Raw genomic sequence first — 56092 nt, forward strand, 5'->3', positions numbered from 1 at the left:
CGACCAGGGCAGCGGTGCGCGTGTCACCCAGCAGCCCGTAGTCGCTGATCGGGGCCGGGGACCGAGGGCACGTCGCGTCGGGCTCACCAGTCATGGCGAGCGCCTCGTAGCGAGTCGGGCGGCACGGGTCAGTCGGCCTGGAGGAGCAGTCCGAGGACGACCCCGTAGATGACGTGGACGACGGCCGCGACCGAGGGAGTCTGGACGCCGTAGTTGAGGGCGAACAGGCCGGGCGGCTCCAGCACCGCCGTGCTGGCCGGTCCGGCCCGCTGCGAGGCCATGCGCGGGTGGACACCGGGAAGCAGCGGCAGGATCACCGTCAGCGAGATCCCGACGTGGAGCATCCCGAGCAGCGCCCCGATCCACCAGGTGGCCCGGTGCAGCAGGGCGAACGTGGCCGCGTATCCGAACGCGAAGCCCTGACCGACACCGAGGTGGATGAAGAACCCGACGACCCGGGCCCGGTCGGGATCCTCGGTGACGAGGGTCCCGAGTACCAGGGGAAGGTCGAGGCGAGTGAGGCCGGCCAGCTGAGCAGAAATCAGCGCCGCGGTGAGCGCCACGGTGGCGACCAACCCGAACAACGCCCATCCGGCCCAGTCCATCTCAACAGTCGCACCGGGGCGTCGAAACGCGGTACGGCGGCGTTGTCGCGGCCATCGGTCCACCCTTCGGCTGGACAACGTAAAGATCCACCGGGCCTGATCGGGCAACCGCCTCGCGCCGGCATGCGGCCGCAGCGGCCGCCCGTTTTTCACCATAAGACACCGGACCCGCGGCATCGGCCTGCTTGCCGAGTACGGCTGGCCGAGGCACCGGGGCACGGTGCGTGCGGCGCCGGCAGCAGCGACCACCACCCACTGCCGGGCCGGTGTGAGATCCATCGCCCGTGGGAAGGTCCGGGTGAGCTTGAGACGTTGTCCGGCACATGCCGGCGATGGATGTCGTGGTTATCGGGGCCGGACAGGCGGGGCTGTCCAGCGCGTACCACCTGCGCTCCTCCGGTCTTGACTTCGCCGTGCTGGACGCCGATGCGGCCCCGGGCGGGGCCTGGCAGCACCGGTGGCCGACGCTGCGCATGGCCACCGTGCACGGGATCTTCGACCTGCCCGGCATGCATTTCACGCCTCCGTCGCCGGACGAACCAGCCGCCGGCGCGGTATCGGCCTATTTCGCCGCCTTTGAGCGTGCATTCGGGATCGACGTGCAGCGGCCCGTCGCCGTCACGGCCGTCCGAGACGCCGGCGACGGACGACTCCTGGTCGAATCCGACAACAGCACCTGGACCACGCGGGCACTGATCAACGCCACTGGAACGTGGACCAGGCCGTTCGTGCCTTGCTACCCGGGACAGGAAACGTTCCACGGGCGGCAGCTGCACACCGCCCACTACCGGGGGCCGGCGGAATTCGCCGGGAAGCGGGTGGTTGTCGTCGGGGGTGGAACGTCGGCCGTGCAGCTCCTGGTCGAGATCGCCGACGTCGCGGCGACGACGACCTGGGTGACCCGCCGGCCGCCGGTGTTCCGGGACGGGCCGTTCACGCCGGACTACGGCCGCGAGGTGGTCGCCAAGGTGGAGGCCCGGGTGCGGGCCGGCCTGCCGCCAGGAAGCATCGCCAGCGCGAGCGAGCTGGCGTGGACTCCGCAGCTGCAGGAAGCCGGGGCACGCGGTCTCCTCCGGCGCCGGCCGATGTTCGACCGGATCGTCCCCGACGGCGTCCAGTGGCGCGACGGCGCGGCACAGGACGCGGACGTCATCCTCTGGTGCACCGGCTTCCGGCCGGCGCTCGACCACCTGGCCCCGCTGCGGCTACGGGGGCCCCGCGGCGGCATCGTCGTGGACGGCACCCGGGTGGTCGCCGACCCCCGGATCCACCTGGTCGGCTACGGGCCGTCCGCGAGCACAGTCGGCGCGAACCGCGCCGGGCGGGCAGCGGTCCGCGAGCTGCGTGCGCTTCTGGCGACGCCCGCCCCTGCCTGATGAGGTCTGGCCGCGGGGGCGGCCGGTTGCGCTTACGGGCACCTACTCGGCGCAGGGCGTCGGGGTGTCGCGTCGCGCAGGATGGCGCCGGACGACGTAGGGCTCAGTCGAGCGGTTCGCTGCTCGGCGTGGACGGCGCCATCCGTTCCGCGGTGGGCTCGGTGGCTGGTCGTCGCGTTCATCGCCATCCAGGCGAACCTCGTCTGCGATCCGCGGGGGAGTCCCCGATGAAAGGTGTACTGACAGGGCACCGGAGGCAAGGTCGGGGATCTGGTTGCCGCCGCATCACTCCGAGAGGGCGTTCTGGGTGCGGGCATCTGTTTCCGGTGAGGCGGCCCAGGAGGCGAGCAGGCGTAGCGCGTCCTCGGACGGGGAGCCGGGCTCGGCGGTGTAGATCGTGAGGGTGAGGCCGGGTTCGGCGACCATTTCCAGCCCTTCGTAGGCGAGGGTCAGGTCGCCGACGATGTGGTGGCGGAAGTTCTTGGCGCCGGTGCCGTGGTGCCGGACGTCGTGGGCGCCCCAGCGCTTCCGGAACTCGTCGCTGCGGGTGGAGAGTTCACCCACGAGGTCGTGGAGATCCTTGTCGTGCGGATCGCGGCCGGCTTCCGTACGGAGAATGGCGACGCAAACGTCGGCGGCGAGGTCCCATTCCGGGTAGAAGCGGCGCGCTTTCTCGTCCAGGAACGTGTGCCGTGCGATGTTGGCGGGGCGCTGCGACTGGGCGTACATCTCGGCGTAGAACGCGCGGGCGAGCCGGTTCGTGGCGAGCAGGTCCATGCGGCCGTTGCGCACGAACGCGGGACCCTGGGTGACGGCATCGAGGGCCCATTGCAGGCTGGGGCGCGGGGACCACTGCCGTGCCGTCCGGCGCCGGGGCCGCATAAGGACGCTGCCGCCTTCCGCGGCTCGGGCGAGGTCGAGCAGGTGGGCCCGCTCTGCGTCATCGAGCTGGAGCGCCCGTGCGATGGCGTTGAGCACACCAGGCGACACTCCAGCGAGGGAGCCCCGTTCGAGTTTCGAGTAGTACTCGATGCTCACTCCGGCCAGCGACGCGACTTCGCTGCGGCGCAGCCCGGGGACCCGCCGGTTGGGGCCGGCGGGCAGGCCGGCCTGCTCCGGGCTGATCTTGGCGCGCCGCGAGACGAGGAACTCGCGGACCTCGGTGCGGTTGTCCACGTCTCGACCGTACGTGTCATGGCTGGCCGGTGGGGTGCCCTGTCAGTACACCTTCCAGGAGAAACTCCCCGAGCGGGTGCCGCCGGGGTTTGCTGGATGGCGATGAACGCAGCCACCGGTCGCCGCGAGGGGAAGTGACTGTCGTCGTTCTGGGCGGGTAGCAGGCCCGGACGGCGGCATCATCACGGCTCGCCCGGGTAGGCCGGGGAGGGTAACAGGCCGGATCGCGTCCGGTCCTTGGGAGAGGAAGAACTATGCGTGGTGCTGTCCTGCATGCCCCTGGCGACGTCCGGGTGGAGGAGCGGGAGGACCCCCGGATCGTGCTGCCGACCGACGCGATCATTCGCCTGTCCGCGACCTGTATCTGCGGTTCGGACCTGTGGCCGTATCGGGGCGTTGAGGCGGTCAAGGGGCCGGCCCCGATGGGCCACGAGTATGTCGGCGTCGTCCAGGAGGTCGGCAGCGAGGTCAAGAACGTCAAGCCGGGCCAGTTCGCGATCGGCTCGTTCTTCGCCTCGGACAACACGTGCGTCATCTGCCAGGCCGGCTACCAGTCCTCGTGCATTCACCGGGAACTCGTCGGTGGGCTCGGCGCCCAGGCCGAGTACCTGCGCGTCCCGTTGGCCGACGGCACTCTGGTCGCCACGCCCGACGCTCCCTCGGACGACCTGATCCCGAGCTTCCTCGCCGCCTCCGACGTGCTGGGCACGGGCTGGTTCGGCGCCGTCGCCGCCGAAGTCGGCCCGGGCAAGACCGTCGCGGTCGTCGGTGACGGGGCGGTCGGGCTGCTCGCCGTGCTGGCCGCCAAGCAGCTCGGCGCGGACCGCATCATCGCGATGAGCCGGCACGAGCCCCGCCAGAAACTGGCGGCCCACTACGGCGCGACCCACATCGTCACCGAGCGGGGCGACGAGGGCGTCGCGCGCATCAAGGAGCTCACGGACGGTCTCGGGGCGCATTCGGTTATCGAGGCGGTCGGCACGCAGGAGTCGATGATGCAGGCCATCCGCTCCACCCGTGCGGGCGGTCACGTCGGATACGTCGGTGTCGCCCACGGCGTGCAGCTCCCCGGCGAGGAGCTGTTCTTTTCCCACGTCCACCTGCACGGCGGTCCGGCACCGGTGCGTCGTTTCCTGCCCGAGCTGATCGACCTGATCTGGAACCGGCAGATCGACCCCGGCAAGGTCTTCGACCTCACCCTCCCCCTAAAGCAGGCCGCCGAGGGTTATCGGGCGATGGACGAGCGTCGCGCCATCAAAGTCCTGCTCAATCCCTGAGGACCTGCGCCAGCCGCGGACGGGCCGGCCTGGCAGCGCGTACTGGCGTCGTGCTGACGATGCGTCGATGATCTTGCCGCCGGCGAGACCGGCGGGTACCCGCTTCGCCTGACCGAATCGGCCCAGATCGGGCCCCACGACTTCGCGTTCCTGACCCCCGAACCCCCTGCCCACAGAGCAGGGCGTACCGCAGGAGGACTCCTTGGAGATTCTGACCACGCACCCCTCGGTGAAGGGACCGGCCGACTGGTTCACCGGCGACGTCTGGTTCGACCAGATCGTTCCCATGACCGGAGCCACCATCGGCCGATGCAACTCCGTGCACTTCGCCCCCGGTGCCCGCACCGCCTGGCACCGGCACGCCAACGGGCAGCTGCTGCACGTCACCGAGGGCGTCGGGCTGACCCAGCCGCGCGGCGGTGAGGTCGTCGTCATGCGCCCGGGCGACTCTGTCTGGTGTCCGCCGGGGGAGTGGCACTGGCACGGCGCCGCCCCGGACCACTTCATGACGCACCTGGCCATCTGGGACGGCCTCGCCCCGGGGCAGGACGGGCCGGAAACGGAGTGGGGCGAGCACGTGACCGACGACGAGTACGGCCGCCGGCCCGCATGACCACCTGCCGTCGGCCGCGTCGTCCCGCGGCCGGCGGCCCGCCTCTGGACCATGAGGAGTACGACATGTCCGAACCCGCGCAGCAGAGCGCCGCCCAGAAGATGCTCGGGGGCTTCGCGCCCAAGCTCGTCTCCCTCACGGACGACGTGCTCTTCGCCGACGTCTGGGAACGCGCCGACCTCGCGCCCCGCGACCGCAGCCTGATCACCATCGCGGCCCTGGTCGCCGGCGGCAACGGCGAGCAGTTGCCGTTCCACCTCAACCTCGGCAAGCAGAACGGGCTCACGCAGGCCGAGATCGTCGAGGCCATCACCCATCTGGCTTTCTACACCGGGTGGCCTCGGGCCATGTCCGCCATGGCGGTAGCCAAGCAGACCTTCGAGGGCTGACCACTGAGTCAGCCCGATCCGTTGCGGGGGCTTTCCCTTGATGCGTCCCCGAAATATTCCGCTCATTGGCGACACCGGGCAATCGCGATGCGGGTACGGCCTGGCGCGTGTGTCGAAGCAGTCGAAAACCCAGGTGCGGGCGACGCAGGTTCACCCCTAGCCTCTCGTCCACGGGCTGACCGGCCGCCCTGTCGACTGGCCGGTCAGCGGATCGGAGATGAGCAGCGGAATGACTACTCAACTGTTCGCGGTCTGCTTCGAGGCGAGCCAACCGTCGCGTCTCGCGCGGTTCTGGTCCGGGCTCCTCGGTCGGGAAATGGCCGATGATCCACACGACGGCGTCGCGCTCCTGCCCAGTGACGACACCGGTTTCCGAATCGGTTTTCGTCCGACCCAGGAGCGGAAGGTCGTCCAGAACCGGATGCACTTCGACCTGACCAGCGCATCCCTGGAGGACCAGCAGCAGACGGTGGCCCGGGCGCTGGGGCTCGGCGCCCGGCACGTCGACGTCGGACAGCGCCCGGAGGAGGGTCATGTGGTGCTCGCCGACCCCGAAGGCAACGAGTTCTGCGTCATCGAGCCGGGCAACAACTTCCTTGCCGGCTGCGGGTTCATCGGCGCGCTTTCCTGTGACGGTTCGCAAAAGGTCGGGTATTTCTGGAGCGAAGCGCTGAGCTGGCCGTTGGTCTGGGACCAGGACCAGGAGACCGCGATCCAATCGCCGCGCGGCGGCCCGAAGATCACGTGGGGTGGCCCGCCGCTGATGCCGAAGGTAGGCAGGGACCGGCTACATCTCGACCTCGCAACACCTGTCGGCAGTGATTGGCAGGGAGAGGTCGACCGCCTGCTCTCCCTCGGGGCGACTCGAATCGACACCGGCCCGGGCGAGGTCAGCGGCGTGGTGATGGCCGATCCCGACGGCAACGAGTTCTGTGTGTTGACGCCCCGGTAGCGCCCTACGGCCTTGCGGGCTACGACCGCTTCCGTCAGCGTCCACCCTGGCCCTGGCCCTCATGCGCTGGGTCGCCAGTCAGTTCGAGGCCGGCCTGCCCGTCGCCGGCCGGTGGGAACGTCACGGCTGCGCCGTCCACGGGCGGAGCTTCTCGGGGTTACGGACCGCCCAGACGCGGCTGATCCGGCCGTCGGCGACGTCGAACGCCATCACCGTCACGACGACACCGTCGCGCTCAGCCACCAGGCCGGGCTGGCCGTTGACCGTGCGCTCCAGGATCGTCATGTCGGGCACCAGGCCGGCGATCTCGATGGCGTAGCGCGCGACCTGTGCGGCGCCTTCGATCGGGCGGTGCAGGGTGCTGACCAGGCCGCCGCCGTCGGCGGTCGCCGTGGCGTCGGGGTCGAGGAGGCCGATGAGGGAAGTTATGTCCTTGGCCTCCCAGGCGCACTTGAAGTCCCGGACGAGGCGGGCCTGCTGGGCGGTCGGGGCGGCGGCAGCGTGCGGCGCGCGGATCCGGCGGCGGGCCGACGAGGCCAGCTTGCGGCACGCCGCCGGGGTACGGCCAACGATCTCGGCCACCTCAGGAAGGGGTAGCGGAAGACGTCGTGCAGGACGAACGCGACGCGTTCGGCCGGGGTCATCGACTCGAGCACGACGAGGAAGGCCATGCTGACGGACTCGTCGAGGGTGACCCGGTCGGCCGGATCCGCCACCGCACCGCCCGGCCGCCCGCTGATCCACTCGGTGCGATCGGGCAGCGGTTCCGGGATCCATTCGCCCAGGTAGCGCTCGCGCCGGGCCCGGGCCGAGCCGAGCAGGTCGAGGCAGATCCGGCTGGCGACCGTCGTCAGCCAGCCGCCCGGCGACTCGATGGCCTCCCGCTGCTGCCGGGACATCGCGTACCAGCGGGTGTAGGACTCCTGCACGACGTCCTCGGCGTCGGCCAGCGAGCCGAGCAGCCGGTAGGCGAGATTGATCAGTTGGCGTCGTTCGCTCATGACCGCGGTCAGGTCCGGATCGCGTCGGCCGTCTCCTGGCTCGGATCGGGTGCTCATGGTGTCGCCGGCTCCCTTGGTCGCGGCTGCCCTCGCCGGTCCGACGCAACACCGCACCGAACTGTGACGTCGGCGCGTCACCTCACATTCTCGGCGGTTGTGTCGTCGGACCACTGAGACACACCGCAGAGATCGACAGAGAAGAGCTCGCCATGTCCACGCCCACGACGACCGTCCAGGACGACCTCCGGTCGCGTCTGCCCGACCCAGCCCACGTCTTCCCGGACCTGGGAGGCGTCGCCGCAGGGATGACCAGGGCCACGCTGAACGGCTCGATCCCGCGGACCACCATCGGCCTGGTGCAGTTGCGCGCCGGGCAGATCGTCGGCAGCACGTACCACACCGTCCGGCAGACCGAGAATCTTCGCAAGGCGGGGGAGACCGAGCAGCGCATCACCGCCGTGGCGTCATGGCGGGACGCCCCGTACTTCACCGACGCCGAGCGGGTGGCGCTGGAGCTCGTGGAGGCCGTCCTCACCCCGAGCCCGCTCGGGGAACGCGTCCCCGACGAGCTGTTCGCGAAGGCGTCCGAGCACTACGACGACACGGCCCTGTGGACGCTCACCGTGACCATCGGCCAGATCTGCTTCTTCATTCCCGTCGCGCTCATCGCCAAGCCGATCCCCGGCAAGCCCTTCGGGGAGAACTACAACAAGTAACGCCCAGCTTGCGTGGGGGTGAGGACGGTACTGGCGCCCCACCCCCACGCGGGCCCTGGTCCACCTACCTCAAGGAGTTCCCCGATGCGCAAAGCGTTTGCCGCGCTGGCGAGCCTGCTACTGCTGATCGTCATCGCGCAGTTCTTCTTCGCCGCTACCGGCGCTTTCAGCACCGCACCCCATGACGAGTCCTACCGGATGCATCACGCGTTGGGGTACGTCATCTTCCTCGTGCCGGTGGTGATGGCTGTCGTCGCCGCGCTGGCCCGGATGCCGGGACGGCTCATCGGCATGGCTGCCCTGGTCTCCGGGCTGACCACCGTCCAGGTCGTCATCGCGGTGGTGGCCAGAGCGATCGGCGAAAGCACCACCGCCGGCCAGCTCGTCTTCGGCCTGCACGCGGTCAACGGCCTGGCCATGGTGGGGGTGGCCGGGACGATCGTCCGCCAGGCGAGGGCGCTGTCGAGGTCCGTGGCACCCGCCGGGCGGCTCGGCGCCGACGACGACGCCGGCGCGTCCGGAGGGGTAGCGGTACCGGCACCTCCAGCGGTTGCGTCTGGACCGAGCCGTTGAGCGCGCCGTCCCGCGGCCCGATCGGCGTAATGTCAGTGAATCTGGCTCTTGTGGGCTTTTCGTCCGGCTAGCCTCGGCCCGGTCCTGCATCAGGCGCAACCTCGGGAGCCAGCCCATGTCGCACCACCTCGACACCCCGCTCGCCGCCCAGACCGGCCAGCTCTACCTCGACGACCTGTTCGTCTTCGCCGGCGAACGCGGCACCGTGTTCGTGATGGACGTGAACAGCTCGGTGACGAAGGCGGACATCAAGCCCGGCTTCCACCACGAGGCCCGATACGAATTCAAGATCCACATCAACGGCTCGGAGATGGAGGAGCTGACCTATCGCGTCACCTTCGGGGAATTCGACGCCCAGGGCGGGCAGGACCTCGCCCTGCACGCGCTCACCGGCGCCGATGCCTACAACGACGCGGCGACCGGCACCCTGCTGGCCGAGGGGCGCACTGGCGCGGAGGTGACCGGCGAGCACGTGCGGATCTGGGCCGGACGGATCACCGATCCCTTCTACATCGACCTCGACCAGCTCGCCACCGTCAACGACGCCTTCAAGAACGGCGCCAAGCTGGACCGCAACGCCTGGAAGCCGGAGAAGGCGAAGAACAGTTTCGCCGGCACCACCGTCGACTCGATCGTCCTCGAGGTCTCCGACGAGCCGATGCTGGGCCAGGACACTCAGCTCGGTGTCTGGGCGGCCACCAAGCTCGCCACCGACGCCGGGGGATGGCGGCAGATCAACCGCGCCGGGCACCCGATGATGTGGCCGATCTTCTGGCCCACCGACACGGACTTCAGCAACCCGGCCAACACCCGGCACCCCTGCGAGGACCTGCGCGCCGACGGGGAGGAGATCGCCACGACGGTGGCCCGGGTGGTGGCCGCGAACGGCACCGCGCCGGACCCGCAGGCGTACGGCTGGAACGTCGCCCGGGCGCTCTACCCGGATTTCCTGTCGTACCAGGTCGGCACTCCGGCGAACTACGGCTTCGCCACGCGCAACGGCCGCACCATGGCCGACAACGCGCCCGAGGTGATGTTCTCCCTGGTACTCAACACCGGCATGACCTCCGGCCTCACCCCGGACACCACGAAGGAAGCCCGCGCCGACTCCTTCCCGTACGTGGTGCCCGCCGGGCGGTAACAGTCACCACCCGCTCGGTCTGCACCTCCGGGTTGCGCGTTGCCATGCGTATGCGAGTGCAGGAGGGTCGGGATATCGGTTGCTTGGTTCCGGCTCGGTTGCCTGCCGGATGACTGCCTGTTGGTCGGCGGTGCCTCGCCAGCCGGCTGGTGCGTCGAGGAGGTGGTGCAGGGTGCGACCGAGCGCGTGCACGGTTGTGCGGTGATCGATGGATGCCCCTCGGATGAACTCCTCGGGCGCCATGTAGCGGCGGGAACCGGGCAGCCGGTCGGAGGAGAGGATGAAGGGCCGCGGCCGGTACCCGTCGAGGTCGATGAGGTGCATGCGGTGGGCGTCGAAGTCGTAGAGGAAGCAGCCGTCGTAGAGGTCGACGGCGACGTAGCCGGCGATGGTGATGGCGACGTGGGCCTCCAAGATCGCATCCAGGGCCGCCTCCACCTCGGGAACGGGTAGCTGCTGGAAGCGGGCCAGCCCCGACCGGTCGGAGCCGTGGATCGTCGCGTGGTTGAGGAGCGTCCCGTCGCACCACGGGTACACCAGTGTCGGTCCCTCGGTGCCGTCAAAGACCGCCTCCGGGCAGACGATCGTCTCGTGCTGGACGGCGGCGTGCAGCGCCAGCGCCCGAGTCAGCGCCGCCGCCGCCTCAGACGTTTTCGGAGTCTTGACGAACCAGCGCTGCCCCGCGCTCTCGATGCCGTAGGAGAGACAGCCAGAATCCTGGGCGTCGAACACGATGAACGCATCGGCTGGATTCGGTTGCAGCACTTGCGGAGCCTATCCGGCGGGTGACCAGCTGAGTGACGACGCCGATGCGCCGTCGCGGAAGAGCTTGGAGTTCTCAGATGAGCGAGGGTTCCACTCTCTACTCGTCGGGCCACTCATGGGCGCTGATGGTCCACGGAAGGTGCGGCTCGTCGCGTTGGGCGATGTAGCCGGTGGGGAGCGTTGCGAGTTCGGCGATGGAGGGGTCGGCTTCGGCGATGTGGCTGATGCAGGCCACCACGCTGGCTCCGTCAAGATTCGGATCGTTGACGCCGTCGCCGATGAGCCAGTCGTTGTCCTCGTCGTGGACGACTACACGCGCCGGCTCCTGGCCGTCGTGCGGCTCAGCTCTGGTAGAGGTCGATGTAGTTGCCGCTCGGGTCGATCAGGCAGGATGACCGTGGCTTCCACGGCCGCTCGACGGGCGGGTATACCTCCTTCGCCCCGGCATCGAGCGTCCGCTGATGTGCTGAGTCGACATCCTCCACGAGTAGGCCGAACCGCGCCGGCCCGGCCGGGCCGGGATGCTTCTGGTCGTCTGCGATCGTCAGGAGGAAGAACTCCTCGTTCGGCCACGTACCGAACTCGAACGATCCGATCTCCTCGTTGAACGTCGCGCCGAAGGCCTGTCGGTAGAACGCGATCAGCTCCTCCCGGTCGGTGGCGTTGATCGTCGCTTGCACGATGCGTGAACCGCTGAGTGCCGGCATGCCCACTCCCTGCTCGATGTACCGGTCCGCGTCGCGAACCAGCTGGGTCAAGACCTCAACTCGTTGCGCCAGGTGGTCGCGATGCTTCCGAAGGAGGGCGACGGCGGTCGCTCCGGAAGGGTCCTGAACCACCTGCCGGATGGACTCGACGGGCATTTCGAGCTGACGCAGAGCGCGGATCAGGCGGGCCTGTCGAACCTGTTCCGGCCGGTAGCGGCGGTACCCGGTAACCGGGTCGACCCAGGCGGGCAGCAGGATGCCGACCTCGTCGTAGTGCCGCAGAGCCGTTATGGACAGGCCAGAGACGATGGCGAAACCGCCGATGCTCAACAGGTGATCCGTGCTCACCGCAACAGCATCGAGTCTCGGGCAACGCGAGAGTCAAGCACCTGCCGCATCTGCCCGCACCGCATGTGTGACCCGGACAGGTCTACACCGCCGCGCGCCCTGGACGCCGCCGCGCCGCGTCGGCCAGACGCCCCACCCGGGCGACGAAGGGAATGACCGCCCAGCACGCGTACGCCCAGTGCGTCACGAAGGCCAACGGGATGGACACCGCGAACGCGCCCGCCGCGACCGACAGCATGCGGTAGCCGTTGGCGAACAGCGATCGCGGCGTGCCCGCCCGGGCCAGCCCGTGCCGGTCCATCTCCAGCACTGCCAGCAGGAAGGAGAGAGACGCGAGCGCCTGGGTCGCCGCGTAGAGGGTGAACCGTGCGGCGAACGCCCCGTCGCCGACGATGACCCTGGTGACGAACGGCGTCAGGACGATCATGAGCAGCCACAGCATGTTCCAGCGGACCAGCCGCCCGCTCAGCCTGGCTACGTGACCGAACGTGCGGTGGTGCAGGAACCAGTGGCCCCCGATCACCGCGAAGCTGATGAGGAATGCCACGTATTCGTTGAGGTTGCGAGCCAGATCGCGCCACAGTTCGGTGTCTGTCTGGCCGACCGGGACGGGCAGCTCCAACGCCAACAACGTGATAGCGATGGCGACCACCGCGTCCGAGAAGAAGACCAGCCGCTCGGGGTTGACAATCTCCAGTTCGGATCTCGCCGGGCGGCCGGTCTGCGTCGCCGCGCCGGCCCGTGACCCCTCGGGGATGACCGTGTCGTCTTCCACCCGCATCCCGGAAGTAGAACACGTGGGGTCCGCGCGGCGGGTGCCGGTCTGGCCCTCGCCCAACGCCCGGCGTCCGGCCGAATCGCCGAACCGATGATCACCGCGCCGGAGCCGGTACGGCGGGCCGCGATGCCAGGCCGGGAGAAGGGCCTGAGCGGGACGTGGCGGTGTCACTCGGTTCCGCTCGGGTAGTCCGTTCCATGGGGCGCGGACGGATCGCGGAGCACGGCTTCCTGGCCGATGGTCGGAGCGCGGTGCTGGTGGACCGCGCCGGGTCGGTGAACTGGTGGTGTCCCGCGCGGTTCGACGCTCCGTCGGTGTTCGCCCGCCTGCTTGATGATGACGCCGGGCACTGGGTGATCCGGCCCGAGGGTAGGTTCAGCACCGAACGTGCCTACCTGACCGATACGCTCGTGCTTCGTACCGTCTTCAGCACCCCCACCGGCAGCGTGGCGGTGCTCGACGCGCTGGCCCTGGCACCGGGCGCGCGGGGCCATGAGGTCGGTCTGCACTCGCCGAGGGTGCTGGCCCGGGTGGTGCGGGGCCTCTCCGGCGAGGTCCCGCTGCGGGTGCACTACCGGCCACGGTTCGAGTACGGCCGGATGGTCCCCCAGTTGGTGCAGCAGGACGAGGCGGTCGTCGCCAGTGCCGCGTCGGCCCGACTGGATCTGCGGGCGACCGTCCCACTGGAGTGTGCGGTCGGGGAGGCGTTCGGGTCGTTCGCGGTACGGGCCGGCGAGACGCGTCACTTCACCCTGGGGTACGCGCCGGCTTACGACGCCGGCCCGCCGACGGTGCTCGACGCCGAGCAGGTGATCGACAACGCCGTCGCAGGCTGGCGCTCTTGGATGGGCCTGCACGACTACCGTGGCCGCTATCGGGAGCAGGTGCGACGCAGCGCACTGGTGGTGCAGGGCATGACCTACCGGCCCAGCGGGGCGGTGGTGGCCGCCCCGACGATGTCCCTGCCCGAGGAGTTGGGCGGCGAACGTAACTACGACTACCGCTACGCCTGGGTACGCGACTTCAGCTTCACCCTGGAGGCGCTCTGGCGCGTGACCTGCACCGACGAGCTCAACCTGCACGTCGGGTGGTTGACCCGGTCGATGGGCGAGAACGAGGGCATCGTCCCGATCATGTACGGGGTGGAGGGGGAACGGGACCTCACCGAACATCACCTCGACCACCTGGCCGGCTTCGCCGGCAGCCGCCCGGTGCTGCTGGGCAACGACGCCTGGCGACAACGGCAGAACGACGTGCACGGTGAGCCGCTCAGCGCCGCCTGGCTGATGCGTGAGCATCTCGACCCGATGCCGCCGGACATCTGCCGACTGCTGCGCGGGATGGCCGAGCGGGCCGCGCGGGACTGGCACCTGCCGGACGCCGGGATGTGGGAGGCGCGCGACGCCGAACGCCATTACGTGTCATCGAAGGTGCAGTGCTGGACGGCGTTGGACCGAGCCGTCCGCTTCGGGTCCCGGCTGGGCGACGAGGCGGACCTCGCCAGGTGGGCAGTGGCTCGGGACGAGGTGCGACGAGCCGTGCTGACTCGGGGCTGGAGCGACCGGCTGGGGGCCTTCACCGCAGCGTTCGACACCGACGAGCTGGATGCGTCGGTGCTGATGATGCCGTTGGTCGGCTTCCTTCCCGCCGACGAGCCGAGAATGCGTTCCACCATCCGGATGGTCGAGGAGAGGCTGTCCCACGACGGCCTGCTGCGCCGCTGGGCCGGCGACCCCGCCGGCTTCGTGATCTGCTCCTTCTGGATGGTCAGCTGCCTGGCGCTGGCTGGCGAGCGCGACCGGGCCGGCCAGCTCTTCGAGCGGCTCGCCGCCCGGGTCAACGACCTGGGCCTGTTCGCGGAGCAGATCGACCCGTACAGCGGGGAAGCCCTGGGCAACTTTCCTCAGGCGTTCTCGCACATCGGCCTCATCAACGCCGCCGGAGACCTCACTGACCTGGACGCCGGGAGCCACGAGCTTCCGCCGGCACCGGGGCGACGCATCCCCGCTCACCAGGAGGGCCGGCCGGCGGGCGATCACTGACCGGGCGGGAACTCGATGATCACAATAATCGAGTTCCCGCCGCCACCCGGTCACTCGGGCCGGTGCGCTACTTGCCGGACCCGGTCCGGCCCAGCCAGTCGGCGTACTTGATCTCCCCGAGCACCGCCCCGTCGGCCGGTACCAGGCTCTGTTCGCCCAACTCGCTGCCGAAGTAGCGCGCGTGTGGGTCCGTGACCACCTCACGCGGGTCGCCCAACGCAGCCAGGGCGTTCCGGAAGAACTCGTCCATCCGGAGCCGCTCAGGCCCGGCGACCTCGACCCGTCCGTTCACCGGCGACGCCACCGACACGCGGGCGAGCGCCTGGGCCACCTCGTCGCCGGCCATGGGCTGGAAGAGCACCGGCGCCATCCGGACCGTGCCACCGTCCGCGGCGGAGTCGGCGATGCCCGGGACGAACTCGAAGAACTGCGTCGCGTGCACGATCGAGGAGCACGCCTACGGCCCGGCGCCGGAAAGGAAGGTCGGGCAGGCGACGCTGGTGAAAGGGTGCAGGCGCCGGGCCGGCTGCCCGCAGCACGAGCACGCCACGGCACCGGCGTCAGCATGCTGTTTCGGCCGGCCGGCCGGCCTGCGCGTCGCGACCGCGGGTCGAGCCGATCTCCAACGCGCTGCGCGTGATCGTGGCGGCGGACGAGGTCTCCATTCCCGCCTTCACCACGATCCGGGTCGATGAGCAGGTGCCGGAGGCGTAACGTTCCAGACGTTGCCAGGCTTGGTGCCGGCGCGTGGGCGCAGGTCCGGTGAGTTTCCCGACCGGAGGGGTCAACCTTGTCATGACGAACACGCACAGGCTGGCGACCGCCGAGGCCGACATCGTCTACGACGTACACGGCCCGCTGCCCACGGCCGACGGACGCCCGCCGCTGTTCATGATCGGCCAGCCGATGGACGCACGCGGCTTCGCCACGTTGGCGTCGCATTTCCCCGACCGCACCGTGGTCACCTACGACCCACGCGGTCTTGGCCGCAGCAGCCGCAGGGACCGCCGGGTCGACAACGCGCCCACGGTCCAGGCCGCCGATGTGCACGCCGTCATCGAGGCGCTGGGCGTCGGACCGGTCGAGATGTTCGCCAGCAGTGGCGGCGCGGTGACCGCGCTGGCGCTGGTGGCGGCCTTTCCCCACGACGTGACCACCCTGGTGGCCCACGAGCCACCACTCATTCCGGTGCTGCCCGATGCCCAGGCTGCCGAGCTCGCCCGCGGCGGCGTTCGCGACGCGTACGAGGCCAAGGGGTCGAATGCCGGCATGGCGGCCTTCATCGCCATGACGTCGTGGCGAGGCGAGTTCACCGAGGACTACTTCGCCCAGCCCGCGCCGGATCCGGGCCAGTTCGGGATGCCGAGCCAGGACGACGGCTCCCGTGACGATCCGCTGCTGTCGGACCGGTCCTGGGCGGTCAGCAGCTACCGCCCCGACCTGGACGCGCTGGCCGCGGCGCCGACGCGCATCGTGATCGCGGTGGGCGAGGAGTCCGCGGGCATCTTCACCGGACGCAGCGCGGCGGCCATCGCCGAACTGCTCGGCCAGCAGCCGAGCGTGTTCCCCAGCCACCACGGCGGCTTCCTCGGTGGCGAGTTCGGATACCCCGGCCAGCCGGAGGCCTTCGCGCGCAAGCTGCGCGAGGTCCTCGACGGCGACAACTGAGGCGCGGTGCTGGCCGCGCAGCGCAGCTGAAGGCTGCCGAACGGGCCCAGCAGCGGTCAGTTCCCGCAACGTGACCGCCGGCCCGGTTACGGTGGCAGGCGTGACAGAGGTGGGGTGGGTGTGGTCCAGCTGACCTGGTGCGGGCACAGCACCGTGTGGATCGAGGACTCGGGGACCCGGCTGCTGACCGATCCGCTGCTGCGGGACCGGCTCGCCCATCTGCGTCGTCGTCGTGGGCCCACCCCGCACCTACCGTCCACCCCGGACGCCATACTCGTGTCGCACCTGCACGCCGACCACCTGGACTTCGCCTCGCTGCGCCGGCTGCCCGAGGACACCGCGATGGTGGTTCCGGCGGGCGCCGCACGGCTGGTCCGGCGGTCGCTGGGCGCGGCCGCCGCCGGGCGCTGCGAGGAGGTTGCGGTCGGCGACCGGATCACGATCGGCGGCCTCAGCGTCGCCGCCGTCCCCGCCGCGCACCATGCCGGTCGGGGGCTGTGGTCCCGGCACCGCGCTCCGGCCCTCGGCTACCTGATCGAAGGCCGCGCGCGGACCTGGTTCGCCGGGGACACCGGCCTCTTCGACGAGATGGCCGACCTGAAGCCGCTCGATCTCGCGCTCATCCCGGTCGGCGGGTGGGGACCGACCCTCGGCCCCGGCCACCTCGATCCCGTGGCGGCCGCCGAAGCGGTACGGCGCGCGGCGGCGAACTGGGCCGTACCCATTCACTTCGGTACCTTCTGGCCGGTCGGATGTGACCGAATCCGGCCGGACCGGTTCTTCCGGCCGGGCGACGACTTCGCTCGGCAGGTGGAAATGGTGTCGCCGGGCACCCGGGTGCGCGTGCTGCAGCCGGGAGAGTCCTTCACGGTGTGCCCGCCGTGACGGCCTTGCTCGGCGCCTTGGGCTCGCTGGTCCTCGTGGTGCTGTTCGGCTCGGTGGTCCCGGTGGTGCCGACCGGCGCGGCGGTCAGCGGTGCGGCAGCGCTCGCCGCCCACCAGCATCCGATCACCGTGGTCCTGGTCGTGATCGCCGGCGCCATCGGCGCGTACGTCGGCGACCTCGCGACGTACGGCATGCTCGGCTGGGGTGGCGAGCGGGTCGCCCGGCGGCTACCCGGCCTGCGCGGCCGGCCGCGGGTCGGCCCGGTCTCGGCCCGCGTGCGCGAGGGACATGTCTCGACGCTTCTGGTGTCCCGGCTCATCCCGGGCGGCCGGGTCCCGGTGCTGCTGGCCGCAGCCGTGGCGGGGCTGGCCTGGCGGCGCTTCGCGGTCGCCAACGCGCCGGCGAGCCTGCTGTGGTCGGTGCTCTACGCCTCGATCGGGGTCCTGGGGCGGGCGGTTTTTCCGGAGCCGTGGCAGGGCGTTGTCGCCGCGATCCTGCTCGTCGTGCTGGTCACCCAGGGACTGAGGTGGCTGAGCCGGCGCCGGAGGCTGCCGGATGGTCCGCCGGCGACCCCGTAGTCCGGCCGGCGTCGTCGCCCGGGGCTACGCGACCGTCCCATGGGGGCGGTCGTGGTCCGGCTCGTTGTCCGCCCGGCCGTCCGGCGCGCCGGCATGGTCGTCGGTCCGCCGTAGACCGAGCCGCCGCATCCAGCTGAGCAACTGCCGGTGTACGTCCTCCGGGCCGACCAGTTCGCCCTCCTGCGGCCAGTCGGCAGGATGGATGAGCAGGGCCTCCGTCTGCCAGCCGCCGAGCCCGCCGTGGCAACCCACCAACTCCTCAAAGGCGGCGACCTCCTCGAGGCCCGGCTCCACGGCGCTGATCACGACGAGGTCCCCGACGTGGTCCATCGCCTGGTGGCGGAGCAGGTCCTGGCGCGCCCGGGAGCCGTACGGCACCAGCGGGTCGTCGCCGTCGACGTGGCCGTCCCGCAGCCGGTGACAGCCCCGGGCCCCGATCGCCAGCGGCCCGGCGGCGGAGTCCACCACCACCAGCCCGATGCCGGGGTGCGCGGCCAAGCCGTCGATCAGCTTCGGGACGACGGCATCGATCCGCTCGCGGGTCAGCCGTCCCGGATGCCGGGGCAGGTAGATCATCGCCAGGTTGCCGGACGCGACCACCACGGTCTCCGGATCGGCGCGGGTGGCCGCCTCCTCCCGGTCGGCCGGCCCCACGCTGACCTCGCCGCCATCGGTGCGCGACCGCAGCGCCAGCCGAGCCGCCGTGCCGGTCGCCCCGCTCCGGCCACGGACCTCGGTCAGCAACGTGCTCATCCGGCTCCACTCCTCGACGGGATCGGCGGCCTCGGCGATCCCGCCGCGCTGAGCCAGGTCGGCGGGCGTCGGCCGGCCGTGGGGCGCGACCTCGCGCACCGGCTGAGCGGCATACCGCGCGATCACCTCCGCGAGCGACTCGCCGTACCGCTGGCGGAAGGTGGCGCCCTGACTCTGCCCGTGGTCGCTCAGCACCACGAGGTGGTAGCGCCGCGTCGCCTCGGCCGCCAGACGCTGCAGGATGCCGAGCGTCTGATCGAGCGCCTCGAGGACCGCCATCGCCTGCGGGCGGGCCGGACCGGCATGGTGGGCCACCTCGTCGTAGTCCAGGAAGTCGCAGAAGATGACGGGTGTCCCGCTGGCCATCTGCTCGGCGACGAGCGACACGTTCAGGTCGCTGAGCAGGCTCGCCATCGGGCGCAGCGCCAGGTACGAGCCGCGGCGTCGGCCACGGGGCTGGATGTCGCGCAGCCGCTGCCGCCGCGCCTCGTACAGCTCGCGCAGCACCTGCCCGGCCCCGCGCACCACGGCGCGCGCGAAACCGTACGGGCTGGCCATGAACACCGCGTAGCCCCGGGTGGACCGTCCGGGCAGCCCCGCGCGGCTCACCGTGAGCAGGCTGGTCGGGGCGTCGCCGGAGAAGGCGGTGCTGATGCTGACGCCCCCGTCCCGCAGCAGACCCTGTCCGGTGGACAGCCGCCGCTCGATCTCGGCGGCGTCGCGGGGCCGGCTGGTCACCACCAGGCGGCCGGTGGAGCGGGTCCCGTTGTCGTTGGCGGTGGACTTCTCGTACCAGCGATAGGCCGGCACCCGCAGGACGTCGCCGTACAGCAGGCCCGCCTGCGCGGCGGGCGTGGTGGCCGGAAGGCCGGTGTGCCAGCGGGTCATCCGGTGGCTGCCCGAGCGCAGCCACCGGCCGACGGTGGGCAGGTTGCCGGCGCGGATGGCCCACCACACCAGCGGCGCGGCCACCCCGTCGAGCTGGACGACGAGCAGGCCGTCGGCTGGCTGGCCGGCGGGACCCGCCACCGTGGCGCCGCCTCGCCGTCGTCGTTGCCGCCACGCGGGGCGCCGCTCCCGCCGTCGCCGCACCCGGGTCATCACCCACAGCATCTCGCTGACGAACGCGTCGTCCGTGCCGGCGTCGGCGAGCCAGTTCACGACCGCCGCGAGCGCGACGGCGAGCCAGGCGGCGGCGAAGGCGTCGGCGAACCCCGCCACGTCCGCTTCCGGATCGAGGCGCAACGCGACGTACATGACGACGGCCTGCACGGACACGCCGATGATGAGGGCGCCGAGCCCGCCGAGCGCCGTGGCAAGGGCGAACAGCAGCGGCCGCAGCACCGCGCCGATCGCGGCAATCAGGCCGACCAGCCACAGCGTCGCCAGCAACCCGCTGGCGGTGACCCCCGGCAGCAGCCACAGCGTCGTGCTGAGCACCAGGAACGAGGTGACCATGCTGCGCAGCAGGGCCCGGACCCGGGCGACCGTCGGCCGGTAGTCGCGCAGCACCCCCAGGCCGACCCGCACCGGCTGGGGCAGCGTCCGCTGCTCCCCGGCATCGGCGTCCGGCTCCATTCGGCTCACAATGCCACACCCCGACTGGTCCGCCCCGACCTCCGCGACCCCGGCGCGGCCGGTCGTGTCGGCGAGTCACGGAGCAGGTCGGCGACGCCTCACCACACGCCGCCCAGCCTGGACCCCCGCCGGTGGGTCAACCCTCGACCGCGGTCAGCGCCGGCTCCAGGTCGGCGACGGTGGCGATGGTGGCCTGGACGGGAAAGATCCGATCGACGAGGAACGCGTGCACCTCCGGGTCGGGATCCGCGCACCCGTCGGCGAGCACCACCACCCGGTAGTCGCGATCGGCGGCGTCCCGCACCGTCGACAGCACCACGCCGCTCGTGCTGAACCCGGCCAGCACGAGCGTGTCGACCCCGCGCTCCCGTAGTTGCTCGCCCAGGTCCGTGGTGGAGAACGCGCCCACCCGGGACTTGCGCACCACCACGTCGCCCGCCACCGGCGCGAGGTGGCCGTGCACCTGCATTCCCGGGGCGTCGGCGTGGAGGGCGGGCCCCAGCTGCCGCGCCATCGCGGCGAAACGACTGTGCGCGGGCACCCGCTCGTAGTCCTCGTCGGCGAACCCGACCCGCACGTAGCCGACGTGGCCGCTGTGGCGACGCACCACGTCGAGGGCGGTCCGGACGCGCTCCAGTTGAGCGGCCGGGTCGGGGATCCGGCCGGCGAGGAGCGGCAGCGCGCCGTCGTTTCGCGAGAAGGTTGCCCATCGACAGTGGGCCATGAAGGGAAAGGAGCATACCTGCTCCCTGCCACTTTCAACATATAGCGCACCCGGGGGCTTGCGGCAAGACCCGGGTCGTGCCGCAGAATCACCGGCCGTGGCCAAGGACCTGCGGAAATGGGAGCCGCGAGCCAGAGAAGCTGCAAACCCTGACGGCCTGAACCGGCAACGGCCACGGGGGTCCCCGCCAGGCGGAACTCGCTCGCTCGTGGCAAGCGGCCCAGATCGGAGCTGATGACGTGAACTCGCTGAACACCAGCGCGTTTGACCTTCCCGACCACCTCTCTCCCAAGGCCGACCCGAGGCTGATCGCCGGCGACGAGCAGCACTTCGCGGCCATCGCGGCGAGCCTCGACCGGACGATCGCCGACCTGTCCGACCGCCTCGATACCGAGCGCAAGGCACCCGGCGGCATCGGCCAGGCGGCGATGGACCGGGACCAGGAGATCCACCGGCTGACCGCTCGCCTGCGAGCCCTGCGTCGCTTCGGCCTGGACCTGTGCCTCGGGCACATCGTCAGCGCGGACCACCCCGAGCCCGTGTACATCGGACGACTCGGCCTCACGGACAGCACGGGGCGTCGGCTGCTGCTCGACTGGCGCTCCCCGGCCGCCGAGCCGTTCTTCGGCGCGACCCACGCCAACCCGATGGGCCTGGCGAGCCGCCGCAGGTATCGCTGGACCCGCGGCCGGGTCAGCGACTACTGGGACGAGGTGTTCACCTCGGACGGGTTCGAGGGGCACGCGGCGCTCGATGACCAGTCCGCCTTCATCGCCAGCCTCGGCGGTAGCCGGTCTGCCCGGATGCGGGATGTGCTCGGCACCATCCAGGCAGACCAGGACGCCATCATCCGGGCGGGATCCAGCGGCGCTCTCGTCGTCGACGGCGGTCCGGGCACGGGGAAGACCGTGGTTGCGCTGCACCGCACCGCCTACCTCCTCTACTCCGACCCGCGCCTCGGGCACCGCCGGGGCGGCGTGCTGTTCGTCGGTCCGCACGAGCCCTACCTGGCGTACGTCGCCGACGTCCTGCCCAGCCTCGGCGAGGAGGGCGTGCAGACCTGCACGCTGCGGGACCTCCTTCCCGAGGGCGCCGCGGCAACCGCCGAGGCCGACCCGGACGTGGCCACCCTGAAGTCGTCCGCCGACCTGGTGAAGGCGATCGAGGCGGCCGTCAGGTTCTACGAGGAGCCGCCCGCCAAGGGGATGACGGTCACGGCCGGCGAGTCCGACCTCTGGCTGAGCGCCGACGACTGGGCCGACGCGTTCCAGGCAGCGGGACCGGGCACCCCGCACAACGAGGCGCGGGACCAGATCTGGGAGGAACTGCTCACGATCCTGATGGACAAGTACGACGGCGATGAGCCGGAGGACCTGGTCCGCAGGTCGCTGCTGCGGAACAGGGAGCTGCTCACGACCGTCAACCGCGCCTGGCCGCTGCTCGACGCGGCCGACCTCGTCGGAGACCTGTGGTCGGTGCCCGCCTATCTGCGGAAGTGCGCTCCCTGGCTCAGCCCCGACGAGGTCCGGAAGCTGCAGCGCGGCGATGTCCAGGCCTGGACGGCGTCCGACCTGCCGCTCCTGGACGCGGCACGGCAGCGACTCGGCGACCCGGAGGCGTCACGGCGTCAGCGTCAACACAGGGGCGCTGTCGCCGTCGAACGCGAGCGCATGACCAGGGTCGTGGACGACCTGATCGAGGCCGCCGACGACGAGTACGGGGTTGGCCTGGTGACGATGCTTCGTGGCGAGGACTTCCAGGACGCCCTGGTCGACGAGGCTGCACTGCCCGACACCGATCCGGACCGGCTTGCCGGCCCGTTCGCACACATCGTCGTGGACGAGGCTCAGGAGCTGACCGACGCGGAGTGGCAGATGCTGCTGCTCCGCTGCCCGTCCCGCAGCTTCACCATCGTCGGGGACCGCGCCCAGGCCCGGCACGGGTTCACGGAGTCGTGGCAGGAACGGCTGGAGCGGATCGGGCTCGACCGGATCAACCTGGCCTCGCTGAGCATCAACTACCGGACGCCGAAGGAGGTCATGGCGGAAGCCGAGCCGGTCATCCGGGCCGTGCTCCCGGACGCCAACGTGCCGGCCTCCATCCGCGGCGGAGACGTCCCGGTCGCACACGGCTCCGTTTCGGAGCTGGCCTCGATCCTCGACACCTGGCTCGCCACGCACGCCGAAGGGGTCGCCTGCGTCATCGGCGATCCCACGTTCCGCGGGACGTCCCGCGTCCGGTCGCTGACCCCGGAGCTGTCGAAGGGGCTCGAGTTCGACCTGGTCGTCCTCGTCGACCCCGAGGATTTCGGCGCAGGCATCGAAGGAGCGGTCGACCGCTATGTCGCGATGACCCGAGCGACCCAGCAACTCGTCATCCTCACCAGCTCCTGACGTTGGCCGGGACGTGTCGGAGCGCGGGTGCCACGGCGGTTCCCGCGCGCCTCGTTCCTCTGTCGGCCTTCTGCCAGTACGCCGAGCCGCGTGCTGCCCAGAGCTATGGTCAGCTGCCCAACTCTGACCAGGTGAGGATTGCCGTGGTGACAGCTCTCGCAGCGACGACCCGAGACCGCTGGCAGGCGTCGGCCGAGGAGGCCGCGCGCCGGCTGGCGGGTATGACGACCGCCGGCGCGCTGCTCGGCGTGGTTGTCGGCGGGGTGGGCGGCCGGCTCGCGATGCTGCTGCTGGCGCGACTCAACCCGCACCTGACCGGTCTGACGAGCGACGACGGCTTCACCATGGGGCAGTTCACCGTGGCCAACACGCTGCAGCTGCTCGGCACCGGGCTGCAGTTCGGCCTGCTCGGCGTCGCCGTCTACGCCGTCCTGCGGGCGTTGATGATCGGCCCGCGCTGGTTCCAGGTCCTCACCATCGGGGGCGGACCGGCCATCGTGGTCGGCGCGGTGATCGTCCACCCCGACGGTCTCGACTTCACCCTGCTCGGCTCGCCGTGGCTCGGCATCGCGCTGTTCATGGCGATCCCCGGGGTGTACGCCGCGCTGCTCACCGTCCTCGCCGAACGGTGGATCTGCCCCGAAGGATGGTTCGGGCGGGCCCCGTTGGCCCCGGCCCTGCTGCCGCTGGCGCTCTGGCTTCCCCTGGCTCCGGTCCTCCCTGTCCTGGGATTGCTCTGGCTGGCGCGTCAGGCGGTCTGGCGGCTGCCGGCCGGCGCTGCCGTGCTGGCTCACCCGTCCCTGCCGTGGATCGCGAGGCTGGGCCTGATCGCGATCTTCGTCGTCGCTGTGGTGGACCTCGTCCGGGACGCGAGCGCGTTGATGTAGTCCGCGCGGCGGCCGGGGGAGGGACCGGCCCGGCAGGAGGCGGCCGGCGTCGCGTAGTCGATCACGGTTCTCCGGTGGGGTCCGGCCGACAGGTGGTGCGCAGGACGTAGGGCATGATGCCGCCGTGCCGGTAGTAGCTGGCTTCCCGTGCGGTGTCCTGCGCACGAACGTCGGCCCGATGGCCCGCCGGACGGCAGGCTATCGCGACAGCCTGATGGTCACGGTGGCGGTCATGCCGTCGGGGCGATGGCTGAGGCTCAGTGAGTCGGCCAGCTGGTCCGCCAGCCAGAGGCCCCGGCCACCGGTCACGTCTCCGTCGGACAGCTGGATCGGCGGCGCGTGGGCAGCCGTACCGTGATCGACGACATCGCAGCGCAGGACGTCGCCCTGTCTCCGGAGGTGCAGGTGGCCCGCCCCGCCGCCGTGGCGCACGGCGTTGGTGACCAGCTCGTGGACGGCCAGGACGAAGTCTTCGGCCGTCTCGCCGGTCAGACCTGCGGCGGCGACGTGTGCGGCGACGGCATGCCGCAGCTCGGTGACGGTGGCGGCGGTGAACTGCTGGGAGAGAAACGACCGCCGTTCACCGCGCGCGTGTCCGGCCCCCGTCCAGCTGATCTCGGCCGGCGGCCCGAAACCGCCCATGAAAAAGAGGCTACCTGCATTCCGAATATCCGCCAGCGGGGACCGGCGACCCAGGAACGCCCGGTCGGGTCGGCCGCCACCAGCCGGACAGCAGGGCCATGAGGAGGAGAACCCGCACGCGGAGGCGGTAACGACGCGGCACCGCCGCCGGCGGGTCATCTCCGGCGACCGAGCGCCCGGCCGGTCCGGCCGCGACCCGGCCCCCGATCCGCGCTGCGCGGCCGCTACCTCGTGAGGCCGGCGGGCTTCGGCGGTATCCGCAGCACGAGCAGGGCGATGTCGTCGTCGGTGGTGGCGGCGTAGCGGTCGAGCAGATGATCGCAGAGCTGCTCCGCGGTCAACCCGTGCCGGCCGGTGAGGCTGCGCGTCAGGTCCGCCAACCCCTCGTCGATGATCTCGTCGCGTCGGTCGATCAGGCCGTCGGTGTACAGCACGACGGCGCAGCCGGGAGTGAGGGTGACGCGGTGGTCGCTGCGCACGGCGCCGGGTTGGACGCCCAGCAGCATCTCCGGCGGCGTGTGCAGCAGGGTCGCGGTTCCGTCGGGAGTGATGAGGACCGGTGGCAGGTGCCCGGCGTTGGACCACACCAGGGTGCGTGCGTCGGCTCGGGCCTGCTGCGCGGCCTGCTCCAACCGGCCCAGGACGGCGGTCGCCAGGGCGTCCATGCCCAGGCCCCGCATCGTCGCTTCCAGGCTCTCCAGCATGGCGGCCGGCGGCTTCTGCAGGGCGTACGCGACTCCGCGCAACAGGTTGCGGATCTGCGCCATGGCCGCGGCGGCCTGCTGGTCGTGGCCCGCGACGTCGCCGACGACCAGGGTGAGCCCGCCGTCGGGTTGGGGAAAGGAGTCGTACCAGTCACCGCCGATGCGGGCCTGTTCGGCTGCCGGCTGGTAGCGCACGGCCACCTCCAGGTGGTCCGGCTGCGCGGGCGGGGTCAGCAGGCTGCGTTGCAGCCGCTCAGACAGGTCCCGTTCCAGGCCGGCGACCCGCCGTTCGGCCTGGCGCGTCTGGGCCCGCTGCAGCGCTTGCGCCACCGTCGCGCCGACCAGCCGCACGAATCCGACGTAGCCGTCGTCCACGGGCAGGTGCTGGCTCAGCCGGGCCACCAGGACCGTCTCCGCGGACGGTGTCAGGCCCGGCAGGCGCACCCGCATCACGGGGATGTCCGCCGGGCTCTCCAGCACGAAGTCCCCGTTGCAGGAGATCGTCGAGCGCACCGCGGGCAGCGGCGGCGTACCGGCGTCCGTGGCCGGGTCGGTGACGAGGATGTCGACCTCCGGCAGGTCCTGCGGATCGGTGCGCAGCATCGCCGCCGCCTGGTCGAGGATCTCCGCCGGGTCGTCGAGGCCGCTGAGCGCGTCGCTGAGCCCGGCCAGCATGATCAGCCGCCGCTGCGACAGCACCCGTCCCGTCGTCTCCGTCGCGATGTCGATCACGCCCTCCACCCCGTCGGGGCCTCGGACGGCGGAGTAGGAGAACGTGAAGAAGCATTCCTCCGGGTAGCCGCGCCGGTCCATCAGCAGCCGCATGTCCTGCGTCCAGGTTGCGCGCTGGGTCGACCGCACGGACTCGAGCATCGGCCCGATGACGTCCCAGATCTCCCGGAACACGTGCGCGGCGGGTGCACCGAGCGAGGCCGGATGCTTGTCCCCGATCAACTCGACGTAGGCCTCGTTGTAGATCATCACGAATTCCGGGCCCCAGAAGAGCGTCACCGGGAACCGGGTGTGCAGGGCGACGTCGACGGCGGCGCGCAGCATCGGGCTCCAGCCGGACGGCGCACCCAACGGGGTCGCCGCCCAGTCCACGCTCCGGTACGCCGACCGCAGCGTCCCGGCCGCCTCGAACAGTTGATCCACCGACCGACCATAGCCCCAGCCGCCGGGCACCCGGGCGGCGCTCCGGCCGGCCTGACCGGCCGGGAAGGCGAACTCAGCCCGGTCAGCGGCGCCGCCAGTGGATCGGCAGGCGCTTCACCCCGCGCTGGAAGTTCGAGCGCAGGTATTCGGGTGGCCCCGCGTAGCTGATCCGGGCGGTGCGCGCGAGCAGCTCCCCGAAGAGCGCCCGGAGCTGGCACCGGGCCAGGTGCGCGCCGAGGCAGAAGTGCGGTCCGTGACCGAAGACCAGGTGCGGGTTCGGGTGGCGGGTGAGATCGAGCCGGTCGGGGTCGGCGAAGACGCGTTCGTCGCGGTTGGCCGAGGCGAACGAGACCACCACCTTGTCCCCGGCCCGTACCGGGACGCCGGCTATCGCGGCGTCCACCGTGGCGGTGCGCCGGAACAGCATCACCGGTGTCCACCAGCGGAGCAGTTCGTCGACGGCGGTGTCGAACAGGGCCGGGTCGCGGCGCAGCCGGTCCAGCTCCGCCGGGTGCTCCAGCAGGGCGATCATCGCGCCGGGCAGGCCGTTGCGGATCGTCTCGTTGCCGGCCACAGCGAACAGCCAGAACATGTTCTCGAACTCGTCAACCGAGAGCCGGTCGTCGCCCTGCTGGGCCAGGAGGATGGACATCACGTCCGAACCCGGGCGGCGGCGCTTCGACTCGGCCAGCAGGTGGGCGTACGTGTAGAGGTCGGCCATGCCGGCCCGGGTGCGGGGGTCCGGCATCCTGCCGTCGGCGTCCGGTGCCGGCCGGTGCCGCAGGGCCTCCCGGGCGGCCTCGGTGCCGGCCCGCGCGTCGAACGCCGCCGACCCGGCGTAGTCCGGGTCCTGGAAGCCGATCACCCGGTTCGACCAGTCGTACAGCAGCCAGCGGTCCGGCTCCGGCAACCCCAGCACGTCCGCGAGCGTGAGTAGCGGCAGGTCGGCGGCGAGGTCCCCGGCGAAGTCGCAGGTGCCCTCGTCCGCGTCGCCCAGCGCGCGCTCGACGAGCGCCGCCGCGTTCGCGCGGATCGACGCCTCCAGCGCGGCGACCGCGCGCGGGGTGAATGACCGGGCGACCGGCCGGCGGAGCCGGCCGTGGTCCGGCGGGTCCATCTTGAGCATCATCCGCCGCACGTAGCCGAGGTCCTCGGGGGTGGCCGGGTCGCGGATCTGGGTGGCGCCGAGCCAGGACGAGAAGAGCTGTGGCTGCTTCAGCACCTCCGTCACGTCGGCGTGCCGGAGCACCAGCCAGAAGCCCGGCCCGCCGGGCAGCCCGAGCAGCGGCGGTTCCTCGACCCACACCACCGGGCCGGCGGCGCGCAGCGCGGCGAGCAGGCGGTACGGGACGCCGTCGACGTAGCTGCGGGGGTCGACCAGGGGCGCCGGATCGACCGTCACTGCCCGAGAAACTCCTCGACCACCGCGGCCAGGCGTACCGGCGTCTCGTACATCGCGTAGTGCCCCGCGTTGGCGAGCACCTCCAGCCGGGCGTTGGGGTAGTGCCGCATCCAGGTCTCGCGCATCGTGTCGGCGCCCAACGCCGGGTCGTGCTCGCCCACCACGGCGAGCGCCGGGACCGGGTTGCCCTTCACCTCGTCGGTGAAGTCGGTACGCGCCCAGGCGGTGAGGTACGCGCCGAACGCCTCGGGCGTGGAGTGCTTGACGGAGAAGCTGACCATCTGGTCCAGCCAGTGGTCGGACAGCCGGTTGCCGGTGGTGAGGTCGATGATGGTGCGGCGGTTGTCCGGGTTGGCGGCGGCACCGTCGAACAGCGCCCAGCTCTGCAGGTCGAAGGGCACCCCGCCGGCGGGCACCGGGCTGATGCCGACGAGGCGTTCCACCCGACCGGGGGCGTCGGCGAGTACCCGCTGGGCGGCGCTGCCGCCCATCGAGTGCCCCACCACCGAGAACGTGTCCCAGCCGAGGGCGTCGGCGAGCTCCAGGGCGTCGCGGGAGATCTCGGCGATGGTGTGGTCGCCGGCGACCCCGGTGCGTGCGCCGTACCCTCGGTAGTCCAGGAACGCCCAGGTGAAGCCTTCAGGATCGATCAGGTCCGGCAGCCAGCCCCAGCCCTGCGCCGACCCGAACCAGCCGTGCAGGGCCAGCACCTTGCGCGGGCCGTGACCGACGCTGATGTGGCTGATCGTCATGACGGCGACCCCTCTCGCTGTCGTGGCGCGGCGCCCGACGTGACGCCGACAAAGTGGACGCAGGCGATGTGGAAGCGACCGTAGCCCGCGCACCGACCGAACGGAATAGCACGCCCGGACGCGCCGGGCCGACGCCGGGCGGCGGCGGCGCGCCGCACGGCCGGTCCGCTTCGGTCAGAAGAGTGTCGACGGCCCGACCGGCGCCGGCTCGGGCAGCGGCTCGACCTCCGGCAGTCGGGCCCGCACCTGGTCGTGAAACCGCCGGGCGAGCTCGGGCGCGTCGGCGTTGTCCGGGGTGTGCACGAACACGGTCGGGGAGCCGCCCTCCCGCAGCCAGCCGGTCACCACGTCGAGCCATGGTTGCCAGCCCTCGACGGTGCGGGCGGGGTCGTCCCGGCCGAGGTACCGGACGACGGGCCGGTCGGTCAGCGCGTGCGTGCGCAGCGGGGTACGCGGCTTTCTGGTCCACGCCTCCCGTTCCGCCTCGCTGGTCGGCGGGGTGCGGAAGAAGGCGGTGGTGTCGAAGGGGATCCACTCCGCGCCGCCCGCGACGAGCGTCTCCTCCAGCGCCCGCACCGCCCGGGGGTCGTCGAAGAAGGCGGGGTGGCGGACCTCCACGGCGTACCGGTGGGCGGTGGGCAGCCGGCGTAGGAAGCGGGCGAGCACGGGCACGTCGGTGGGGCCGAACGAGCCCGGGAGCTGGATCCAGAGGGCGTGGGCCCGGGGGCCGAGCGGTTCGATCGCGTCCAGGAAGAGGCGCAGCTCCTCGTCGCCGCCGGTGAGCCGGTGCACGTGCGTGACGACCTTCGGCAGCTTCAGCACGAACCGGAAGTCGGGGCCGGTCTGCCGCGCCCACGACGCCACCGTCTCCCGGGTGGGGGTGGCGTAGAACGTGGTGTTTCCCTCGACCGCGGTGCACCAGCCGGCGTAGGCGCGCAGCCGCTCGTGGGCCGGCAGCGGGTGCGCCAGGAAGCGTCCCTGCCAGGGCCGGTGCGTCCACATCGCGCATCCCACGTGCAGGCGCATCCGATCCTCCCACCGCTCGACCGCCCGGCACGGAACGACCCGCGCCGGGCGTACCGTATCCCTTCGGGACGGCCGGTCCCGGACGCGGCCGCCGGGCCTCGTCCGCGTTCGGGCGACGGTGAGCGGTCGCCGCCCGTAGCGAGAGCGCCAGCCCTGGTGCCGCCGTTGCCGGCAACGGCGACTACCTAGGCCGGCGGCGCAGGATCGTCACCTGTCGGACACCGCAGCGGCGGCCGGTGGGACCGCAGACAGGCCGCCGGCGCCGGCGGATCGGTGGCGGGCGCCGACTCGGTCGGGGTGGGTGCGCTGCTCGGGGTGGGTGTGCTGCTCGGGGACTCGCTCGTGGCCGGCGGTGTCCCGGTCGACTGCCCGGTCGGGGTCGTCCGCGCGGATGGAGGGGTCGCGGCGGCCGGTGCGGCGGATCCGGGGCGCTCCGCCACCGTCGCGCGCAGCACCAGCCCGTCCGGGTCGGAAGCGCCGCCGGTGGAGCGCGTCGCCGTGCCGACCGTCGGCGACGGGACCGCGCCGCCGCCCGTCGGGCTGCTGGCGGGCGCGCTCGGGAACGGGCGGCCGATCGCGTCCCGGCCGTCGGCGCCGGCGGCGGGTCCGCTCGCCCGCGGCGCCGCCCGGTGCGGCCCGCCGGCCGGCGCGTTCACGGTGCTCGCGGCGAGGGTGCCGAGCGTCACCGCGACCGCGACGGCGGCCGCGGCGGCCAGGCGTTCCGGGCGCAGCAGGGGCGCCGGGGCGTCCGCGGCCGTCACCGGGTGCGGGGGCGCCGGCCGGGCGCCGTAATGGGCCGCCAGCAGGGCGTCGACCTGCGCGGCGAGGACGGCCCGATGCCCGGTGGCGGTGGCGAAGGCGAGGGTGAGGTAGAAGCGGAAGTTCACCGCCGCACCGGCCGGCACCCGCAACCCGGCCGGCCGGCGGCCGTCCCCGGAGTGCAGCAGCGTGACCGGCACCTCGGGGTGGTGGCCCGGCCCCCGTACGTCGGCGTGTCGCCACTCGCGCCGGCCGGTGCGGCCGGCGAAGGCGACCCGCAGGTTGGTCACGACCGCCATGCCGGAGTCGACGACCCGGAGGCCGGTCGGCAGCGGCCGCCCGGGCGCGTGGACGGGCGCCGTCACGGCGGTCAGGGCGGGCGCAGGCAGCCCGGTGAGGTGCCGGGCCTCCGCCTCGACCAGATCGGCGTCCGGCATGACCCGGTAGACGACCTCGTCGTCGGCTAGGTCCACCGGCAGGCCGGTGCGGGGCTGCCTGCAGCCCAGGAACCCGGCGGCCTCGATCCGCAGTCTGAGCAGCCGCTCCTCGTCGCGGCGCCAGACCTCGACCTCGGCCTCGTACGCCGCCTGCCGGCGGTCGTTCTCGCGTTGCGCCCACCCGAATTGCCAGCGGGAGTGGCCGACCGCAACGCCCGTCACGATGGCTGACCGTTTCGCTGTCACGTCACGTACAACGGCGACTGCGGTCGGTGGACACGGCGAAGATGAAGAGCGTTCCGGTTCTGCGGGAAGCGGGGGAATTGCCGGAAAGCCTGCGGATCCCGCTGGCGGATGGCACCGGGTGTCGGTGAGACTCGGGCGGGCGCGGGGTGCGCCCGCCCGGCAGGAGGGGGTACGACCGGATGGGGCAGGCGGCGCGGGACGCGGCGGAGTTGCTCGGACAGGCCCGGCGGGTGGTGATCTTCACCGGGGCGGGCATGTCGGCCGAGAGCGGTGTGCCGACCTTCCGGGACGCCCTGACCGGGCTGTGGCGGCAGTTCGACGCGCAGGCGCTCGCCACGCCGGACGCGTTCCGTGCGGACCCCGCGCTCGTGTGGGGCTGGTACGAGTGGCGACGCGCCACCGTCCGGCAGGCCCGGCCGAACGCGGGGCACGTCGCCGTGGCCGCGATCGAGGCCCGCGTGCCGAGCAGCGTCCTCGTCACCCAGAACGTCGACGACCTGCACGAGCGGGCCGGTTCCGCCGCCCCGGTGCACCTGCACGGCAGCCTGTTCGCACCCCACTGCTCGGGCTGCGCCCAGCCGGCGCCGGTGCCGGACCTGACGGAGGAGCCGGCCGAGGGCCGGCGGATCCCACCGCCGCGGTGCGCGCGGTGCTCGGCTGCCGTCCGGCCGGGTGTGGTGTGGTTCGGCGAGGCGTTGCCGACGGAGGCGCTGGAGGCCGCCGTCGAAGCGGCGTCCACCTGCGACCTCCTGCTGACCGTGGGCACCTCCGGCCTGGTCTATCCGGCCGCGGAGATCCCCCAGGTGGCGGCGCGCCTCGGCGCCGCGGTGATTCAGGTCAACCCGGAGGAGACGCCGCTGGACCGGGTCGCCGACGTGAATCTGCGCGGCCCGGCCGCCCGCGTGCTCCCCGCTCTGGTCGACGCTGCCTGGGACCGCCCCCACGGGGCCTGACCGTCGTCGGCCGGACTGGTGGCGCAGCCGGGGAGCTGTCGTGGCATGCCGGCCAGGTGGGTTGCGTACGCTGGCCCGGCGACCGCCGTGACCCGGGAGATTTGATGACCAGCCCTGGACCCTGCACCGTCCGGACCGCCCGCCCCGGCGACGTGGCTGCCCTCGTCGACCTCGTCGAGTCGGCGTACCGGGGGGAGCGCAGCCGGGCCGGCTGGACCCACGAGGCGGACCTGCTCGGCGGCCAGCGCACCGACGCGGGCATGGTGAACGCCGCGGTGCGGCACCCGGACGGCACGGTGTTGGTCGCCGAGGACGAGGCGGGCATCGTCGCCTGCTGCCAACTGGAGCGCCGGGACGACCACGCCTACTTCGGCATGTTCGCGGTGTCACCGGGGCGGCAGGGCGGCGGGCTCGGCCGGGCGCTGCTGGCGGAGGCCGAGCGGTTCGCCCGGGAGGAGTGGGGCGCCGGCGAGCTGCGGATGACGGTGATCACCCAGCGGGACGACCTGATCGCCTGGTACGAGCGACGCGGCTACACCCGCACGGGGGAGCTGACCCCCTTCCCGTACGGCGACGAGCGGTTCGGCGTGCCACGGCGACCGGACCTGGCGTTCGAGACGCTGACCAGGAAGCTCGGCTGACGGCGGCCCGACCCGACCGGCACCCGCCCGGGGCGGTCGTCAGCCCGCTGCCGAGACCCGTCGCGAATCAGGACCCCGAGCAAGGATTTCGGCGGCCCGGTCCGTACGGTCGGGGCGTGGAAACCGATGTGATCGTGGTCGGGGCCGGCCTCGCCGGCCTGGTCGCCGCCGCCGAGGCGGCCGACGCCGGCCGCCGGGTGCTGCTGCTGGACCAGGAACCCGAGCAGAACCTCGGCGGCCAGGCGTGGTGGTCGTTCGGCGGGCTCTTCCTGGTCGACTCGCTCGAGCAGCGGCGGATGGGCATCCGGGACTCCGTGGAGCTGGCCTGGCAGGACTGGACCGGCAGCGCGGCGTTCGACCGTCCCGAGGACCACTGGCCGCGCCGGTGGGCCGAGGCGTACGTGCACTTCGCGGCCGGGGAGAAGCGGGCCTGGCTGCGCGGCCTCGGTCACCGGATCTTCCCGGTGGTCAGCTGGGCCGAACGGGGCGGGGGAGCGGCGGACGGGCACGGCAACTCGGTGCCCCGGTTCCACGTCACCTGGGGGACCGGCCCCGGCGTGGTCGAGCCGTTCGCCCGGCGGGTGCGGGCCGCCGCCGATCAGGGCCGGATCCGGCTGCTGTTCCGGCACCGCGTCGACGAGCTGGTCACCAGCGCCGGCGTCGTCACCGGCGTGCGTGGCGCGATCCTGGAGCCCGACGACGCCCCGCGCGGCCGTCCCACCTCCCGCACGGTGGTCGGCGACTTCGCGTACGGCGCGCAGGCCGTGATCATCACCTCGGGCGGGATCGGCGGCGACCACGACCTGGTCCGGCGGGCCTGGCCGGCGCGCCTCGGCACCCCACCGACCCGGATGGTCACCGGGGTGCCGGCGTACGTCGACGGGCGGATGCTCGGCATCACCGAGGCCGCCGGCGGGCGGATCATCAACCCCGACCGGATGTGGCACTACACCGAGGGGCTGCGCAACTGGGACCCGATCTGGCCCGGGCACGGCATCCGGATCCTGCCCGGCCCGTCGTCCCTCTGGCTCGACGCGACCGGGCAGCGGCTGCCACCGCCGCTCTTCCCCGGCTTCGACACCCTGGCCACGCTGCGCCATCTGCGCACCACGGGGTACGACTACAGCTGGTTCCTGCTCACCCAGCGGATCCTGGAGAAGGAGTTCGCGCTGTCGGGCTCGGAGCAGAACCCCGACCTGACCAACCGCAGCATCCGGGGGGTGCTGCGCCGGGTGCGCCCCGGCGCGCCGGGCCCGGTCGAGGCGTTCAAGCGGCACGGCGCGGACTTCGTCGTCGCCGACGGCCTGCCGGCGCTGGTCGACGGGATGAACAGGCTGGCCGCCGAGACCGGCGGGCCGCAGCTCGACGCCGTCGCGCTGCGGCGGGTGGTGGAGGCCCGGGACCGGGACATCGCCCACCCGTACGGCAAGGACGCCCAACTGCAGGCCGTTCGCGGTGCCCGGGCGTACCGGGGGGACCGGCTCGTCCGGGTGGCCACCCCGCACCGGCTGCTCGACCCGGCCGCCGGCCCGCTGATCGCCGTCCAGTTGCACGTGCTCACCCGCAAGACCCTCGGCGGGCTGCACACCGACCTGTCCGGCCGGGTGCTGCGCCCCGACGGCGAGCCGCTCGGCGGGGTGTACGCCGCCGGCGAGGTCGCCGGCTTCGGTGGTGGCGGCTTGCACGGCTACAACGCGCTGGAGGGCACCTTCCTCGGCGGCTGCCTCTTCTCCGGACGGACGGCCGGCCGGGCCGCAGCGGCCGCCGTCGGCTGACCCGCGGGCGCGTTGCCTACCGGTGCGCCGGCGGTAGAACAAATTCCTCCCCAGGGCGGTCACTTTGCCACCGCCCGGGTGGGCCGTGACGTCGGATCGTTGTCGGTTACCTGATTGGAATCTGCAAATGGCTGGGGCATTGTCCCTCGACGGCGGACACTCGCATTTGCTCGGTTCTTGCGGGTGGCCCGCATTGAGGCATCCCGCAGGCCTCCGCCCAGTTCGTGGCGGCGCGGTTCGCCGGGTGAGCCGGCCCGTCGCCCTGCTCAGACGCCGCCGGCGTGATCATCTGTCATCTAAGGTTGACGCCGCGCGCCGGCGCTCCTAGGCTGGGGGCATGGCAGTCAATCGGCTGGTGAGCCTCGTGAACGCCACCGACGACGACGACCCCCGGGTCGCCCTCGCCGCCACCGCGGAGGCGGCGAAGGAGTTCGAGCGGATCCAGGCGGTCCTGGTCCGGCGGGCGCGGGCGCAGGGCGTGACCTGGGCGGAGATCGCCGCCGCGCTCGGCGTCAGCAAGCAGGCGGTGCACAAGAAATACGGCGGTCGGGGACTGTTTCGCAAGGAAGACTGAATTCTGGTCCCGCGTCCCTCAACATTTCTCCAGACATTCTCCTTGAGCGGCGTCGTACCCCGGTGCGAATCGCCGGCGTAACAACCTGTCAATAGATTCACTATTCCGCTGGCGTCTCAGGAATGGCGGGAACGGCAATTCCTGCCCGAAATCAGCCAGTAGGCGCAGCTTCGACAGATCCAACCGGCGAGCGAAGGAGCAACCATGACCACGGCACCGCGGCCGGCGGCCGCGCCGCAGGCGTCGATAGCCAAGCTGGCCATCGTCATCCTGCTGGGCGGCGTGATCGTCCAGCTCGACGCGACGATGACCAACGTCGCGATCAGCACCTTCATCAAGGACTTCGACTCCACCATCTCCACCATCCAGTGGGTCGGCACCGGCTATCTGCTGGCGATGACCCTGACCATCCCGGCCACCGGCTGGGCGATGGAGCGCTTCGGCCCGCGTACCCTCTGGACCGCGACCGTGCTGGTCTTCCTGGTCGGCTCGGTGCTGGCCGGCTTCGCCTGGTCGGCGCAGAGCCTGATCATCTTCCGGATCCTGCAGGGTCTCGGCGGCGGCATGATCGTGCCGATCGCCCAGGCGGTGCTCGCCCAGGCCGCCGGCCCCGACCGACTCGGCCGGCTGATGGCGGTGATCGCGATCCCCGCCATGCTGGCCCCCGTCCTCGGGCCGGTGATCGGCGGCTGGCTGGTCACCGACGTGAGCTGGCGCTGGATCTTCTTCGTCAACGTCCCGATCTGCCTGCTCACCATCCTGCTGTCCTGGCGTTACCTGTCGGCGGAGAAGGCGGTGGTCAACGGCCGGCTCACCCGGCTCGACTGGATGGGCCTGGCCCTGCTCTCGCCCGCCTGCGCCGCGGTGGTGTACGGCCTGGCCCGGGCCGGCAACAAGGGCACCTTCGGCGAGTCCGGCGTGATCGCCTTCGTCATCGCCGGCCTGGTGCTGCTCATCGGCTTCGCGGTGCACGCGCTGCGGGACGACGAGCCGCTGCTCGACCTGCGGCTGTTCCGGGCGCGCAGCTTCGCCGCCTCGGCGTCGGTGGTGTTCCTCTCCGGCATCGTGCTCTTCGGCGCGATCATCCTGCTGCCGCTCTACTACCAGCAGGTGGCCGGGCTGACCCCGCTGCGGGCCGGCCTGCTGCTCGCGCCGCAGGGACTCGGCATGGCGGTCGCGCTGATCATCGCCGGCCGGCTCTCCGACAAGATCGGCCCACGGCCGATCGTGCTTGTCGGCATCGCCCTCGCCGCGGCCGGCGCGCTCGTCCTCACTAAGGTGGAGGCGGACACCAACCGGTGGCTGCTGAGCGCGGCGCTGGCCGTCAGCGGCGCCGGGCTCGGCGCGGCGACGGTACCGGTCCTGGTCGGCGCGTACCGGGGGCTGCGCCAGGAGCAGATCCCGCGGGCGACCACCGCGATCCGGATCTTCCAGCAGCTCGGCGGCGCGTTCGCCGGCGCGGTCCTGGCAGTGGTGCTGCAGCACGCGAGCGCCAGTGCGGCGACCGCCGGTCGCGGCGGCCGGCCGGAGCCGTCGGCGCTGGCCGACGCGTACGGGCAGACGTTCTGGTGGGTGCTCGGCTTCGCCACCGTCGCCCTCATCCCGGCGCTGCTGCTGCCCGGCAGCCCGCCGGAGAGGAAGTCCCCGCCGCAGACCCCGGCCGCGGAGGAGACCCCGGTCGCCAGCTGACGGCAATTCCCGGTAAGCCCCTGGCGGACGTCCCGGACGGAGCGCTATGCTCCGCCGCGATGATGACCTCCTCGTCCAGATTGGGGGCCCGGTTCGCGCAAGGTGAGTGCTGATGCGCTCGCCCGCCGCGAATGCGGAATCCCGTCTCTCCCTCTGGCGGCGCGTGCGCGAGTTCGCCGTACCGCCCTCCATGATCGAATCTGCCACCGCGCGTCGTCGCGTCGGTGACTGGGCCGGCGCGTGCGCCGCGGCCCGCGTCGACGTCGACCTTGACCTGCGCGCCGTGGCTCGGCGCCACGGCCGCGAGCTGGCCGCCCGGCTCCGGGCCGATCTCCGACACCTCGCACCCGACCTGCTGCGCTGGCACCTGCCGAGGGTCGCCCCCGACGGACTGCTGCGCCCGGCGCTGACCATCTCGCTCGTCAGGTACGACCCGGCGGAGCAGGACGCCACCGAGCCGGTGCACCTCGTGGTCCGCACCCCGCCGGCCTGGGCGGACGCGGGCCAGCGGATCAGCCTGACGCTGTGGGCGGGCAGCCGCGCCAAGCAGGCCGGCGGGCATCCGCACTCCCGTCCCGACCGTCGGTTCCGCCTCGACCTGCACCGCCACCTGTGGGACGCGCGGCAGGCCGATGAGCTGCGGGGCCGGTCAGGGGCCGAGCACCTGCCCACCGAGGACGGCGGCGGGGGCCCGCCGTGGCGGGAACCTGGTCACGCGGTGCACCGCTGGGCGGCCGAGGCGGCGATCCTGCTTCGCGCCGAGGGACGGACCGGCGCCGCCGTGGCCGTCCGGCTCGGGCCCCGACGCCGCCTGGTCCTGGACGTCCCTCCACGAGGGATGAACGTCGGGCAGCGGCCCGAAGGGGGCGAGCAGAACCTGCGGTACGCCCGGACGACCCGGGCCGGGCACGCCGCCGCGCTGCCGGTGCTGCCCGACGCGGCGACGTGGCTGCCACCCGACCTCGAGTTGCTGTGCCATGGGCTGATCGGGGTGGACCAACTCCACCCGCTGGTGGCGTCGGCGCTCGACCCCGACCGCCCGGCGGCCGGCACTCGGGCGTTACCGGGCCCGGGGGCACAGCCACGGCTCGTGGTGTGCCGGGGAGCCCGGCACCGGATCGGCCTGGTCGACGGGGTCCTCGCCGCGCTCGACCACGACCCGGCGGAGATCCGCCGGGAGGAGCTGCTGGCCGCGCTGACCGGCAGCCCGCTGCCCTGCCTGCAGGCGATCGACGAGGCGCACCGCCGGCCGGCGTGCCTTCCCGACATCCGCGCCCGCCTCGACCACGGTGACATCGCCGGTGCGCTGGCCACCGTCCAGGCCCTGCTCGGACCCGACGCGCTGCTGCGCGCCGGGGACCTGCGCGAGGAACTGGAGACCGCTGCGCTGCGGCGCATCACGTATGGACTGTTCCGCGCCGGACTGACCGGGCATGCACCCCCGCCCAGCTCCCGGGACCGGCGGCCCAAGCGGGACCGCCGCTCCCACCCGCGCCACGCGACCTTCCGCTGACCTGCGGATCGTCGCCTCTCACCCGGCCCCTGGCCGATCCACCCACGACCTCACAGGTGATCCGACATGCCTTCGCGTACCCCGATCGACCTCACCCCGCAGCTCGACGTCGCCGCCGCGCTGCTCGCCCTACTGTGCGACACCAGCACCGAGGCTCGCACCGACCCGCAGCTGGAAGCACTGACGCTGGCCGTCGCCGCCGACCTGCCGGTGCTGCTGTGGGGCGAGCCGGGCATCGGCAAGACCGCCGCGCTGACGCAGCTCGCCACGGCCCTGGACCTGCCGCTGACGACGGTGATCGCCAGCGTCCACGAGCCTTCCGACTTCTCCGGGCTGCCGGTCGTCGGGGACGACCCGGCAGCGCAGGGCGTCCCGATGGCCCCGCCGGACTGGGCGGTACGCCTGGTCCGCGCCGACCGGGGACTGCTGTTCCTGGACGAGCTGTCGACCGCTCCGCCCGCCGTGCAGGCCGCGCTGCTGCGTCTCGTGCTCGAGCGGCGGATCGGTAGCCTGCGTCTGCCGGCCGGGGTCCGGATCGTGGCCGCCGCCAACCCTCGCTCCTCCGCGGCCGACGGCTGGGAGCTGAGCCCGCCGCTGGCCAACCGCTTCGTGCATCTCCAGTGGACGCACGACCAGGAGGTGGTCGTACGTGGCCTGGGTGGGACCTGGCCCCGGGCGAGCCTGCCCCGGCTCGACCCGGAGCGGCTGACGCAGGCCGTCGCCTTCGCCCGCCGTGCGGTGTGTGGGCTCCTGTCGGCCCGCCCGGGGCTCGTGCACCGGCTGCCGACGAGCGAGGCCGGCCGCGGCGGCCCCTGGCCGTCGCCCCGGAGCTGGGAGATGGCCCTGCGCCTGATCGCCTTCGCCACCGCGGCCGACACCTCCCGAGAGGTCCTGTCGATGCTGGTCCGAGGCACCGTCGGCGACGGCCCCGGACTGGAGCTGCTGGCCAGCCTGGACCGGATGGACCTGCCCGACCCCGAGGTGCTGCTGGCCGACCCGGCCGTCGCCGTGCTGCCCGAGCGGGGCGACCTGCGCCAGGTCGTGCTGGACGGTGTGGTGGAGGCGGTGCGCCGGCGCCCGGAGCGGTCCCGCTGGGACGCGGCCTGGACGCTGCTGGTCCGGGCGCTGGAGACGGGCGCCCCGGACCTGGTGGTCGTCCCCGCGTCCACGCTCGCCCGGTTGCGCCAGGAGGACTGGGACGTGCCCGCGTCGATCGACCGGCTCGCCGGGGCGGTGTCCCTGTCCCGCGCGGCCGACCAGGCGGCGGCCCGGGTCGCGGTCGCCGCGGGGAGCGGACGATGACCGTCGGGACGCTGGACCGGGACAAGCTCTTCACCGCCCGGCTGCACGCCGCCCGGGTCCGGCCCTACCTGGCGACGGCGCTGTTCGCCCTGCACGTGGTCGAGTCCCGGCGGGTGCCGACGATGGCGGTGGACCGGTACTGGCGGTGCTACGTCTCGCCCAGCTTCGTGGACCGGACGCCGGTCGAGGAACTCGCCGGAGTGTGGGTGCACGAGGTCTCGCACCTGCTCCGCGACCACCACGGGCGCGGCGACCGGGTCGCGCGGGAACGTGGGCTGACCGGGCCGGGGGAGCGGCTGCGGATGAACATCGCCGCGGACTGCGAGATCAACGACGACGTGTTCGGCGACGGGCTGGCCCGCCCCGCTGGCGCTGTCGACCCCGGCTCCCTGCGGCTGCCCGAGGGCGGGTTGATGGAGGACTACCTGCGCCAGTTCCGGCTCGGACCGCTTACCCAGCACCTGGCCTGGCTGGACTGCGGCAGCGGCGCCGACGGGCTGGAGCGCGAGTGGGACCTCGGACCGGACGGCGCGCACGGCCTCAGCCCGCAGGAACGCGACGCGGTGCGGTTCCGGGTGGCCGAGGGCATCACCGGCCGACCGGGGAACGCCCCGCAGGGCTGGCGACGGTGGGCGGAGCAGGCGTTCCATCCCCCGCAGCCGTGGCGGGAGCTGCTCGGCGCGGCGGTCCGCTCGGCGGTCTCCGCGTCCGGCGTGGGCGAGGACTACACGTACGGGCGACCGTCGCGGCGTTCCGCCGGCGTACCCGGGGTCGTCCTGCCGGCGCTGCGACGCCGGCCCCCGCGGGTCTGCGTTGTCGTCGACACGTCCGGCTCGGTCAGCGACGCCGAACTCGGCAGCGCTCTGCTCGAGGTCACCGCGATCTCCCGGGCCGTCGGCGGCCGGCGGGACCTGGTCGGCGTGCTGCCGTGCGACGCGGCCGCGGACACCGTGCACCGGCTGTGCCGCGCCGAGGACGTCCCGCTCCTGGGCGGTGGGGGAACGGACCTGCGTACGGGTTTCGCGCGGGCGCTGCGGGACCGGCCGGCCCCGGACGTGGTCGTGGCCCTGACCGACGGACAGACCCCCTGGCCGTCCTCCCGGCCGCCGTGCCGGACGGTGGTGGGGCTGTTTCCCCGGCAGCGGACCAGACGGTACGAGCACGATCGCGATCACGTGCCGAACTCGCCGCCGGCGTGGGCGCGGGTGGTTGTCATCGGGTCCACTCCCGCCGCCCGGTGAGGCGCGGCCCTGGGACGACCCCCCGTCCCTGCAGCGTCAACGGCCGCGGACTTCGCCCGGGGCTTCCGTGACGGGCGGGTGACGCGACCTTCGGCAGGGTCGCAGGGCGACGGCTGCTCCGCCGTCCCGCCCAGGCCGTCCGAGGAGATTTCATGATCAGGACGATGCTCCGGATCCGCGCGCGCCCCGGATGCGAATCCGCCGCGGCAGCCGCCTGGCGGGTGGCCGCCGAGCAGGTCGGCCGCGCGGCCGGCAGCCTCGGGCAGGACCTGCTGGTGGACGCCGCTGATCCGCGTACCTTCGTCCTGGTCACCGAGTGGACCGACGAGGCCGCGTGGCGCGACTACGCCGCCGGGCCCGTCGCCGCGCGCTTCGCCGACGCCGTCCGCCCGCTGTGCGAGACCTTCCCGGTGGACGGTTACCGGCTGATGCGCGACCGGGCGGACGGCGACCCGAGGATCTTCGTGGACGTCGAGCTCACGGTCCCGGCCGGGCGTCGGGCCGAGTTCGACCGCGGGTACGTCGAGGTCCTCGACCGGATGGCGGCGGTGCCTGGCTACCTGCGCGAGGACCTGCTGCGCGAGCCGGATTCCGACGTCCACCACATCTTCGCCGAATGGCGCAGCGCAGCCGAGTTCCACCGCTGGATCGGCGACCCGGCGCACGCGGAGCAGGAGGCCGGGCCGATCGCGCCCTTCCTCCTCGACATCCGCCGCCGCCTCTTCCACGCCGTGGCCGAGCCACGGGACAGCCGAGAACCGCATATTGGCAGGGAGGCCGACGTGCACAGGACAACGGACGTACTCGTCGTCGGGGCCGGGCCCGCCGGGCTGACCGCCGCCGTCGAGCTGGCCCGGCGGGGCATCGACTGCCGGGTGATCGACAAGCTGGCCACCCCGGCCGGGCAGGCCGACAAGGCGATCGGTGTGCACTGCCGCACGATGGAGCTCTGGGAGGAGCAGGGCATCGTCCGGGAGGCGATGGACGCCGGTATCTGGCTGACCGGGAACATGGTGTTCGTCAACGGTCAGGAGACGCACCGGATGAGCTGGGAGCTGCCGGGCCTGCCGTATGCGCACCTCGGCCTGCCGCAGTACGAGACCGAACGGCTGCTGGCCCAGCGGCTCGCCACGCTCGGCGTACGGCCGCAGCGCGGCGCCGAGCTGGTCGGGTTCACCCAGGACGACGACGGGGTGACGGCCACCGTCGCGACCGCCGACGGCGGCACCGAGACGGTACGCGCGAAGTACCTGGTCGGCTGCGACGGCGCGCACAGTCGGGTCCGCGAGCTGCTCGGCCTGACGTTCACCGGCGGGCTGGGCCGGTTCCCGCAGCTGTTCATGCTCGGCGACGTGGACGTCGACTGGGACATGCCGGACGGCCACCTGCTCCGGTTCCTGCACGAGACCGACGGCCGGATGGACGGCATGCTGGTCTGCGTACCGCTGCGCGGCGAGCGCCGGTACCGGATCGCCACGCTGGCGCCGCCCCGGTTCTTCGCCCAGACCGGCGGCCAGGACGCCCCGCCCGGGTTCAGCGAGGAACTCGCCGCACCCACCCTGGCCGACGTCCAGGCCGCCCTCGACCACCTCGCCCCGGCCGGCACCCGGGCGTCGAACCTGCGCTGGTCGTCGATCTTCCGGATCAGCCACGGGATCGTGGACCGGTACCGCGACGGCCGGGTGTTCGTGGCCGGTGACGCGGCGCACCTGCACCCGCCCGCCGGCGGCCAGGGCATGAACACCGGGATCCAGGACGCCTGGAACCTGGCCTGGAAGCTGGCCCTGGCGGTCCGGGGAGCCGCGGCGCCGGGGCTGCTGGACAGCTACGAGACCGAACGACGGCCGGAAGGCGAGGAGATCGTCGGGCGCGCGGTGCGGATGGCGTTCACCGACGAGCTGGACCGGGCGGACCTGGAGCGCCAGTTCCTCCAGGAGATGTCCATGTTGCTCAGCTACGCGGGCAGCCCGCTCGTGGGCGAGTCGGTGTCCGATCCGGACGCGCTGCGCGCCGGCCCCGGGCCCGGCGACCGCACCCCGGACGTGGCCGGACTGCGCCGGCGCGGCGTCGGGCACCCGCTGCGGCTGCGCGACCTGACCCGCGGCGGCCGGCACACCCTGCTGGTCTACGCCGACGCCTCGGCCGACGAGGCGGCGCTGACCGAGGTGGCGGAGCTCTGCGCCGACCTGCACCGGCAGACGTCCGGGGAGATCGAGGCGTACCTGCTGCTCAGCCCGGACGCCCCGACGCCGCGGCTGCTCGCGCCGCCGGTCGTGGTGGACGCGGAGAACGAGTTCCGCGCCGGCTACGACGTCGCCGGCACCGCGCTGTACCTGGTCCGGCCGGACGGGCACGTCGGGTTCCGCAGCCAGCCGATCGACGCCGACGGCCTGCGCAAGCACCTGCACCTGGTGTTCGGGGGCGCGCGATGAGCCGGGTACGCACCGTGCTCGCGATGCGGACCCGGGAGGGCTGCGCGGAACGGTTCGAGGCGGAGTGGCTCTCGGCGGCGGCGGAGATCCGCACGCTGGACGGCTGCCTGCACCAGGACCTGGTCCGCGACGCCGACGACCCGCGCAGCTACCTGATCATCAGCGACTGGGCGGACCGCGAGCGGCTCGACGCCTTCGGCCGCAGCGAACACCGCGACCGGCTGCTGCGCATCATCCGTGAGCTGCGCGAATCCGCGCAGCGGCACACCTACCAGGTACTGCACAGCGTAGGCAGCGAGCCCGAGGAGTCGAGATGACCGAGGACGCCGTACCCGCGGACCAGTTCTACACCGACGAGTTCGCCGCCGACCCCTATCCCTCCTTCGCCCGGCTGCGTACCGACCGGCCGGTCTGCCCGGTCAGCTCGCCGCGCTTCGACCAGTACCTGATCACCGGGTTCGACGACGCGAAGACCGCGCTGACCGACCCCCGGCTCTCCAAGGACCTCTACGGCCCCGGCCAGCACTACCTGCGGCTGTTCGGGCCGAACTCGGAGGGCCTGAACAAGAACATGCTCAACTCGGACCCGCCGGAGCACACCCGGCTGCGGCGAATCGTGTCGCAGGCATTCGCGCCGCGCCGGATCGAGGCGCTCCGGCCGCGGGTGGCGCAGATCGTGGACGGCCTGCTCGACCCGCTCGTCCCGCAGGGCCGGGCCGAGCTGATGCACGACTTCGCCATCCCGCTGCCGATGTCGGTGATCTGCGAGCTGCTCGGCATCCCAGAGGCCGACCACGGGCAGGTGCTCGACTGGACCCAGGTGATCAGGACGTCCGGATCGTCCCGCCGCCCCCCGCAGGAGGAGCGGGCGGCCGTACAGGAGGCCCAGCTCAAGCTGCACGACTACCTCGTGGACCTGGTGCAGGCCAAGCGCGCGCATCCCGCCGACGACATCATCGGCGCGCTGATCGACTCCCGCGACCGGGACGGGCGGCTCTCCGAGGCGGAGCTGGTCACCACCACGTTCCTGTTGCTCTTCGCCGGGCACCAGACCACCGCGGACTTCCTCGGCAACGCCACGCTGGCCCTGCTGACCCATCCCGAGCAGCTCGAACTGCTGCGCACTTCGCCGCAGTTGCTGCCGTCCGCGATCGAGGAACTGCTTCGGTTCGACGGTCCGCTGCCGGTGGCCAGCCCCAGGATCGCCACCGAGGACGTCGAGTACCAGGGGGTCTGCATCCCGCAGGGCGCGATCGTCGGCGTGGTGATCAACTCGGCCAATCACGACCCGGCGCACTTCACCGACCCGGACCGGCTCGACCTCCGGCGCGTCCGCGGCCCGCACCTCGGCTTCGGTCACGGCGTCCACTACTGCCTCGGGGTGTCGCTGGCCCGGATGGAGGCGCAGATCGGCCTCGGGGCGCTGCTGCGCCGGCTGCCGGGACTGCGGCTCGCCGTGCCGCTCGCCGAGGTGCGTCGGTTGCCGGCGGCGTCACCGTTCCGGGGGCTGCTGGAGCTTCCGGTCACCTTCGCCGCTTGACAGCTCCAGGACCCATCCTCACCCGCCAACCAGATCCCACCCAAGGAGCACAGCCATGGTCTTCCGGAACGTGATCGTCTGCCACATGGTCCCCGGCAGCGACAACATCGTCGGCGACGTCTTCGGCTACTACGACCGGACCACCCGACCCCAGGACCTCGGGGTCATCGGGCGGATCCTGCTGTCCCACGACGACCTCTACGTCCACGTCATCGAACGCGAGCAGGACCCCAAGGTGTCCGGGCAGACCCGCGGGCTGCCCGCGTTCCAGAAGATCGCCGAGGCCATCGCCCCGTACGTGACGCCGTACCCGAGGTACTGGAAGAACCCGTCCGACTCGGTGGCGAAGGAGTTCTACCGGTGGGCCCCGGACGGCGAGGCACCCGCGGACACCACGCTGAAGGTCATCATCCAGCGGATCAAGCCCGGCGCCGAGCCGGACGTGGCGCGGATCTTCGCCGAGTCCGACGACGGGTCGCTGCCGACCGAGCTGGGCGTCACCGGGCGGTGGCTGTACTCGATCGACGACGTGTTCGTGCACCTGGTGGAGCAGGACGCGTCGGTCGCCGAGGCCCTCCGGCACAACCACCGCAGGCCCGCGTTCGGCAAGCTCATGGAGGAACTCGCGCCGTACGTCGCCCCGTACCGGCCGGAGAACTGGCGCGGCCCACAGGACTCGGTGGCCAGACCGTTCTACCGCTGGCGCGCCGAGGACTGACCGGCGGCCCGCCGGATCCTGCGCCGCCGGCTCACCCGGGTGCCCTGGGCGAACCTCCCGCCCGAGCCGTGCGGCTCACTCGTCGCCGACGGTCTCCGTCTCGCCGTCGTGCTGGAACTGCACGGGCAGGTGCTCGTCGGGCTGGGGCGCCTGCGCCAGCCGGTGGTGCGGGTCCCCGTCCCGGGAGAACAGGACGTCGTCGGTCTTCTTGCTTTTCTCCTGGTCCTCTTCCGGCTCCGTCACGTGCACTCCTCAGCAGGTGCCGTCGATGACCGTCCCGGGCGGGTCGGTCCTATTATGTCGCGATATCCACCCTAGGCGGCCGGAACCGCTCGTGCAGACGGATGCTGCAGCGCCCATGGGTGGCCCGGCCCGAAACACCTCCGGCCGGCACCGCCGTTGCGCCATGGTGGGGGCGACGGCCGGCGGTACGGGGGTGACGGGTGCCGACCAAGGAGATCATCGAGCGGATCGGAACCCTGCTGGACCTGGCCGGGGTGCTGGTCATCGCGCTCGGCGTCGCCATCGCCACGGTCGTCTTCCTGCTGCGCTGGTGGCGAACCCGGCAGGTGGTCGACCACTACCGGCCGTACCGGCAGGGCGTCGGCCGGGCCATCCTGCTCGGGCTGGAGTTCCTGGTGGGCGGCGACATCATCCGTACCGTGGCAGTGTCCCCGACCTTCACCAGCGTCGGGGTGCTGGCCCTGATCGTGCTGGTCCGCACCTTCCTCAGCTTCTCGCTGGAGGTGGAGCTCGACGGCCGCTGGCCATGGCAGGGGAAGGGGCCGATCGGCGGGCCGAGCGTCGGTGCGCGGTGAGTCGTCCCGGCCGGCGGCCCGCGGCCGGGGTGGGGGTGGTCAGATGTTCGCCGAGTCCGCCGGCACGTCGGTCGGCAACGAGGGTGCGCCGGTGGCGGGTTCGGCGCCGGGGCAGCTCAGCCCGAGGGTGTACGCGGTCATCGACAGCGACCCGTACGCGTACCCGTCGACCAGCACCTCGGGGCGGCTGCCGTCGGTGCCGGCCAACCCGGCCAGGTAGAGCAGCGGGATGAAGTGGTCCGGGGTCGGTACGGCCAGGTCGTAGTCGCGGTGTGCGTCGAGCCGGGCCGCCTCGGTCGGGGTGTCCTGGACGATCTCGCGGGCGGCGTCGTCGAAGCGCCGCGCCCAGTCGAAGCCCTCGTCGGTCCGGCGCGGGTCCACGCCGCCCAGGTTGTGGACGACGTTGCCGCTGGCCACCACGAGGACGCCGCGGTCGCGCAGCGGGGCGAGCCGGGCGCCGAGGTCGAGGTGGTAGTCCAGTGGCTTGAAGGCGTTGATGCTCAGCTGCACCACCGGGATGTCCGCCTCGGGAAAGGCGTGGGTCAGCACCGACCAGGTGCCGTGGTCGATGCCCCAGGAGTCCAGGTCGGCGCCGACCCAGGTGGGATGCACCACGTCGCTGATCTCCTCGGCCAGTTCGGGCAGGCCGGGCGCGGGGTACCGCACGTCGAACAGTTGCTGTGGGAAGCCGTAGAAGTCGTGGATGGTGCGCGGCCGGGGCATGGCGGTGACGGCGGTGGCGCCGATGTACCAGTGCGCGGAGACCACCAGGATCGCCCGAGGCCGCGGCACCGCCTGCCCGAACTTCCGCCAGGCGGCCGTGTAGCGGTTGACCTCCAAAGCGTTCATCGGGTTGCCGTGGCCGAAGAAAGCCGCCGGCATCACCGTCCGGGTCGTCTGCTCGCTCATCCCGCTTCCTGTCGCCGGCCGTGTCCCGAGGCTAACCCGGCGGCCCGGTCCCTGTCCGGACGACCCGGCCCGGAGGCCCGCTCCGGCGTGATACCCGTGGGGGGACGGCACGGATGCGCCCGACCGGCCGGGGCTGGTGCCCCTACCCCCTAGGGGTATATGGTGGCGGCGGAGGTGGAGTTCGATGGAGCACGAACACCCGGGGGCCGGCCGCCACGACGGGCACGCCGGATCCGGTGCAGGGCACGACAAGCACGCCGGGCACGACCCGGAGCAGTTCCGGCGGAAGTTCTGGCTCAGCCTGGCGCTGACCCTGCCCATCGTGGTGACCAGCCACATGGTGATGGACTGGTTCGGCTACTCCCTCGACTTCCCGGGCATCCGCTGGGTCGGTCCCGTCCTGGGCTCGGTCGTGTTCTGGTACGGCGGCTGGCCGTTCCTGGTCGGCGCCGTCCGCGAGGTCCGGGACCGGGCGCCCGGCATGATGCTGCTGATCTCGCTGGCGATCACCGTCGCGTACGCCGCCTCGGTGGCGACCAGTCTCGGCCTGTTCGACCTGGACTTCTGGTGGGAGCTGGCGGCGCTGGTGACCATCATGCTCCTCGGGCACTGGCAGGAGATGAAGGCGATCGGGCAGGCGCAGGGTGCGCTCGCCGCCCTGGCCGCCCTGCTCCCCGACGACGCCGAACGCCTCGACCAGGCGGGACAACCGCACCGCGTCTCGGTCGGTGACCTGCGCGTCGGCGACCTGGTGCTGGTCCGCTCCGGCGGCCGGGTCCCCGCCGATGGGCGGATCGAGGAGGGGGCCGCCGAGCTCGACGAGTCGATGATCACGGGGGAGTCCCGGCCGGTGCCGCGTGCCGCCGGGGACCGGGTGGTCGCCGGCACCGTGGCCACCGACTCCGCGCTGCGGGTCCGCGTCGCGGCGGTCGGCGAGGACACCGCGCTCGCCGGCATCGGCCGGCTCGTCGCCCAGGCGCAGTCCTCCGGCGGGCGCGCCCAGGCGCTCGCCGACCGGTTCGCCGCGCTGCTGTTCTACGTCGCCGCCGTCGCCGGGCTGGCCACCTTCGTCGCCTGGCTCGTGCTCGGCAACACCGACCAGGCCGTGGTCCGCACCATCACGGTGCTGGTGATCGCCTGCCCGCACGCCCTCGGGCTGGCCATCCCGCTGGTGGTGGCGCTCTCCACCGCCCTCTCGGCGCGCGCCGGCATCCTGGTGAAGGACCGGCTCGCCCTGGAGCGGATGCGGACCGTCGACGCGGTCCTGTTCGACAAGACCGGCACCCTCACCAAGGGGAAGCACGCGCTGACCGGGGTGGCCGCGGCCGGCGGCATGGCCGAGGAGGACGCCCTGCGCGTCGCCGGCGCGGTCGAGGCCGACAGCGAGCACCCGCTCGCCCGGGCGCTGGTCACCGCCGCCCAGGACCGCGGCCTGCGGGCCACGGCGCGGGACTTCCGGTCGCTGCCCGGCCGGGGGGTCCGCGCGGTGGTCGACGGCGCCGACTGGGCGGTCGGCGGGCCGGCCCTGCTGCGTGAGCTGCACGCCGAGGTGCCCGACGAGCTGACCCGGGCGGCGGAGGGTTGGTCGGGACGGGGCGCCGCGGTGCTGCACCTGGTGCGGCTGCCCGCATCGGGCGGTGCGCAGGCGGTCGGCGCGTTCGCCCTGGAGGACGAGGTCCGTCCCGAGGCCCGCGCGGCGATCGCGGAGCTCCGCGAGCAGGGTGTGCGGAAGATTGTCATGATCACCGGGGACGCCCGGCCCGTCGCCGAGGCGGTCGCCGCCGACCTGGGCTTCCGCCCCGGCGTGGACGAGGTCTTCGCCGAGGTGCTCCCGGCCGACAAGGACAAGGCGGTCACCGAACTGCAGTCCCGGGGCCTGACCGTGGCCATGGTCGGCGACGGGGTCAACGACGCCCCGGCCCTGGCCCGGGCCGACGTGGGGGTGGCCATCGGCGCCGGCACCGACGTGGCGATCGAGTCCGCCGGGGTGGTGCTGGCCAGCGACGACCCGCGCGGCGTCACCGGCATCATCCGGCTCTCCCGGGCGTCGTACCGGAAGATGCGGCAGAACCTGGCCTGGGCGGCCGGCTACAACGTGGTGGCGATCCCGCTCGCCGCCGGGGTGCTGGCCTGGGCCGGTATCGCGCTCAGCCCGGCGGTCGGCGCGGTGTTGATGTCCGCCTCCACCATCGTGGTGGCGCTCAACGCGCAGCTGCTCCGCCGGGTCCGCCTCACCCCGGAGCAGAGCTGACGGCCGCTCAGCGGGTCGGGGCGTGCGCGGCCAGGTCGCCGCTGGCGTGGTCGGGCAGGTCGCGGTCGGTGTGGTCGGCGTGGAAGAGCGCCTCGGCGAGCAGCGCCCGGACGTGCACGTCGGCCGCCGAGTAGTAGACGAAGGTGCCCTCGCGGCGGCCGCGGACCAGCCCGGCCAGGCGCAGCTTGGCCAGGTGCTGGCTCACCGCCGTGGGGGCCGCCCCGACCAGCTCGGCCAGGCAGGCGACCGAGGACTCGCCCTGGAGCAGCGCCCAGAGGATCTTGATGCGGGTCGGATCGGCGAGCATCCGGAAGCTCTCGGCCGCGAGGTGGACCTGTTCGTCGTCGGGCATCCGGAACTCCGGCAGGGAGGTGTGCACCCGCCCAGCCTAGCCCTCCTCCTTGGCTGCTTGGCTGACTGAATACCTGCGAACTGATGCAGGTAGTGTGCCAACCCGTGACCCTCACTACCGATCCCCGCCCGGCGGCGCCCACCGCCGCCTCCGACGCGCGCCGCCGCGGACTCGCGGCCCGGCTCTGGGCGCTGACCGAGGTGCGCTGGGCGGCGGCGGCCACCCTGCTCTTCGCCCTGGGCGTCCTGGCCCAGCTCGCCGACGCGCCCGCCCCGGTCTGGTGGACCCTCTATCTCGCCTGCTACGCCACCGGCGGGTGGGAGCCGGCGCTCGCCGGGCTCCGCGCACTGCGTGCCCGGACCCTCGACGTCGACCTGCTGATGATCGTCGCGGCCCTCGGCGCGGCCGGCATCGGGCAGGTCCTCGACGGCGCCCTGCTGATCGTCATCTTCGCCACCTCGGGAGCGCTCGAGGCGTTCGCCACCGCCCGCACCGCGGACTCCGTCCGCGCCCTGCTCGACCTCGCCCCCGAACGGGCTGCCCGGGTCCGCGCCGACGGCGTCGAGGAGGTCGTCCCCACCGCCGACCTGGACGTCGGTGACGTGATCCGGGTCCGCCCCGGTGAGCGCATCGGCGCCGACGCGGTGGTGGTCGACGGGGCCAGCGACGTCGACCAGGCCGGGGTGACCGGCGAGCCGCTGCCCGCGCCGAAGCACCCCGGCGACGAGGTCTACGCGGGCACGGTGAACGGAGCGGGCAGCCTGCTCGCCCGGGTGCACCGACCGGCGGCCGAGTCGGTGGTGGCCCGGATCGTCGCCTTGGTCGAGGAGGCGTCGGCCACCAAGGCGCGTACCCAGCTCTTCATCGAGAAGGTGGAGCAGCGGTACTCGGTCGGCGTGGTCGTGGCCACCCTGGCGTTGTTCGCCGTGCCGCTGGCCTTCGGCGCGGCGCTGCAACCGACGCTGCTGCGCGCGATGACCTTCATGATCGTCGCGTCGCCCTGCGCGGTGGTGCTCGCCACCATGCCGCCGTTGCTCTCCGCCATCGCCCTGGCCGGCCGGCACGGCGTGCTGGTCAAGTCGGCCGTCGTGGTGGAGCGGCTGGCCGACACCGACCTGGTGGTGTTCGACAAGACCGGCACGCTGACCGAGGGCACGCCCCGGGTGGCCGAGGTCAACCCGGTGCCCGACGGACCGGACGAGCCCACGCTGCTCCGGCTGGCCGCGGCCGCCGAGCAGCCCAGCGAGCACCCGCTCGCCGGGGCGCTGCTGGCCGCCGCCCGGGAGCGGGGACTGACCCTGCCGCCCGCCGCCGACTTCACCGCCACCCCCGGCCGGGGCGTCGCCGCGACCGTGGCCGGCCACCGGGTCCTGGTCGGCAGCCCTGCGCTGCTCGACGGGTCCGCCCCGACACCCGCGGCGCGGCTGGTCGACGCCGCGCAGGCGTCGGGGCGTACCGCCGTCGTGGTGCAGGTCGACGGCGCGGTGGCCGGGGTCCTGGGCCTGGCGGACCGGGCCCGGCCCGCAGCGGCGGAGACCGTCGCGGCGCTCACCAGCCTCACCGGGTCCCGCCCGGCGCTGCTCACCGGCGACAACGCCGGCGCGGCCGGCCGGCTCGCCGCCGACACCGGCATCACCGAGGTACACGCCGGCCTGCTCCCCGAGGACAAGGTGGACCGGGTCCGCGCCCGGCAGCGCGACGGCCGGCGGGTGCTGCTCGTCGGCGACGGGATCAACGACGCCCCCGCGCTCGCCGCGGCCGACACCGGCGTGGCGATGGGGCGCCACGGCTCCGACCTGGCCCTGCGTACCGCGGACGCCGTGCTGGTCCGCGACGACCTCGCCGCGCTCCCCGCCCTGCTCGGGCTGGCCCGCCGGGCCCGCCGGCTCGTCGTGGCCAACCTGGTCGTCGCGGCGACCTTCATCGTGGTGCTGGTCACCTGGGACCTGGTCGGGCACCTGCCGCTGCCGCTCGGCGTCGCGGGGCACGAGGGGTCCACCATCATCGTCGGCCTCAACGGGCTGCGCCTGCTGAGCTCCCGGGCCTGGCGGCGGGCGGGGGAGACGCGGTGAGCCGGCGCCGCCGCCGATCGCAACTGCGACGCGTCCGCCGATCAGATGCTCGCCATTGCGAGGGTTGGCCGCCCTTCCCTGTGGCAGCTGCCCGACGTTAGGGTGATCGGGTGACGGTGTTCCGGATCGGTGAGGCCGCCGAACTGCTCGGGGTCAGCGCGGACACGGTCCGCCGCTGGATCGACGCCGGACGGCTCCCGGCCACCCGCGACGAGCACGGGCACCGGGTCGTCGACGGGGCCGACCTGGCCGCGTTCGTCCGCGCCCCGGGCCACCCCGAGTTGTCGTCCGCCCGCAACCGGCTGCGCGGCATCGTCACCGCCGTCGTCAAGGACACCGTGATGGCCCAGGTCGACATCCAGGCCGGGCCGTTCCGGATCGTCTCGCTGATGAGCCGCGAGGCGGTCGACGACCTCGACCTCCAGGTCGGCTCGGTGGCCGTCGCCGTGATCAAGTCGACCACCGTGGTGGTGGAACGCGCCCCCGCCCCGAAGGGAAGGACCAGCCCGTGACCGTACGGTGGATCCGCACCGCCCTCGCCGGAGTGGCCGCGCTGACCCTCGGCCTGGCCGGGTGCGGCGGCGACGAGCCGGCCGCACCGGACGGCGGGGGGCAGGTGACCGTCTTCGCCGCCGCCTCGCTCACCGAGTCCTTCACGAAGCTCGGCAAGGACTTCGAGGCCGCGCATCGCGGCACCAGCGTCACGTTCAACTTCGCCGGCAGTTCGGCGCTCGCCACCCAGATCACCCAGGGCGCCCCCGCCGACGTCTTCGCCGCCGCCTCACCGGCCACCATGAAGACGGTCACCGACGCCGGCGATGCCGCCGGCACCCCGGTCACCCTGGTGCGCAACCAGCTCGTGATCGCCGTACCCAAGGGGAACCCCCGCAAGGTCACCGGCCTGGCCGACCTGGCCCGGCCGGGGGTGAAGGTGGCGCTCTGCGCGGAGCAGGTGCCCTGCGGCGCGGCGGCCCGCACCGCCCTCGACGTGGCCGGCGTGCGGCTCACCCCGGCCACCCTGGAGCAGGACGTCAAGGGCGCCCTGGCCAAGGTGAAGCTCGGCGAGGTCGAGGCCGCGCTGGTCTACCGCACCGACGCCCGCTCGGCCGCCGCCGACCTGGACGGCGTCGAGTTCCCCGAGTCGGCCCGCGCGGTCAACGACTACCCGATCGTCGTGCTCAAGAACGCCGGCAACCCGGACGGCGCCCGGGCCTTCGTCGACTACGTCCGCTCCGACGCCGGCCGCGCGGTGCTCACGGCCGCCGGCTTCCAGGCACCGTCGTCCCAGTGACCCGATTCGTCGACCCGGTGACCCGGCCCGCCGAACCGGTGCGCCCACCTGCCGAGCCGCTGACCCGCCCCGCCGCGCCCCGGCAACGGGTGCCGCTCGCCCTGCTGCTCCCCGCCGGCCTCGGGCTGCTCTTCCTCGTCCTGCCGCTGCTCGGGCTGCTGGTCCGGGCGCCGTGGACCAGCCTGCCCCGGCGACTTGCCGAGCCGGGCGTGCTCACCGCGCTGCGGCTCTCCCTGGAGACCGCCACCCTGGCGACCCTGCTCTGCGTCGCCCTCGGCGTACCCCTGGCGTGGCTGCTCGCCCGGGTCGAGTTCCCCGGCCGGCGACTGGTCCGGGCCCTGGTCACCGTGCCGCTGGTGCTGCCGCCGGTGGTCGGCGGGGTGGCGCTGCTGCTGGTCTTCGGCCGGCGCGGCCTGCTCGGCTCCTGGCTGGACAGCGCCTTCGGGGTGACCCTGCCGTTCACCACCGCCGGGGTGGTGCTCGCCGAGGCGTTCGTCGCCATGCCGTTCCTGGTGATCGCCGTCGAGGGGGCGCTGCGCGGGGCCGACCGCCGCTACGAGGAGGCGGCGGCGACCCTGGGCGCCGGCCGCTGGACCACCTTCACCCACGTCACGCTGCCGCTGGTCGCCCCGGGCGTCGCGGCCGGCGCGGTGCTCTGCTGGGCCCGCGCGCTCGGCGAGTTCGGCGCGACCATCACCTTCGCCGGCAACTATCCCGGCCGGACGCAGACCATGCCGCTCGCCGTCTACCTGGCCCTGGAGACCGACCTCCAGGCCGCGATCGTGCTCAGCCTCATCCTGCTCACCGTCTCGGTCGCCATCCTCGCCGGCCTGCGCGACCGCTGGATCGGCACGGCGTGACCGCCGCGCCCCTGCTCGACGCGCACCTGGTCACCGACCGCGGCGCCTTCCACCTCGACGTCCGGCTGCGGATCGCCGCCGGGGAGGTGGTCGCGCTGCTCGGCCCGAACGGCGCCGGCAAGACCTCCGCCCTGCGGACGCTGGCCGGCCTGCACCCGCTCACCGCCGGCCACCTCACCCTGGCCGGCGTCGACCTGGACCGGCCCGACCGGCGGGTGTGGCTCCCGCCGGAGCGGCGGCCGGTCGGCGTGGTGTTCCAGGACTACCTGCTCTTCCCGCACCTCAGCGCGCTGGACAACGTCGCGTTCGGGCCGCGCCGGCACGGCGCCGACCGGCGGGCCGCCCGGGCACGGGCGCAGGCCTGGCTGGACCGGGTGGGCCTGAGCGGGCAGGCCCGGCACAAGCCCCGGCAGCTCTCCGGCGGCCAGGCCCAGCGCGTCGCCCTGGCCCGCGCCCTCGCCGTGGAACCGACCCTGCTGCTGCTCGACGAGCCGCTCGCCGCCCTCGACGCGCGGACCCGGCTGGACACCCGCGCCGAACTCCAGCGGCACCTCGGCGACCATCCCGGCGCCACCCTGCTGGTCACCCACGACCCGCTCGACGCGCTGGTGCTCGCCGACCGGCTGGTCATCGTCGAACACGGGCGGGTGGTGCAGGAGGGGGACGCGGCCACCGTCACCGCCCGCCCCCGCACCGACTACGTGGCCCGGCTGGTCGGCCTCAACCTGCACCGGGGACGCGCCGACGGGCACCAGGTCACCGTCGGCGGGCTCACGCTCACCGCGGCGGACACGGTGCACGGGGACGCCTTCGTCGCCTTCCCGCCGGCCGCCGTCGCGCTGCACCTGACCCGCCCCGACGGCAGCCCGCGCAACGTCTGGCCGGCCACCGTGTCCGGGGTGCAGCGGCACGGCGACAACCTGCGCGTCCAACTGGACGGCCCGGTCGTCGTGGCCGCCGACGTCACGCCCGCCGCGGCCGCCCACCTGCGGCTGCACCCCGGGCAGCCGGTCTGGGCCGCGGTGAAGGCGGCGGAGACCCGGGCGTACGCGGCGTGACGGACGCCTCTGGCCGTTCGTTGGTCGGTGGAGGGAGGCTTGACCTGGGGGTCTGGCCGGTCAATGACCAGGGCAGCGACGAGGAGAGGGGAACGGGGTGTCCGACACGACTCACAGTCGGTCCAGCCATGAGGCCGTCCTGCCGGACGACGTGACCGATCCGCTGCTGTGGCGGACGGCCTACGACGTGGCCACCGCGCACGAGCCGGACGAGACCGGCCACTGTCCCAGCCTGCTCTGCGGCGGCCAGGCCGCGCCCTGCGACACGCTGGTCGACGCTCGCCGGGCGATGCGCCTGGCCCGGGGCGGCGCGGCGGCCGAGCGGCGGACGCCGTCCCGCGACGCGTCGGCCCCGGCCCGGAACCGGCGTCGCGAGGCGGCCTGACCGACCGCCCCGTCCCCAGGGTGCGTGCGTCAGTGACCGGCGGTCGGGCCGAAGGCGGCGAGGAAGCGGTCCCGGAAGGTGTCCATCCGCCACACCGGGGCCTGCGGGCCCGGCCGCAGGCCGTCCTGCCAGCCCCAGCCGGCGATCCGGTCCAGCACCTTCGGATCCTTCGCCACCACGGTGATCGGCACGTCCCGGCTGGCGCCCTCGTCGGTGACCGTCGCGGCCGCCTGGTGGTCGCCGAGGAAGACCAGCACCAGGTCGTCCCCGCCGTAGGTCAGCACGTACGAGACGAGGGTGCCGAGCGTGTACTGGATGGAGTGCGCGTAGTCGGCGCGGATCTGGGCGCTGTCCCGCTGGACCACGTCCCGGCTGCCGCCGGTGCGTACCGACGCCTCGTTGAAGATCGACCCGTCGCCGACCGCGTCCCACGGCACCGGCTTCGGGATGGCCGACCAGGGGGAGTGGCTGGACACCAGCGGGATCTCCGCCATCAGCGGGGCGTGCGGCCGGGCCCGCTCCAGGCGCTGGAAGGTGGCCAGCGTGTACTGGTCGGGCATCGGCGCATAGCTGAACTTGGGGCCGCGGTACGCGAGCTTCTCGGCATCGTAGTAGCGGTCGTAGCCGAAGAACGTCTTCTCCGGCCAGGGCTGGGTGGCGGCGGGCAACA

General features: G+C 72.9%; 56 protein-coding genes (2 of these 56 only partly in view). 34 read left to right on the forward strand and 22 right to left on the reverse strand.

Translation table 11 applies throughout. The features are described 5' to 3' along the window. Both Q2K19_RS22990 and Q2K19_RS22995 read right to left on the reverse strand, forming a co-directional pair. Positions 1-94, reverse strand: partial view of a glycoside hydrolase family 15 protein gene (locus tag Q2K19_RS22990; protein ID WP_302763608.1) — the start only. It extends 1730 nt beyond the left edge of the window; the window shows 94 of its 1824 coding nt (coding positions 1-94); the start codon lies at positions 92-94; its stop codon lies off the left edge, out of view. Positions 95-128: 34 nt separating this feature from the next. Further along, entirely contained in the window at positions 129-605 is a 477-nt protein-coding gene (locus tag Q2K19_RS22995; protein WP_302763611.1) for a hypothetical protein, read from the reverse strand. Positions 606-937: 332 nt separating this feature from the next. Here Q2K19_RS22995 and Q2K19_RS23000 point away from each other — a divergent pair, with 332 nt between their 5' ends. Then, entirely contained in the window at positions 938-1981 is a 1044-nt protein-coding gene (locus Q2K19_RS23000; RefSeq protein ID WP_302763613.1) for an FAD-dependent oxidoreductase, read from the forward strand. A gap of 285 nt (positions 1982-2266) precedes the next feature. Here Q2K19_RS23000 and Q2K19_RS23005 read toward each other — a convergent pair whose 3' ends face one another. Further along, a complete protein-coding gene (locus Q2K19_RS23005) occupies positions 2267-3157 on the reverse strand; it encodes a helix-turn-helix transcriptional regulator (protein ID WP_302763615.1) in 891 nt (296 codons plus the stop codon). Positions 3158-3411: 254 nt separating this feature from the next. Between Q2K19_RS23005 and Q2K19_RS23010 the strand changes: the two genes are divergently transcribed. The 4 genes from Q2K19_RS23010 to Q2K19_RS23025 all read left to right on the forward strand — a co-directional run bounded on the left by Q2K19_RS23010 (position 3412) and on the right by Q2K19_RS23025 (position 6388). After that, positions 3412-4434 (forward strand): zinc-dependent alcohol dehydrogenase family protein, encoded by a 1023-nt coding sequence (locus Q2K19_RS23010; protein WP_302763616.1) that lies wholly within the window; start codon positions 3412-3414, stop codon positions 4432-4434. Positions 4435-4636: 202 nt separating this feature from the next. Further along, positions 4637-5047: a (R)-mandelonitrile lyase gene (locus Q2K19_RS23015; RefSeq protein WP_302763619.1), complete on the forward strand. Its 411-nt coding sequence runs from the start codon at positions 4637-4639 to the stop codon at positions 5045-5047. 65 nt (positions 5048-5112) lie between these two features. Continuing rightward, the gene (locus tag Q2K19_RS23020; protein WP_302763621.1) at positions 5113-5436 is read left to right on the forward strand and encodes a carboxymuconolactone decarboxylase family protein; all 324 of its coding nucleotides are present in this window, start codon (positions 5113-5115) and stop codon (positions 5434-5436) included. Between the two features lie 229 nt (positions 5437-5665). Continuing rightward, entirely contained in the window at positions 5666-6388 is a 723-nt protein-coding gene (locus Q2K19_RS23025) for a VOC family protein (RefSeq protein WP_302763624.1), read from the forward strand. A gap of 120 nt (positions 6389-6508) precedes the next feature. Here Q2K19_RS23025 and Q2K19_RS23030 read toward each other — a convergent pair whose 3' ends face one another. Both Q2K19_RS23030 and Q2K19_RS23035 read right to left on the reverse strand, forming a co-directional pair. Next, positions 6509-6673: a hypothetical protein gene (locus Q2K19_RS23030; RefSeq protein WP_302763626.1), complete on the reverse strand. Its 165-nt coding sequence runs from the start codon at positions 6671-6673 to the stop codon at positions 6509-6511. Between the two features lie 140 nt (positions 6674-6813). Further along, the gene (locus tag Q2K19_RS23035) at positions 6814-7446 is read right to left on the reverse strand and encodes a sigma factor (RefSeq protein ID WP_302763628.1); all 633 of its coding nucleotides are present in this window, start codon (positions 7444-7446) and stop codon (positions 6814-6816) included. Between the two features lie 152 nt (positions 7447-7598). Here Q2K19_RS23035 and Q2K19_RS23040 point away from each other — a divergent pair, with 152 nt between their 5' ends. From Q2K19_RS23040 to Q2K19_RS23050, 3 genes are all read left to right on the forward strand, one after another. Beyond that, positions 7599-8105, forward strand: coding sequence for a carboxymuconolactone decarboxylase family protein (locus tag Q2K19_RS23040; protein ID WP_302763629.1), 507 nt, complete (start codon positions 7599-7601; stop codon positions 8103-8105). Positions 8106-8189: 84 nt separating this feature from the next. Continuing rightward, positions 8190-8678, forward strand: a complete 489-nt coding sequence (locus Q2K19_RS23045; RefSeq protein ID WP_302763630.1) for a DUF6220 domain-containing protein — start codon at positions 8190-8192, stop codon at positions 8676-8678. 115 nt (positions 8679-8793) lie between these two features. Further along, on the forward strand, positions 8794-9819 hold the full coding sequence (locus Q2K19_RS23050; RefSeq protein WP_302763631.1) for a DUF4331 family protein: 1026 nt from the start codon (positions 8794-8796) through the stop codon (positions 9817-9819). A 3-nt stretch (positions 9820-9822) separates the two neighbouring features. Here Q2K19_RS23050 and Q2K19_RS23055 read toward each other — a convergent pair whose 3' ends face one another. From Q2K19_RS23055 to Q2K19_RS23070, 4 genes are all read right to left on the reverse strand, one after another. Continuing rightward, positions 9823-10584, reverse strand: coding sequence for a serine/threonine-protein kinase (locus Q2K19_RS23055; protein ID WP_302763632.1), 762 nt, complete (start codon positions 10582-10584; stop codon positions 9823-9825). Positions 10585-10681: 97 nt separating this feature from the next. Further along, entirely contained in the window at positions 10682-10822 is a 141-nt protein-coding gene (locus Q2K19_RS23060; RefSeq protein ID WP_302763634.1) for a hypothetical protein, read from the reverse strand. A gap of 103 nt (positions 10823-10925) precedes the next feature. Further along, positions 10926-11639: a MerR family transcriptional regulator gene (locus Q2K19_RS23065; protein ID WP_302763636.1), complete on the reverse strand. Its 714-nt coding sequence runs from the start codon at positions 11637-11639 to the stop codon at positions 10926-10928. Between the two features lie 82 nt (positions 11640-11721). After that, on the reverse strand, positions 11722-12420 hold the full coding sequence (locus Q2K19_RS23070; protein ID WP_302763637.1) for a TMEM175 family protein: 699 nt from the start codon (positions 12418-12420) through the stop codon (positions 11722-11724). Positions 12421-12614: 194 nt separating this feature from the next. Here Q2K19_RS23070 and Q2K19_RS23075 point away from each other — a divergent pair, with 194 nt between their 5' ends. Beyond that, the gene (locus Q2K19_RS23075) at positions 12615-14459 is read left to right on the forward strand and encodes a glycoside hydrolase family 15 protein (protein ID WP_302763639.1); all 1845 of its coding nucleotides are present in this window, start codon (positions 12615-12617) and stop codon (positions 14457-14459) included. A 67-nt stretch (positions 14460-14526) separates the two neighbouring features. Here Q2K19_RS23075 and Q2K19_RS23080 read toward each other — a convergent pair whose 3' ends face one another. Next, positions 14527-14901: a Rossmann-fold NAD(P)-binding domain-containing protein gene (locus tag Q2K19_RS23080; protein WP_302763641.1), complete on the reverse strand. Its 375-nt coding sequence runs from the start codon at positions 14899-14901 to the stop codon at positions 14527-14529. 353 nt (positions 14902-15254) lie between these two features. Here Q2K19_RS23080 and Q2K19_RS23085 point away from each other — a divergent pair, with 353 nt between their 5' ends. The 3 genes from Q2K19_RS23085 (at position 15255) to Q2K19_RS23095 (ending at position 17590) form a co-directional block, all read left to right on the forward strand. After that, the gene (locus tag Q2K19_RS23085; protein ID WP_302763642.1) at positions 15255-16127 is read left to right on the forward strand and encodes an alpha/beta fold hydrolase; all 873 of its coding nucleotides are present in this window, start codon (positions 15255-15257) and stop codon (positions 16125-16127) included. Positions 16128-16247: 120 nt separating this feature from the next. Then, positions 16248-17012, forward strand: a complete 765-nt coding sequence (locus tag Q2K19_RS23090) for an MBL fold metallo-hydrolase (protein ID WP_302763644.1) — start codon at positions 16248-16250, stop codon at positions 17010-17012. Further along, positions 17009-17590, forward strand: coding sequence for a DedA family protein (locus tag Q2K19_RS23095; protein ID WP_302763646.1), 582 nt, complete (start codon positions 17009-17011; stop codon positions 17588-17590). The genes Q2K19_RS23090 and Q2K19_RS23095 overlap by 4 nt, the downstream gene beginning before the upstream one ends. Before the next feature lie 24 nt (positions 17591-17614). On the opposite strand, the gene Q2K19_RS23100 is transcribed toward Q2K19_RS23095, so the two are convergent. Beyond that, positions 17615-19921: a phage holin family protein gene (locus tag Q2K19_RS23100; protein ID WP_302772715.1), complete on the reverse strand. Its 2307-nt coding sequence runs from the start codon at positions 19919-19921 to the stop codon at positions 17615-17617. 136 nt (positions 19922-20057) lie between these two features. Beyond that, the gene (locus tag Q2K19_RS23105; protein WP_302763648.1) at positions 20058-20645 is read right to left on the reverse strand and encodes a cysteine hydrolase family protein; all 588 of its coding nucleotides are present in this window, start codon (positions 20643-20645) and stop codon (positions 20058-20060) included. 248 nt (positions 20646-20893) lie between these two features. Between Q2K19_RS23105 and helR the strand changes: the two genes are divergently transcribed. Both helR and Q2K19_RS23115 read left to right on the forward strand, forming a co-directional pair. Further along, positions 20894-23038 (forward strand): RNA polymerase recycling motor ATPase HelR, encoded by a 2145-nt coding sequence (helR, locus tag Q2K19_RS23110; RefSeq protein WP_302772716.1) that lies wholly within the window; start codon positions 20894-20896, stop codon positions 23036-23038. A gap of 146 nt (positions 23039-23184) precedes the next feature. Beyond that, positions 23185-23925: a hypothetical protein gene (locus tag Q2K19_RS23115; protein ID WP_302763650.1), complete on the forward strand. Its 741-nt coding sequence runs from the start codon at positions 23185-23187 to the stop codon at positions 23923-23925. 198 nt (positions 23926-24123) lie between these two features. Here the strand turns inward: Q2K19_RS23115 and Q2K19_RS23120 are convergent, their stop codons facing one another. The 6 genes from Q2K19_RS23120 to Q2K19_RS23145 form a co-directional block, all read right to left on the reverse strand. Further along, positions 24124-24567 (reverse strand): ATP-binding protein, encoded by a 444-nt coding sequence (locus Q2K19_RS23120; protein WP_302763652.1) that lies wholly within the window; start codon positions 24565-24567, stop codon positions 24124-24126. Between the two features lie 224 nt (positions 24568-24791). Then, on the reverse strand, positions 24792-26426 hold the full coding sequence (locus Q2K19_RS23125) for a PP2C family protein-serine/threonine phosphatase (RefSeq protein ID WP_302763654.1): 1635 nt from the start codon (positions 26424-26426) through the stop codon (positions 24792-24794). 82 nt (positions 26427-26508) lie between these two features. Beyond that, the gene (locus tag Q2K19_RS23130) at positions 26509-27828 is read right to left on the reverse strand and encodes a cytochrome P450 (RefSeq protein ID WP_302763655.1); all 1320 of its coding nucleotides are present in this window, start codon (positions 27826-27828) and stop codon (positions 26509-26511) included. Then, positions 27825-28580 (reverse strand): alpha/beta fold hydrolase, encoded by a 756-nt coding sequence (locus Q2K19_RS23135; RefSeq protein ID WP_302763656.1) that lies wholly within the window; start codon positions 28578-28580, stop codon positions 27825-27827. Before Q2K19_RS23135 ends, Q2K19_RS23130 begins: the two co-directional genes overlap by 4 nt. 174 nt (positions 28581-28754) lie before the next feature. Next, positions 28755-29582, reverse strand: coding sequence for a DUF72 domain-containing protein (locus tag Q2K19_RS23140; protein ID WP_302772717.1), 828 nt, complete (start codon positions 29580-29582; stop codon positions 28755-28757). Positions 29583-29791: 209 nt separating this feature from the next. After that, positions 29792-31024, reverse strand: a complete 1233-nt coding sequence (locus tag Q2K19_RS23145; protein WP_302763657.1) for a hypothetical protein — start codon at positions 31022-31024, stop codon at positions 29792-29794. Between the two features lie 203 nt (positions 31025-31227). On the opposite strand from Q2K19_RS23145, the gene Q2K19_RS23150 reads away from it, so the two are divergent. The 12 genes from Q2K19_RS23150 (at position 31228) to Q2K19_RS23205 (ending at position 45426) form a co-directional block, all read left to right on the forward strand. Next, positions 31228-32001: an SIR2 family NAD-dependent protein deacylase gene (locus tag Q2K19_RS23150; RefSeq protein WP_302763658.1), complete on the forward strand. Its 774-nt coding sequence runs from the start codon at positions 31228-31230 to the stop codon at positions 31999-32001. A gap of 104 nt (positions 32002-32105) precedes the next feature. After that, positions 32106-32642 carry a GNAT family N-acetyltransferase gene (locus Q2K19_RS23155; RefSeq protein ID WP_302763659.1) on the forward strand — a complete coding sequence of 179 codons (537 nt, stop codon included), beginning with the start codon at positions 32106-32108 and terminating at the stop codon, positions 32640-32642. 116 nt (positions 32643-32758) lie between these two features. Further along, a complete protein-coding gene (locus Q2K19_RS23160; RefSeq protein ID WP_302763660.1) occupies positions 32759-34417 on the forward strand; it encodes an FAD-binding dehydrogenase in 1659 nt (552 codons plus the stop codon). 337 nt (positions 34418-34754) lie between these two features. Further along, positions 34755-34991 carry a helix-turn-helix domain-containing protein gene (locus tag Q2K19_RS23165; RefSeq protein WP_302763662.1) on the forward strand — a complete coding sequence of 79 codons (237 nt, stop codon included), beginning with the start codon at positions 34755-34757 and terminating at the stop codon, positions 34989-34991. Positions 34992-35195: 204 nt separating this feature from the next. Then, complete coding sequence (locus Q2K19_RS23170; RefSeq protein ID WP_302763663.1) at positions 35196-36680, forward strand: DHA2 family efflux MFS transporter permease subunit; 1485 nt, start codon at positions 35196-35198, stop codon at positions 36678-36680. 112 nt (positions 36681-36792) lie between these two features. Further along, positions 36793-38193, forward strand: a complete 1401-nt coding sequence (locus Q2K19_RS23175; RefSeq protein ID WP_302763665.1) for a hypothetical protein — start codon at positions 36793-36795, stop codon at positions 38191-38193. A 66-nt stretch (positions 38194-38259) separates the two neighbouring features. Further along, positions 38260-39495 carry an AAA family ATPase gene (locus tag Q2K19_RS23180; RefSeq protein WP_302763667.1) on the forward strand — a complete coding sequence of 412 codons (1236 nt, stop codon included), beginning with the start codon at positions 38260-38262 and terminating at the stop codon, positions 39493-39495. Beyond that, the gene (locus Q2K19_RS23185) at positions 39492-40736 is read left to right on the forward strand and encodes a vWA domain-containing protein (protein WP_302763668.1); all 1245 of its coding nucleotides are present in this window, start codon (positions 39492-39494) and stop codon (positions 40734-40736) included. The genes Q2K19_RS23180 and Q2K19_RS23185 overlap by 4 nt, the downstream gene beginning before the upstream one ends. Positions 40737-40888: 152 nt before the next feature. Next, the gene (locus tag Q2K19_RS23190; RefSeq protein WP_302763670.1) at positions 40889-43168 is read left to right on the forward strand and encodes an FAD-dependent oxidoreductase; all 2280 of its coding nucleotides are present in this window, start codon (positions 40889-40891) and stop codon (positions 43166-43168) included. Continuing rightward, a complete protein-coding gene (locus Q2K19_RS23195) occupies positions 43165-43485 on the forward strand; it encodes a putative quinol monooxygenase (RefSeq protein WP_302763672.1) in 321 nt (106 codons plus the stop codon). Before Q2K19_RS23190 ends, Q2K19_RS23195 begins: the two co-directional genes overlap by 4 nt. Next, on the forward strand, positions 43482-44708 hold the full coding sequence (locus Q2K19_RS23200) for a cytochrome P450 family protein (RefSeq protein ID WP_302763673.1): 1227 nt from the start codon (positions 43482-43484) through the stop codon (positions 44706-44708). The genes Q2K19_RS23195 and Q2K19_RS23200 overlap by 4 nt, the downstream gene beginning before the upstream one ends. A gap of 55 nt (positions 44709-44763) precedes the next feature. After that, positions 44764-45426 (forward strand): TcmI family type II polyketide cyclase, encoded by a 663-nt coding sequence (locus Q2K19_RS23205; RefSeq protein WP_302763674.1) that lies wholly within the window; start codon positions 44764-44766, stop codon positions 45424-45426. Between the two features lie 75 nt (positions 45427-45501). Here Q2K19_RS23205 and Q2K19_RS23210 read toward each other — a convergent pair whose 3' ends face one another. Continuing rightward, positions 45502-45669, reverse strand: a complete 168-nt coding sequence (locus tag Q2K19_RS23210; RefSeq protein WP_302763675.1) for a hypothetical protein — start codon at positions 45667-45669, stop codon at positions 45502-45504. A gap of 200 nt (positions 45670-45869) precedes the next feature. Between Q2K19_RS23210 and Q2K19_RS23215 the strand changes: the two genes are divergently transcribed. Continuing rightward, a complete protein-coding gene (locus tag Q2K19_RS23215; protein ID WP_302763676.1) occupies positions 45870-46244 on the forward strand; it encodes a DUF1622 domain-containing protein in 375 nt (124 codons plus the stop codon). Positions 46245-46283: 39 nt separating this feature from the next. On the opposite strand, the gene ygiD is transcribed toward Q2K19_RS23215, so the two are convergent. Then, positions 46284-47153, reverse strand: a complete 870-nt coding sequence (gene ygiD, locus Q2K19_RS23220; RefSeq protein WP_302763678.1) for a 4,5-DOPA-extradiol-dioxygenase — start codon at positions 47151-47153, stop codon at positions 46284-46286. A gap of 184 nt (positions 47154-47337) precedes the next feature. Here ygiD and Q2K19_RS23225 point away from each other — a divergent pair, with 184 nt between their 5' ends. Beyond that, entirely contained in the window at positions 47338-49404 is a 2067-nt protein-coding gene (locus Q2K19_RS23225) for a heavy metal translocating P-type ATPase (RefSeq protein WP_302763679.1), read from the forward strand. Positions 49405-49411: 7 nt separating this feature from the next. Here Q2K19_RS23225 and Q2K19_RS23230 read toward each other — a convergent pair whose 3' ends face one another. Then, the gene (locus Q2K19_RS23230; protein WP_302763680.1) at positions 49412-49783 is read right to left on the reverse strand and encodes an ArsR/SmtB family transcription factor; all 372 of its coding nucleotides are present in this window, start codon (positions 49781-49783) and stop codon (positions 49412-49414) included. A gap of 77 nt (positions 49784-49860) precedes the next feature. Here Q2K19_RS23230 and Q2K19_RS23235 point away from each other — a divergent pair, with 77 nt between their 5' ends. The 6 genes from Q2K19_RS23235 (at position 49861) to Q2K19_RS23260 (ending at position 55422) form a co-directional block, all read left to right on the forward strand. Next, the gene (locus tag Q2K19_RS23235; protein ID WP_302763682.1) at positions 49861-51828 is read left to right on the forward strand and encodes a heavy metal translocating P-type ATPase; all 1968 of its coding nucleotides are present in this window, start codon (positions 49861-49863) and stop codon (positions 51826-51828) included. Positions 51829-51938: 110 nt separating this feature from the next. Next, positions 51939-52340, forward strand: a complete 402-nt coding sequence (locus tag Q2K19_RS23240; protein WP_302763683.1) for a TOBE domain-containing protein — start codon at positions 51939-51941, stop codon at positions 52338-52340. Beyond that, positions 52337-53119 carry a molybdate ABC transporter substrate-binding protein gene (gene modA, locus Q2K19_RS23245; protein ID WP_446839606.1) on the forward strand — a complete coding sequence of 261 codons (783 nt, stop codon included), beginning with the start codon at positions 52337-52339 and terminating at the stop codon, positions 53117-53119. Before Q2K19_RS23240 ends, modA begins: the two co-directional genes overlap by 4 nt. Before the next feature lie 38 nt (positions 53120-53157). Then, a complete protein-coding gene (locus tag Q2K19_RS23250) occupies positions 53158-53979 on the forward strand; it encodes an ABC transporter permease (protein ID WP_302772719.1) in 822 nt (273 codons plus the stop codon). Continuing rightward, positions 53961-55037, forward strand: a complete 1077-nt coding sequence (locus Q2K19_RS23255) for an ABC transporter ATP-binding protein (protein WP_302772720.1) — start codon at positions 53961-53963, stop codon at positions 55035-55037. The genes Q2K19_RS23250 and Q2K19_RS23255 overlap by 19 nt, the downstream gene beginning before the upstream one ends. A 97-nt stretch (positions 55038-55134) precedes the next feature. Beyond that, positions 55135-55422, forward strand: coding sequence for a hypothetical protein (locus Q2K19_RS23260; protein WP_302763684.1), 288 nt, complete (start codon positions 55135-55137; stop codon positions 55420-55422). A 29-nt stretch (positions 55423-55451) separates the two neighbouring features. On the opposite strand, the gene Q2K19_RS23265 is transcribed toward Q2K19_RS23260, so the two are convergent. Continuing rightward, a protein-coding gene (locus Q2K19_RS23265) for an alkaline phosphatase family protein (RefSeq protein WP_302763685.1) crosses the window boundary here: on the reverse strand, positions 55452-56092 show its 3' end. The gene runs 1111 nt beyond the window's last position; the window shows 641 of its 1752 coding nt (coding positions 1112-1752); its start codon lies off the right edge, out of view — the gene reads right to left on this strand; it ends in the stop codon at positions 55452-55454.

This window comes from Micromonospora sp. NBRC 110009 (genome assembly GCF_030518795.1).
Lineage (GTDB): Bacteria > Actinomycetota > Actinomycetes > Mycobacteriales > Micromonosporaceae > Micromonospora.

Bases quoted from the DNA above. Each gene is read 5' to 3' on its own strand.
- Q2K19_RS22995 (WP_302763611.1), bottom strand. From the start codon at position 605: ATGGACTGGGCCGGATGGGCGTTGTTCGGGTTGGTCGCCACCGTGGCG.
- Q2K19_RS23000 (WP_302763613.1), top strand. From the start codon at position 938: ATGGATGTCGTGGTTATCGGGGCCGGACAGGCGGGGCTGTCCAGCGCG.
- Q2K19_RS23010 (WP_302763616.1), top strand. From the start codon at position 3,412: ATGCGTGGTGCTGTCCTGCATGCCCCTGGCGACGTCCGGGTGGAGGAG.
- Q2K19_RS23020 (WP_302763621.1), top strand. From the start codon at position 5,113: ATGTCCGAACCCGCGCAGCAGAGCGCCGCCCAGAAGATGCTCGGGGGC.
- Q2K19_RS23025 (WP_302763624.1), top strand. From the start codon at position 5,666: ATGACTACTCAACTGTTCGCGGTCTGCTTCGAGGCGAGCCAACCGTCG.
- Q2K19_RS23030 (WP_302763626.1), bottom strand. From the start codon at position 6,673: ATGACGATCCTGGAGCGCACGGTCAACGGCCAGCCCGGCCTGGTGGCT.
- Q2K19_RS23035 (WP_302763628.1), bottom strand. From the start codon at position 7,446: ATGAGCACCCGATCCGAGCCAGGAGACGGCCGACGCGATCCGGACCTG.
- Q2K19_RS23040 (WP_302763629.1), top strand. From the start codon at position 7,599: ATGTCCACGCCCACGACGACCGTCCAGGACGACCTCCGGTCGCGTCTG.
- Q2K19_RS23045 (WP_302763630.1), top strand. From the start codon at position 8,190: ATGCGCAAAGCGTTTGCCGCGCTGGCGAGCCTGCTACTGCTGATCGTC.
- Q2K19_RS23050 (WP_302763631.1), top strand. From the start codon at position 8,794: ATGTCGCACCACCTCGACACCCCGCTCGCCGCCCAGACCGGCCAGCTC.
- Q2K19_RS23070 (WP_302763637.1), bottom strand. From the start codon at position 12,420: ATGCGGGTGGAAGACGACACGGTCATCCCCGAGGGGTCACGGGCCGGC.
- Q2K19_RS23075 (WP_302763639.1), top strand. From the start codon at position 12,615: ATGGGGCGCGGACGGATCGCGGAGCACGGCTTCCTGGCCGATGGTCGG.
- Q2K19_RS23085 (WP_302763642.1), top strand. From the start codon at position 15,255: ATGACGAACACGCACAGGCTGGCGACCGCCGAGGCCGACATCGTCTAC.
- Q2K19_RS23100 (WP_302772715.1), bottom strand. From the start codon at position 19,921: ATGGAGCCGGACGCCGATGCCGGGGAGCAGCGGACGCTGCCCCAGCCG.
- Q2K19_RS23105 (WP_302763648.1), bottom strand. From the start codon at position 20,645: ATGGCCCACTGTCGATGGGCAACCTTCTCGCGAAACGACGGCGCGCTG.
- Q2K19_RS23120 (WP_302763652.1), bottom strand. From the start codon at position 24,567: ATGGGCGGTTTCGGGCCGCCGGCCGAGATCAGCTGGACGGGGGCCGGA.
- Q2K19_RS23135 (WP_302763656.1), bottom strand. From the start codon at position 28,580: ATGACGATCAGCCACATCAGCGTCGGTCACGGCCCGCGCAAGGTGCTG.
- Q2K19_RS23140 (WP_302772717.1), bottom strand. From the start codon at position 29,582: ATGTGGACGCACCGGCCCTGGCAGGGACGCTTCCTGGCGCACCCGCTG.
- Q2K19_RS23150 (WP_302763658.1), top strand. From the start codon at position 31,228: ATGGGGCAGGCGGCGCGGGACGCGGCGGAGTTGCTCGGACAGGCCCGG.
- Q2K19_RS23155 (WP_302763659.1), top strand. From the start codon at position 32,106: ATGACCAGCCCTGGACCCTGCACCGTCCGGACCGCCCGCCCCGGCGAC.
- Q2K19_RS23165 (WP_302763662.1), top strand. From the start codon at position 34,755: ATGGCAGTCAATCGGCTGGTGAGCCTCGTGAACGCCACCGACGACGAC.
- Q2K19_RS23170 (WP_302763663.1), top strand. From the start codon at position 35,196: ATGACCACGGCACCGCGGCCGGCGGCCGCGCCGCAGGCGTCGATAGCC.
- Q2K19_RS23175 (WP_302763665.1), top strand. From the start codon at position 36,793: ATGCGCTCGCCCGCCGCGAATGCGGAATCCCGTCTCTCCCTCTGGCGG.
- Q2K19_RS23180 (WP_302763667.1), top strand. From the start codon at position 38,260: ATGCCTTCGCGTACCCCGATCGACCTCACCCCGCAGCTCGACGTCGCC.
- Q2K19_RS23185 (WP_302763668.1), top strand. From the start codon at position 39,492: ATGACCGTCGGGACGCTGGACCGGGACAAGCTCTTCACCGCCCGGCTG.
- Q2K19_RS23190 (WP_302763670.1), top strand. From the start codon at position 40,889: ATGATCAGGACGATGCTCCGGATCCGCGCGCGCCCCGGATGCGAATCC.
- Q2K19_RS23195 (WP_302763672.1), top strand. From the start codon at position 43,165: ATGAGCCGGGTACGCACCGTGCTCGCGATGCGGACCCGGGAGGGCTGC.
- Q2K19_RS23200 (WP_302763673.1), top strand. From the start codon at position 43,482: ATGACCGAGGACGCCGTACCCGCGGACCAGTTCTACACCGACGAGTTC.
- Q2K19_RS23205 (WP_302763674.1), top strand. From the start codon at position 44,764: ATGGTCTTCCGGAACGTGATCGTCTGCCACATGGTCCCCGGCAGCGAC.
- ygiD (WP_302763678.1), bottom strand. From the start codon at position 47,153: ATGAGCGAGCAGACGACCCGGACGGTGATGCCGGCGGCTTTCTTCGGC.
- Q2K19_RS23225 (WP_302763679.1), top strand. From the start codon at position 47,338: ATGGAGCACGAACACCCGGGGGCCGGCCGCCACGACGGGCACGCCGGA.